This window comes from Campylobacter sp. TTU_617 (assembly GCF_016599045.1).
Classification (GTDB): Bacteria; Campylobacterota; Campylobacteria; order Campylobacterales; family Campylobacteraceae; genus Campylobacter_D.
Map to the genome: position 1 here is coordinate 1 of NZ_JAENKV010000006.1, position 56,808 is coordinate 56,808.

66 protein-coding genes, 1 tRNA gene and 1 pseudogene (1 of these 68 only partly in view) are annotated in these 56,808 nt (G+C 25.9%); 26 read left to right on the top strand and 42 right to left on the bottom strand.

Features of this window, described 5'->3' with window-relative positions; translation table 11 throughout:
- Positions 1–16 precede the first annotated feature (16 nt).
- Positions 17–139 (top strand): DUF2972 domain-containing protein, encoded by a 123-nt coding sequence (locus tag GQV94_RS04000; protein ID WP_325099646.1) that lies wholly within the window; start codon positions 17–19, stop codon positions 137–139.
- Here the strand turns inward: GQV94_RS04000 and GQV94_RS04005 are convergent.
- The 8 genes from GQV94_RS04005 to GQV94_RS04040 form a co-directional block, all read right to left on the bottom strand.
- On the bottom strand, positions 128–2,644 hold the full coding sequence (locus tag GQV94_RS04005; protein WP_200169749.1) for a CDP-glycerol glycerophosphotransferase family protein: 2,517 nt from the start codon (positions 2,642–2,644) through the stop codon (positions 128–130). The genes GQV94_RS04000 and GQV94_RS04005 overlap by 12 nt on opposite strands.
- A 63-nt stretch (positions 2,645–2,707) precedes the next feature.
- Positions 2,708–3,682, bottom strand: coding sequence for a galactosyltransferase-related protein (locus tag GQV94_RS04010; protein WP_200169751.1), 975 nt, complete (start codon positions 3,680–3,682; stop codon positions 2,708–2,710).
- A complete protein-coding gene (locus GQV94_RS04015; protein WP_200169753.1) occupies positions 3,682–4,632 on the bottom strand; it encodes a KpsF/GutQ family sugar-phosphate isomerase in 951 nt (316 codons plus the stop codon). Before GQV94_RS04015 ends, GQV94_RS04010 begins: the two co-directional genes overlap by 1 nt.
- Before the next feature lie 8 nt (positions 4,633–4,640).
- Positions 4,641–6,296, bottom strand: coding sequence for a polysaccharide biosynthesis/export family protein (locus GQV94_RS04020; RefSeq protein ID WP_200169754.1), 1,656 nt, complete (start codon positions 6,294–6,296; stop codon positions 4,641–4,643).
- 1 nt (position 6,297) lies between these two features.
- On the bottom strand, positions 6,298–7,416 hold the full coding sequence (locus GQV94_RS04025; protein ID WP_200169756.1) for a capsule biosynthesis protein: 1,119 nt from the start codon (positions 7,414–7,416) through the stop codon (positions 6,298–6,300).
- Positions 7,416–8,078 (bottom strand): ABC transporter ATP-binding protein, encoded by a 663-nt coding sequence (locus GQV94_RS04030; RefSeq protein ID WP_200169758.1) that lies wholly within the window; start codon positions 8,076–8,078, stop codon positions 7,416–7,418. The genes GQV94_RS04025 and GQV94_RS04030 overlap by 1 nt, the downstream gene beginning before the upstream one ends.
- Entirely contained in the window at positions 8,075–8,857 is a 783-nt protein-coding gene (kpsM, locus tag GQV94_RS04035) for a capsule polysaccharide transporter KpsM (protein ID WP_200169760.1), read from the bottom strand. The genes GQV94_RS04030 and kpsM overlap by 4 nt, the downstream gene beginning before the upstream one ends.
- 50 nt (positions 8,858–8,907) lie before the next feature.
- Positions 8,908–9,315, bottom strand: a complete 408-nt coding sequence (locus tag GQV94_RS04040) for a hypothetical protein (protein WP_200169762.1) — start codon at positions 9,313–9,315, stop codon at positions 8,908–8,910.
- 75 nt (positions 9,316–9,390) lie between these two features.
- Here GQV94_RS04040 and ciaI point away from each other — a divergent pair, with 75 nt between their 5' ends.
- Complete coding sequence (gene ciaI / locus GQV94_RS04045; RefSeq protein ID WP_200169764.1) at positions 9,391–9,954, top strand: intracellular survival protein CiaI; 564 nt, start codon at positions 9,391–9,393, stop codon at positions 9,952–9,954.
- A gap of 145 nt (positions 9,955–10,099) precedes the next feature.
- Here ciaI and GQV94_RS04050 read toward each other — a convergent pair whose 3' ends face one another.
- The 4 genes from GQV94_RS04050 to GQV94_RS04065 form a co-directional block, all read right to left on the bottom strand.
- On the bottom strand, positions 10,100–10,408 hold the full coding sequence (locus GQV94_RS04050) for a hypothetical protein (protein WP_200169766.1): 309 nt from the start codon (positions 10,406–10,408) through the stop codon (positions 10,100–10,102).
- Between the two features lie 14 nt (positions 10,409–10,422).
- Entirely contained in the window at positions 10,423–10,614 is a 192-nt protein-coding gene (locus tag GQV94_RS04055) for a hypothetical protein (RefSeq protein ID WP_200169768.1), read from the bottom strand.
- Between the two features lie 277 nt (positions 10,615–10,891).
- Positions 10,892–11,158 (bottom strand): hypothetical protein, encoded by a 267-nt coding sequence (locus GQV94_RS04060; RefSeq protein WP_200169770.1) that lies wholly within the window; start codon positions 11,156–11,158, stop codon positions 10,892–10,894.
- A gap of 9 nt (positions 11,159–11,167) precedes the next feature.
- A complete protein-coding gene (locus tag GQV94_RS04065) occupies positions 11,168–11,635 on the bottom strand; it encodes a hypothetical protein (RefSeq protein ID WP_200169772.1) in 468 nt (155 codons plus the stop codon).
- A gap of 250 nt (positions 11,636–11,885) precedes the next feature.
- Here GQV94_RS04065 and dut point away from each other — a divergent pair, with 250 nt between their 5' ends.
- Both dut and GQV94_RS04075 read left to right on the top strand, forming a co-directional pair.
- The gene (gene dut / locus GQV94_RS04070; RefSeq protein ID WP_200169774.1) at positions 11,886–12,572 is read left to right on the top strand and encodes a dUTPase; all 687 of its coding nucleotides are present in this window, start codon (positions 11,886–11,888) and stop codon (positions 12,570–12,572) included.
- The gene (locus GQV94_RS04075; protein WP_200169776.1) at positions 12,572–13,285 is read left to right on the top strand and encodes an EI24 domain-containing protein; all 714 of its coding nucleotides are present in this window, start codon (positions 12,572–12,574) and stop codon (positions 13,283–13,285) included. Before dut ends, GQV94_RS04075 begins: the two co-directional genes overlap by 1 nt.
- Here the strand turns inward: GQV94_RS04075 and tilS are convergent.
- Together tilS and rimO are read right to left on the bottom strand one after the other, a co-directional pair.
- Positions 13,262–14,233 (bottom strand): tRNA lysidine(34) synthetase TilS, encoded by a 972-nt coding sequence (tilS, locus tag GQV94_RS04080; RefSeq protein ID WP_200169777.1) that lies wholly within the window; start codon positions 14,231–14,233, stop codon positions 13,262–13,264. The two genes, GQV94_RS04075 and tilS, sit on opposite strands and share 24 nt — an antisense overlap.
- Entirely contained in the window at positions 14,223–15,539 is a 1,317-nt protein-coding gene (gene rimO / locus GQV94_RS04085; protein ID WP_200169778.1) for a 30S ribosomal protein S12 methylthiotransferase RimO, read from the bottom strand. The genes tilS and rimO overlap by 11 nt, the downstream gene beginning before the upstream one ends.
- Before the next feature lie 75 nt (positions 15,540–15,614).
- On the opposite strand from rimO, the gene GQV94_RS04090 reads away from it, so the two are divergent.
- From GQV94_RS04090 to prfB, 3 genes are all read left to right on the top strand, one after another.
- A complete protein-coding gene (locus GQV94_RS04090; protein ID WP_200169779.1) occupies positions 15,615–16,175 on the top strand; it encodes a hypothetical protein in 561 nt (186 codons plus the stop codon).
- 304 nt (positions 16,176–16,479) lie between these two features.
- Positions 16,480–17,292 carry a sugar transferase gene (locus tag GQV94_RS07785; protein WP_234126373.1) on the top strand — a complete coding sequence of 271 codons (813 nt, stop codon included), beginning with the start codon at positions 16,480–16,482 and terminating at the stop codon, positions 17,290–17,292.
- A gap of 153 nt (positions 17,293–17,445) precedes the next feature.
- Entirely contained in the window at positions 17,446–18,546 is a 1,101-nt protein-coding gene (gene prfB / locus GQV94_RS04100; protein WP_200169780.1) for a peptide chain release factor 2, read from the top strand.
- Here the strand turns inward: prfB and mreC are convergent.
- From mreC to GQV94_RS04140, 8 genes are all read right to left on the bottom strand, one after another.
- Positions 18,541–19,290, bottom strand: a complete 750-nt coding sequence (gene mreC / locus GQV94_RS04105; RefSeq protein ID WP_200169781.1) for a rod shape-determining protein MreC — start codon at positions 19,288–19,290, stop codon at positions 18,541–18,543. The two genes, prfB and mreC, sit on opposite strands and share 6 nt — an antisense overlap.
- The gene (locus GQV94_RS04110) at positions 19,280–20,320 is read right to left on the bottom strand and encodes a rod shape-determining protein (protein ID WP_131163032.1); all 1,041 of its coding nucleotides are present in this window, start codon (positions 20,318–20,320) and stop codon (positions 19,280–19,282) included. The genes mreC and GQV94_RS04110 overlap by 11 nt, the downstream gene beginning before the upstream one ends.
- Complete coding sequence (clpX, locus tag GQV94_RS04115) at positions 20,317–21,552, bottom strand: ATP-dependent Clp protease ATP-binding subunit ClpX (RefSeq protein WP_200169782.1); 1,236 nt, start codon at positions 21,550–21,552, stop codon at positions 20,317–20,319. The genes GQV94_RS04110 and clpX overlap by 4 nt, the downstream gene beginning before the upstream one ends.
- Entirely contained in the window at positions 21,545–22,339 is a 795-nt protein-coding gene (lpxA, locus tag GQV94_RS04120) for an acyl-ACP--UDP-N-acetylglucosamine O-acyltransferase (RefSeq protein ID WP_200169783.1), read from the bottom strand. The genes clpX and lpxA overlap by 8 nt, the downstream gene beginning before the upstream one ends.
- Positions 22,336–22,776, bottom strand: a complete 441-nt coding sequence (gene fabZ / locus GQV94_RS04125) for a 3-hydroxyacyl-ACP dehydratase FabZ (RefSeq protein ID WP_200169784.1) — start codon at positions 22,774–22,776, stop codon at positions 22,336–22,338. The genes lpxA and fabZ overlap by 4 nt, the downstream gene beginning before the upstream one ends.
- An 85-nt stretch (positions 22,777–22,861) precedes the next feature.
- Positions 22,862–23,935 (bottom strand): epoxyqueuosine reductase QueH, encoded by a 1,074-nt coding sequence (locus GQV94_RS04130; protein WP_200169785.1) that lies wholly within the window; start codon positions 23,933–23,935, stop codon positions 22,862–22,864.
- Entirely contained in the window at positions 23,929–24,393 is a 465-nt protein-coding gene (bcp, locus tag GQV94_RS04135; RefSeq protein WP_200169837.1) for a thioredoxin-dependent thiol peroxidase, read from the bottom strand. The genes GQV94_RS04130 and bcp overlap by 7 nt, the downstream gene beginning before the upstream one ends.
- Positions 24,389–24,595 (bottom strand): tautomerase family protein, encoded by a 207-nt coding sequence (locus tag GQV94_RS04140; protein WP_200169786.1) that lies wholly within the window; start codon positions 24,593–24,595, stop codon positions 24,389–24,391. Before GQV94_RS04140 ends, bcp begins: the two co-directional genes overlap by 5 nt.
- A 140-nt stretch (positions 24,596–24,735) precedes the next feature.
- Between GQV94_RS04140 and GQV94_RS04145 the strand changes: the two genes are divergently transcribed.
- Genes GQV94_RS04145 through GQV94_RS04155 form a run of 3 tightly spaced genes read left to right on the top strand, consistent with a single transcriptional unit; the run spans position 24,736 to position 26,848 of the window.
- On the top strand, positions 24,736–25,800 hold the full coding sequence (locus GQV94_RS04145; RefSeq protein ID WP_200169787.1) for a prohibitin family protein: 1,065 nt from the start codon (positions 24,736–24,738) through the stop codon (positions 25,798–25,800).
- Between the two features lie 14 nt (positions 25,801–25,814).
- Positions 25,815–26,339 (top strand): DUF2393 family protein, encoded by a 525-nt coding sequence (locus tag GQV94_RS04150; protein WP_200169788.1) that lies wholly within the window; start codon positions 25,815–25,817, stop codon positions 26,337–26,339.
- Positions 26,339–26,848: a DUF2393 family protein gene (locus GQV94_RS04155; RefSeq protein WP_200169789.1), complete on the top strand. Its 510-nt coding sequence runs from the start codon at positions 26,339–26,341 to the stop codon at positions 26,846–26,848. The genes GQV94_RS04150 and GQV94_RS04155 overlap by 1 nt, the downstream gene beginning before the upstream one ends.
- Before the next feature lie 33 nt (positions 26,849–26,881).
- On the opposite strand, the pseudogene GQV94_RS07905 reads toward GQV94_RS04155, so the two are convergent.
- The 4 genes and pseudogenes from GQV94_RS07905 to GQV94_RS04175 all read right to left on the bottom strand — a co-directional run bounded on the left by GQV94_RS07905 (position 26,882) and on the right by GQV94_RS04175 (position 31,457).
- Positions 26,882–27,870 (bottom strand): annotated as a pseudogene (locus tag GQV94_RS07905) (type I restriction endonuclease).
- A 154-nt stretch (positions 27,871–28,024) separates the two neighbouring features.
- Positions 28,025–28,996: an iron-sulfur cluster assembly scaffold protein gene (locus GQV94_RS04165; RefSeq protein WP_200169790.1), complete on the bottom strand. Its 972-nt coding sequence runs from the start codon at positions 28,994–28,996 to the stop codon at positions 28,025–28,027.
- 11 nt (positions 28,997–29,007) lie between these two features.
- Positions 29,008–30,189, bottom strand: coding sequence for a NifS family cysteine desulfurase (locus GQV94_RS04170; RefSeq protein WP_200169791.1), 1,182 nt, complete (start codon positions 30,187–30,189; stop codon positions 29,008–29,010).
- A 113-nt stretch (positions 30,190–30,302) separates the two neighbouring features.
- Positions 30,303–31,457 (bottom strand): hypothetical protein, encoded by a 1,155-nt coding sequence (locus tag GQV94_RS04175; protein WP_200169792.1) that lies wholly within the window; start codon positions 31,455–31,457, stop codon positions 30,303–30,305.
- A 145-nt stretch (positions 31,458–31,602) separates the two neighbouring features.
- Between GQV94_RS04175 and rpmI the strand changes: the two genes are divergently transcribed.
- From rpmI to GQV94_RS04195, 4 genes are all read left to right on the top strand, one after another.
- The gene (gene rpmI, locus GQV94_RS04180; RefSeq protein WP_002777995.1) at positions 31,603–31,794 is read left to right on the top strand and encodes a 50S ribosomal protein L35; all 192 of its coding nucleotides are present in this window, start codon (positions 31,603–31,605) and stop codon (positions 31,792–31,794) included.
- An 80-nt stretch (positions 31,795–31,874) separates the two neighbouring features.
- Positions 31,875–32,231: a 50S ribosomal protein L20 gene (gene rplT / locus GQV94_RS04185; protein ID WP_200169793.1), complete on the top strand. Its 357-nt coding sequence runs from the start codon at positions 31,875–31,877 to the stop codon at positions 32,229–32,231.
- A gap of 152 nt (positions 32,232–32,383) precedes the next feature.
- Positions 32,384–33,253, top strand: coding sequence for an HDOD domain-containing protein (locus tag GQV94_RS04190; protein ID WP_200169794.1), 870 nt, complete (start codon positions 32,384–32,386; stop codon positions 33,251–33,253).
- A gap of 3 nt (positions 33,254–33,256) precedes the next feature.
- Positions 33,257–33,736 (top strand): cysteine permease, encoded by a 480-nt coding sequence (locus tag GQV94_RS04195; RefSeq protein ID WP_200169795.1) that lies wholly within the window; start codon positions 33,257–33,259, stop codon positions 33,734–33,736.
- On the opposite strand, the gene GQV94_RS04200 is transcribed toward GQV94_RS04195, so the two are convergent.
- Entirely contained in the window at positions 33,733–33,879 is a 147-nt protein-coding gene (locus tag GQV94_RS04200; RefSeq protein ID WP_200169796.1) for a highly acidic protein, read from the bottom strand. The genes GQV94_RS04195 and GQV94_RS04200 overlap by 4 nt on opposite strands.
- Positions 33,880–33,971: 92 nt before the next feature.
- On the opposite strand from GQV94_RS04200, the gene moaC reads away from it, so the two are divergent.
- Genes moaC through GQV94_RS04225 form a run of 5 tightly spaced genes read left to right on the top strand, consistent with a single transcriptional unit; the run spans position 33,972 to position 38,190 of the window.
- Positions 33,972–34,445: a cyclic pyranopterin monophosphate synthase MoaC gene (gene moaC / locus GQV94_RS04205; RefSeq protein ID WP_200169797.1), complete on the top strand. Its 474-nt coding sequence runs from the start codon at positions 33,972–33,974 to the stop codon at positions 34,443–34,445.
- Positions 34,423–34,686, top strand: a complete 264-nt coding sequence (locus GQV94_RS04210) for an HP0495 family protein (protein ID WP_200169798.1) — start codon at positions 34,423–34,425, stop codon at positions 34,684–34,686. The genes moaC and GQV94_RS04210 overlap by 23 nt, the downstream gene beginning before the upstream one ends.
- A gap of 15 nt (positions 34,687–34,701) precedes the next feature.
- On the top strand, positions 34,702–35,853 hold the full coding sequence (locus GQV94_RS04215) for a hypothetical protein (RefSeq protein ID WP_200169799.1): 1,152 nt from the start codon (positions 34,702–34,704) through the stop codon (positions 35,851–35,853).
- The gene (locus GQV94_RS04220) at positions 35,837–37,006 is read left to right on the top strand and encodes a DUF945 family protein (RefSeq protein WP_200169800.1); all 1,170 of its coding nucleotides are present in this window, start codon (positions 35,837–35,839) and stop codon (positions 37,004–37,006) included. Before GQV94_RS04215 ends, GQV94_RS04220 begins: the two co-directional genes overlap by 17 nt.
- A complete protein-coding gene (locus tag GQV94_RS04225; RefSeq protein ID WP_200169838.1) occupies positions 37,006–38,190 on the top strand; it encodes a replication-associated recombination protein A in 1,185 nt (394 codons plus the stop codon). The genes GQV94_RS04220 and GQV94_RS04225 overlap by 1 nt, the downstream gene beginning before the upstream one ends.
- A 526-nt stretch (positions 38,191–38,716) precedes the next feature.
- Here GQV94_RS04225 and GQV94_RS04230 read toward each other — a convergent pair.
- The 3 genes from GQV94_RS04230 to purM are packed head-to-tail and all read right to left on the bottom strand — an operon-like array spanning position 38,717 to position 40,678.
- Positions 38,717–39,577, bottom strand: a complete 861-nt coding sequence (locus tag GQV94_RS04230; RefSeq protein ID WP_200169801.1) for a hypothetical protein — start codon at positions 39,575–39,577, stop codon at positions 38,717–38,719.
- Positions 39,555–39,692 (bottom strand): hypothetical protein, encoded by a 138-nt coding sequence (locus GQV94_RS04235; protein WP_200169802.1) that lies wholly within the window; start codon positions 39,690–39,692, stop codon positions 39,555–39,557. The genes GQV94_RS04230 and GQV94_RS04235 overlap by 23 nt, the downstream gene beginning before the upstream one ends.
- Complete coding sequence (gene purM, locus GQV94_RS04240; protein ID WP_200169803.1) at positions 39,689–40,678, bottom strand: phosphoribosylformylglycinamidine cyclo-ligase; 990 nt, start codon at positions 40,676–40,678, stop codon at positions 39,689–39,691. Before purM ends, GQV94_RS04235 begins: the two co-directional genes overlap by 4 nt.
- Positions 40,679–40,738: 60 nt before the next feature.
- Here purM and coaE point away from each other — a divergent pair, with 60 nt between their 5' ends.
- Genes coaE through GQV94_RS04255 form a run of 3 tightly spaced genes read left to right on the top strand, consistent with a single transcriptional unit; the run spans position 40,739 to position 42,798 of the window.
- Entirely contained in the window at positions 40,739–41,356 is a 618-nt protein-coding gene (gene coaE, locus GQV94_RS04245) for a dephospho-CoA kinase (RefSeq protein WP_200169804.1), read from the top strand.
- Complete coding sequence (gene dapF, locus GQV94_RS04250; RefSeq protein WP_200169805.1) at positions 41,343–42,092, top strand: diaminopimelate epimerase; 750 nt, start codon at positions 41,343–41,345, stop codon at positions 42,090–42,092. Before coaE ends, dapF begins: the two co-directional genes overlap by 14 nt.
- Positions 42,067–42,798, top strand: coding sequence for a glucosaminidase domain-containing protein (locus GQV94_RS04255; protein WP_306464879.1), 732 nt, complete (start codon positions 42,067–42,069; stop codon positions 42,796–42,798). Before dapF ends, GQV94_RS04255 begins: the two co-directional genes overlap by 26 nt.
- Here the strand turns inward: GQV94_RS04255 and GQV94_RS04260 are convergent.
- From GQV94_RS04260 to GQV94_RS04290, 7 genes are all read right to left on the bottom strand, one after another.
- Positions 42,766–43,794, bottom strand: a complete 1,029-nt coding sequence (locus GQV94_RS04260; protein ID WP_200169806.1) for an ATP-binding protein — start codon at positions 43,792–43,794, stop codon at positions 42,766–42,768. The two genes, GQV94_RS04255 and GQV94_RS04260, sit on opposite strands and share 33 nt — an antisense overlap.
- A gap of 6 nt (positions 43,795–43,800) precedes the next feature.
- Positions 43,801–44,868: a peptide chain release factor 1 gene (prfA, locus tag GQV94_RS04265; RefSeq protein WP_200169807.1), complete on the bottom strand. Its 1,068-nt coding sequence runs from the start codon at positions 44,866–44,868 to the stop codon at positions 43,801–43,803.
- 6 nt (positions 44,869–44,874) lie between these two features.
- Complete coding sequence (gene rpsT / locus GQV94_RS04270; RefSeq protein ID WP_200169808.1) at positions 44,875–45,138, bottom strand: 30S ribosomal protein S20; 264 nt, start codon at positions 45,136–45,138, stop codon at positions 44,875–44,877.
- Between the two features lie 86 nt (positions 45,139–45,224).
- The gene (locus GQV94_RS04275; protein WP_200169809.1) at positions 45,225–45,716 is read right to left on the bottom strand and encodes a phosphatidylglycerophosphatase A family protein; all 492 of its coding nucleotides are present in this window, start codon (positions 45,714–45,716) and stop codon (positions 45,225–45,227) included.
- A gap of 3 nt (positions 45,717–45,719) precedes the next feature.
- Positions 45,720–46,883, bottom strand: a complete 1,164-nt coding sequence (locus GQV94_RS04280; protein WP_200169810.1) for a sulfate adenylyltransferase — start codon at positions 46,881–46,883, stop codon at positions 45,720–45,722.
- Positions 46,861–47,751 carry a response regulator gene (locus GQV94_RS04285; RefSeq protein WP_200169811.1) on the bottom strand — a complete coding sequence of 297 codons (891 nt, stop codon included), beginning with the start codon at positions 47,749–47,751 and terminating at the stop codon, positions 46,861–46,863. Before GQV94_RS04285 ends, GQV94_RS04280 begins: the two co-directional genes overlap by 23 nt.
- Positions 47,751–48,863 carry a bifunctional 2-C-methyl-D-erythritol 4-phosphate cytidylyltransferase/2-C-methyl-D-erythritol 2,4-cyclodiphosphate synthase gene (locus tag GQV94_RS04290; RefSeq protein ID WP_200169812.1) on the bottom strand — a complete coding sequence of 371 codons (1,113 nt, stop codon included), beginning with the start codon at positions 48,861–48,863 and terminating at the stop codon, positions 47,751–47,753. Before GQV94_RS04290 ends, GQV94_RS04285 begins: the two co-directional genes overlap by 1 nt.
- A gap of 114 nt (positions 48,864–48,977) precedes the next feature.
- Between GQV94_RS04290 and GQV94_RS04295 the strand changes: the two genes are divergently transcribed.
- Together GQV94_RS04295 and GQV94_RS04300 are read left to right on the top strand one after the other, a co-directional pair.
- Positions 48,978–50,081 carry an Mrp/NBP35 family ATP-binding protein gene (locus GQV94_RS04295; RefSeq protein WP_200169813.1) on the top strand — a complete coding sequence of 368 codons (1,104 nt, stop codon included), beginning with the start codon at positions 48,978–48,980 and terminating at the stop codon, positions 50,079–50,081.
- A 17-nt stretch (positions 50,082–50,098) separates the two neighbouring features.
- Positions 50,099–51,259: a tetrahydrodipicolinate N-succinyltransferase N-terminal domain-containing protein gene (locus GQV94_RS04300; RefSeq protein ID WP_200169814.1), complete on the top strand. Its 1,161-nt coding sequence runs from the start codon at positions 50,099–50,101 to the stop codon at positions 51,257–51,259.
- 33 nt (positions 51,260–51,292) lie between these two features.
- Here GQV94_RS04300 and GQV94_RS04305 read toward each other — a convergent pair whose 3' ends face one another.
- From GQV94_RS04305 to GQV94_RS04320, 4 genes are all read right to left on the bottom strand, one after another.
- A complete protein-coding gene (locus GQV94_RS04305; protein ID WP_200169815.1) occupies positions 51,293–51,760 on the bottom strand; it encodes a Dps family protein in 468 nt (155 codons plus the stop codon).
- A gap of 122 nt (positions 51,761–51,882) precedes the next feature.
- A complete protein-coding gene (locus GQV94_RS04310) occupies positions 51,883–53,106 on the bottom strand; it encodes a glucose-6-phosphate isomerase (RefSeq protein WP_200169816.1) in 1,224 nt (407 codons plus the stop codon).
- The gene (gene galU / locus GQV94_RS04315; RefSeq protein ID WP_200169817.1) at positions 53,100–53,924 is read right to left on the bottom strand and encodes a UTP--glucose-1-phosphate uridylyltransferase GalU; all 825 of its coding nucleotides are present in this window, start codon (positions 53,922–53,924) and stop codon (positions 53,100–53,102) included. Before galU ends, GQV94_RS04310 begins: the two co-directional genes overlap by 7 nt.
- Positions 53,925–54,025: 101 nt before the next feature.
- A tRNA-Glu gene (locus GQV94_RS04320) sits at positions 54,026–54,100 on the bottom strand.
- A gap of 131 nt (positions 54,101–54,231) precedes the next feature.
- On the opposite strand from GQV94_RS04320, the gene GQV94_RS04325 reads away from it, so the two are divergent.
- Entirely contained in the window at positions 54,232–54,795 is a 564-nt protein-coding gene (locus tag GQV94_RS04325; protein ID WP_200169818.1) for a manganese efflux pump MntP, read from the top strand.
- Here the strand turns inward: GQV94_RS04325 and GQV94_RS04330 are convergent.
- On the bottom strand, positions 54,792–55,550 hold the full coding sequence (locus tag GQV94_RS04330) for an exodeoxyribonuclease III (protein WP_200169819.1): 759 nt from the start codon (positions 55,548–55,550) through the stop codon (positions 54,792–54,794). The two genes, GQV94_RS04325 and GQV94_RS04330, sit on opposite strands and share 4 nt — an antisense overlap.
- 120 nt (positions 55,551–55,670) lie before the next feature.
- Between GQV94_RS04330 and GQV94_RS04335 the strand changes: the two genes are divergently transcribed.
- Positions 55,671–56,808 carry the 5' portion of a phosphoethanolamine transferase gene (locus GQV94_RS04335; protein WP_200169820.1) on the top strand. Its footprint extends 386 nt past the window's final position, so 1,138 of the gene's 1,524 nt are visible here — the first part of the coding sequence; the start codon lies at positions 55,671–55,673; its stop codon lies off the right edge, out of view.

Genomic DNA, 56,808 nt, shown 5'->3' on the forward strand with positions numbered 1-56,808 from the left:
TAAAAAAGATTTAAGAATAAAATTAAAAAGAATATTGGATGAAGATTTAACTTATGTTAAAGAGCATCATCCTAAGTATTTGCAAAAATGGAAGTATTATCAAGAATTTGAAAAAATGTGCAAAGAATTAGATAGATAAAATCGCTTGTACAACTTTTTCTGAAGAATTTAATCTAGAAATTAAAAAATTGTTTTTAAAACTATAGTTTTGCAACTTCATTTCTAACTCATATAGTAAATTATCCAAATTCAAAACCACGCTTCCAAAACCATCTCTATTATAATCAAAATAACCTTGAGTATATGTATGTCTAGAAAATAACTCATTTCTATCAAATTGATAATAAATCACAGGTTTTTTCAAAACAGCCATTTCAAAAGCTACGCTTGAATAATCCGTTATCATTAAAGATGACTCGCAAAAAAGCTTTTGCATACTTATTTCTATAGAAGGCATTATAATATAACTTGGCAAGTTAAAACCATCTAAATAAGGTCTAATTTGAGGATGAGGATTAAAAACAATTTTGTAGTCATATTTTTCATGTAATTTTTTCAATTTTTTACTATGCAAAAAAGAACCCCATCTATAAAAATACTCACTTTCATAAAATTTTGTATTAAATCTTCTTTTCATTAATTTTTTACTATAAGAACCTACTATATATTCTCTCCAAGTAGGCATAATAAGAATTTGCCTAGTATTTATTTGATTATTTTTAAGTAAAGCATCCCATCTGGGAAATCCTGTTAATTTTACTTCTTTAGGAGTAAAATTATAACGATTAAAATCTCCTGCTATAGAATCATACTCAGTTTGTATTCCAGTAATAAATAAATCAATTTTTCTTTGATTTAACCAAGAGGATAGATCATCTTTTGTGATTCCATGTTGTAAAAATACAAAATCTTTAGTCTTTAAAGTATTTTCCCCTAAAGCTTCAAAAAAATACCTATCAATATGAGATGAAATGAGTTTATCTGCTCTAAAAACCAGATATTTAAATTTAAAACTTTTTGGATCAACCAATTTAAAACCTTCTTTTTTAAGTCTTTTAAAATCATGAGAATTTTTTCTAAGAACAAAAGTAATATTTTGCTTAGGATGATTTTTCATAACATAACGATATAAATGCTCAGCATTATCATCAGCCCTAAAAGGCATATCCACAAAAAGCCATAATGATTTATTCTTAGCTCTTCTTTTCTTTAATTTTTTAATTTCATAAAAAATATCATAAAAAGTGCATTTTTTTTCTTGGTAGATTATATCAACCTCTTTATCATTAACAAAACAAATCATATTTTTAGCATTTATAAAAAATTTAAACCAAATTCTTTTTTCATAAATAAAAACTCGGTTTAAAAAATCATATTGTCTGATTTTTGAACAAATGATTTTAGCTGACTTATCATCAAAAAGTATTTTAACATCGTCATTAATATCTGCAGTATAAAATTTAATTAAAATTTCATCATTTTTATCATCCATTTGTTCGATAAAAATTTTATTTATAGGAACTTTTTCTTTTTTAAAACAGTGCAAAAACCCCATTTTATATAAAAATAAAAAAGGATTAAAATTAAATTGTATTATACTTTCACTATCGATAAAATGAAAAATTTGATCAAGCAAGTTAAGATATTTTTGAATTTCAACTTGTTTCATAAAAGATAATTTTTTAGGATAATTAACCACTTCTTGTACTTGCCAAAATAATTCATATAAAATAACATTTTGTATAAAAATAGGAATTTTATTTTGCTTTACTATTAAATTTAAGAGCTCTAAATATCCCTTTTCTAAAACTTCTAAATAATAAATTTTATTTTCATTTCTTTTATCTAAAGTAGAGCTTTTATCAAACCTTTTTCTATAAAAATACCTTGCATTTTTTAAAAATGCAGATTTTAGATTTAAATTATTAAACAAATAAATATTAATAAATTTTCCATCTTCAAAATTTAAAGTTAAGTTTTCATCAAAAAAAATGTCTTTAAGATAATTATATTTTAAAAAGCATGAAGCAGCTGAAAGTTGGATATTTTCATTTAATTTTATATTATCATAAATACTTTTTTGTGTTTTAAATTTAAAATTTAAAGCATGAGTATCTTTATATAAAATCTTTTTTTGCTCCCTATAAAAAATAATATTCGTAGCTACCATAGCTATATTATTTTGTTTTTTTAAAAAACTATCTACTTCATAAAAATAATCCTTATCTAAAAAATCATCAGGATCACTAAAACTCACCCAAGAAATTTGTAAGTTATTTTCTTCTATATATCTTAATCCTAAATTTCTTGCACTAGCTTGACCGCCATTTTCTTTATATACATAAATAATATTTTTAGGATATTTGTCTTGATATTTTTTAATAATTTTCGATGAATTGTCCGTTGATCCATCATCAACTAAAATAATTAAAATATTATTTTTAAAATCCAATCTTTGCTTAATCACAGACTTTAAAAAATCATCTAAGTACTTTTCTACATTATAAACTGCTGAAACTATGGCGTATTTATTACAGGCTTTGTATTTTTTAATTTTAAATTGTTTTAGAAAATTTTGCAAAGAAATCGATAAACTTTTAAAGAAAAAAAATATATTTTTTTTGTGTTTTACCTTCAAGAACATATTAAAATTAGCCTTTTTTAATTAAATATAAATTAATAAATTTTATACCAATTAATCCAATAATTATAATCTTCTTAAAAAAAGTAAAAATCCATCTAAACTCAAAAATCTTGGCTTATAACTGTCGAATAAAACTGCATATTTATCTATATCAACTCCATATTTTTGGCAAAGATTTTCATATAATGCTAATAAACTTTCGCTATTTTCTTGTAATTCTTCCTGAATTTGAATTTTTTCTTGTAAAAGCCTTGAGTTTTTATGATATTGTCTAAAATATTTTAAAAATTTATTTTTACTATGATATATATGAAAGACAAGTTTTTTTTCAAAAAAATATGGCAAAGAATTTAAGGCAAGATATTTTCTAAAACCTTGACTTAAGAGCGGAGCTTTATAAAACCGATTTAACATTAAATCTTTTGTAGGTTTTATATTTTTATGAAACAACGCTAGTTTAATCATAAACTCAAAATCTTCTCCTCCATGCCCTGTAAAATTTTCATCAAATCCACCAATAGCAATATAATCTTTTTTCTTCATAAAAATATTAGCACTAGGAATAGCAAGATGCAAATATAAATCTTTTTTAAAAGATATATATTTATCAAACATTTCTTCTCTATTTAATTTAGATATAACTCTTGAACCTTTTTTAGAAAGATATAAGCAAGGTAAAATAACAAACGGACTTTTATCATTTTTAATCTCATTAATACAATTATCACTTAGCTCTTTATCAAATAAACAATCCACATCCATAAGATAAATATAATCACAAGAACATTGCTCAACTGCTCTATTTCTAAGTAAACTTTGACATACTAATTTTGTATAGAAATTACCAGAAATAAGTTTAACATTATTTTTTCTTCTTATTATTATTTTAAGATATGTATCGAAAATACTATTTCTATCATTATGTCCAAAAACAACTTCTATATCATTGTTTATTTTGTTTAATATATTTTTTACTTTTTTTAATATATTAAATGGACGTATTTTTAAATCTATCGGTATAATAACACTATATTTCACTAAACATTTCCTATAGCATAAAGCTGAATAATTCCTACAACTTTTTCTTTTTTTCCAACTACAATTTCTTTAATTTTATATTTTAGCATAATCTCTTCTGCCTCACTTGCCATAGCATCTGCATCTACTAGTTTAGGATTTGTACTCATAATTTCCCTAGCTTTAAAATCAAATCTTGGCTTATCATTGGCTTTTAAAGCACGACGCAAATCTCCATCAGTGATAATACCAATAAGTTTTTCATTTTCTAATACTATACAAAGACCTAATTTTCCAGAAGTCATTACATTAACAAGATCATTAAATTCAGTTTCAGGATGAACTATAGGAAGATTATCTGAAACCATAAGATCCTTAACTTTTGTTAAAAGCTTGCGCCCCAAACTTCCACCTGGATGAAAAAGCGCAAAATCATCCGGTTTAAAATTTCTAGCTTTCATTAAAGCTGCCGCTAAGGCATCTCCCATAACTAAAGTTGCAGTTGTTGAAGACATAGGAGCAAGATTTAATGGGCAAGCTTCTTTGGTGATAGAAATATTTAAACAAATATCTCCTTGTTTGGCTAAAGTTGATTTTAAATTCCCACTCATTACTATAAGAGGAATTTTTCTTCTTTTTATCACAGGAATAATTTTTAAAAGCTCCTCAGTTTCTCCAGAATTTGAGATAGCAATCAAAATATCATCACAAGTAAGCATTCCTAAATCACCGTGTAAAGCTTCTCCAGGATGGATAAAAAAACTAGGTGTTCCAGTACTTGCAAAAGTTGCAGCTATTTTTGCTCCTATATGGCCTGATTTACCCATTCCACTGACAACACAACGTCCTTTAGTGTTTAATATAAGCTCAATTGCTTTAGTGAAATTATCGTCTAAGTTTTTAGATAAATGATTGATAGATTCTGCTTCTATTTTAAAAACTTCTTTAGCAATTTCAATACTATTTAACATTTTTTATCCTATATTTTTAATACAACATTAGTTGCAATAGCAATTTGATAAAGAATTTGAGTAAGCATACTAAAGATCTGTAAATTTTCACTTTCTATCTTAGGCAATACCAAAATAGAATCTCCTGCTTCAATTTTCATTCCACTATGATATTTTTCAGCCTTGCCATTAATTCTTATAACTAAAACTTTAGAAGTATCTGCTCTATCACTAAATCCACCTGCTTGATTTATATAAAATTTTAAATCTTCTTTTTTAGTATAAACAAATGCTCCTGGTAAAGATACTTCTCCTTGAACTATAATAAGATTATTTTTACTTGGAACATTTACAATATCTCCATCTTCTAAAGTGATAGTATCATAAGCTTTTACATCATCGACAACAATTTGTCCTCTAGGCTCTACTTGTTTTGCTCTTTGTATAAATTCTAAAATAGTTCTTGATTGTTGCGCACGTATAGCTGCACCTTGCGGGGTTACTGAAGTACTAGTTAAAGCTAAAGTTTCAAGTTCTTTAAGTTGGGCTTTAATAAGTTCTTTTTGTGTTCTAGCAACACTTTTTCTAAATATTTGCAAAGAATTTATATCTGATTGATTATTTGCTTTTATTAGTCTTGAAATATCTTTTAGTGTGGTTCCTCTTCTTACAACTAAAGTACCTAAACCATCATGCTCACCTCTTATAGATATACTAATATTTTGTGAAACATATTCTGGCTGAAATTCAACTTCATCCCCTGTTCTTAAAAGAACCTTTGAAAATTGCATTTTATTATAAGAATACACATCAAGTTTATGATCTTCTGCATAAGTTTTTACAATAGCATTGGTTACTATAGGTTTAGCTCCAGCAATTTTCGCTAAATCACTTAAGGTTTTAATATCATCTCCAAGTTCAAAACGAAAAGGCTTTTGAACATCTCCTCTTACAAAAGCATATTTTTGAACATTTCCAACTAAAATAACATCACCGCTTCTAAAAGGGAAAAGCTCCATTTTACCCTTTAATAAAAAATCATATAAATCTACATTTTTAATTACTTCATTATTTCTTAAAATTTGTATATTCCTAAAACTTCCGTATTCCAAATTTATACCTTGTGCTTTATCTAAATACTGAATAATAGAATCAGAACTTAAACCTTGATAAAGACCTGGAGCATTAACACTTCCTGTAACAAAAACGGAAACATTTTGATAAGCATTCATATCTGCATATACAAAAACATTGCTTTTATAAATATGATTTACTTTAGATTTAATTACAGAAACTAAAGCACTATTTTTTACCCCTAATAAATTAATTGCTCCTACTTTTGGAATAAAAATATTACCTTGAGAATCTACTATTAAAATTTGAGCAAATTCGACAGCACCCCAAATTTTTAAACTTATTTGATCTCCAACTGCAATTTTATAATCAGGATTATAAACTCTTTGGGCAAAATTCTTAAAATTTCCATTAAAAAGCTGTGCTCCAAATACAAGAGGAGGCATTTTGCGTTCTAGGATACTTGAGTTATTTTCTATATTTTGAGAATATGCTAAAGATGCATTTTGTTCAAAAATTGGAGTATTATTTTCACTTGCAACAATTTGAGATATATCTACCGCTGCAAAAGAAAAAATAAATGAAATAAGTAATATAAGTATTTTTTTCATCTTAATATTTATGCTCCTCTATAATCATTTTAATAAATTTAATTATTCCATATGCCAAAGATAAAACTATAAATGCTGTAACAATATCATAAATCCTTTCTGGATATTTAGCACTTTGAGGTTCGCTTGGATTTTGTATTACAACTAATTGTTTTATTTTTCTTAAAGCTTCTATCCTAGCACTCTCATAAGCTTTTAAGGCTGCTTTATAAGCCTCTTCTGCAAAACCTACTTCTATGGTTAAATCTTGAAATTTCGCTGCTAAGTCATTTAATTTTTTACTTGAAGTATTAGATGAAATCTTAGCTTGTTCTTTATTAAGTTGTTTTTTGATTGCTGCAATTTCAGCTTTTAAAGTAACAATTTCTGGGGCACTATCATTCATATAACTTTGCAAAGTTAAAAGCTTAGCTTCTTTTTGTGCTAAATTTGCTTCAATTTGCGCAATTAAACTTGCTTTGTTTTCAGCTTGTTTTAAAGGATCAAAAACTCCATATTGATTTTGAAAAGAAATCAAATCATTTTGAGCTTTTTGAAGCCTTTCTTTAAATTTGATTACTTCATTTTCTGCAAATATCATTTGTTCTCTTGCAGCTCTATGGGAAACTTCATTAACAAATTTTTCACTCTCTTCCATAATTGTTTTTGCAATCAAATAAGAAGATTGTGGGGTAAAACCTTCTACTTCAATATTTAAAAGACCTGTTTTATCATCTGTATAAATTTTTACGCGTTTTTGATAATATCTTAAAAAAGCTTCATTAGAAGTTGATTCCCATAATTTATAAAACAAATCTATATTTTGATCTGCATAAAGTTCTTTTATTTTAATCTTTTGCTCTAATAAATTAAGCATATCAGAAGAATAAATATAACCTTTTAGATATTTAATATCTTCATTTGATCCAGATGCATTAGAAAGTAAAGATAAAATTCCACTTGTTTGAATACTTCCACTACTTGTTGATCTTACATCAAAACTCATAGTTGTTACATAACGATTAGCTGCTATTAAGATATAATAAATTACAACAAAAATCATTAAAAACCAAACGATTTTAAAAGAATCAAATATACTTAAATCTTTAATTTTTTCAAATAAATTTTTCTTTTCTTCCATTAAGTTTTTCCTTGATAAACAGCTATACCTTCATCGATATCATCATAAACTGTAATTTTTCCATTTTTCATAAAAATAATTTTATCACACCATTGTTTAATTTCGGCAATATTATGAGAAACCATAATAACTTTAGATTGACTCAATTTCTCCCTATAAAGTTTTATACTTTTTTCTCTAAATTTAGGATCCCCAACTGCCCCAGCTTCATCAATTAAATAATAATCAAAGTCAAATGCCATACTAAGACCAAAAGCTATTCTAGCTTGCATACCAGAAGAATAAGTTCTCATAGGTTCATTGAAGAATCTTCCAAGTTCTGCAAATTCTTCTACGAATTGAATTTTTTCTTTAAGTTTTTCACCCTTATAGCCATAAACTCTTGCTACAAATTTGACATTATCTCTAGCGGTTAAAGAGCCTTGAAAAGCACCATTTAAACCTAAGGGCCAAGATAATTTTTTATTTGTTATAATTTTTCCGCTATCTGGAAGTTCAGAACCACTTAAAAGTCTCATAAGTGTTGATTTGCCAGCACCATTATAGCCCATTAAACCAATACTACAATTTTCAGGAAATTCAAAGGTAAATTCTTTAAAGATATAATGTCTTTGACCATTAAACAAAGGATAAGATTTGGTTAAATTTATGAGTTTTATCATTGTCTTTTAACCGCTACTAAAGCTTGCCTATTGTAATAATAAAAAAATAGACCTATAAAAAGTACGATAGTTATACAAAAAACAGGATATGCATAATTACAATCTTCATATAAAGGATAATTATCAAAAAAATTATATCTTAAAAGTTCCATAATATGGAGCAAAGGATTATAATAAAATATTTCAAGCAAAGGTTTAGGCATAAGCCAAGTAGGAAAAATAATACCCGAAGTCCAATAAAAAACAATACTAAAATAAGTAAGTAAGGTTCTTAAGGGTTCAAAAAAATGATGAATAATTGCAAAGCAAATTCCTAATGCAAAGCCTGAACACATCAATAAAAAAATACAAAATATAACATCTAATAAGTGTCTTGGCAAAACATTTAAATGAAAAAACCAACCGGTAAAAAACAATACAACTATAAAAATTACAAAATAAATACAAAATTCAAGTAAAGTTCTGGTAATAAATACATGAATTGGTTTTACAGGCTTATAAGCAAATAAAGCTAAATTTGCCCCTACGCCATTCATAAGTTGATTAGCTATACTTCTAAACATAAAAAATGGCATAATACCAGAAATTAAAAACATAAAAATAGAAATTCCTTCTGGCATTACTTGATGATGGTATTCCCTAATAATAGTTCCAATTATTGTAATAACCAAAATAACAGACATAGGCTCACCTACAACCCAAATATATCCCAAATGTCTATTTGCACCAAATCTTGTTTTTAACTCTCTAAAAAAAAGAGCATAAATAACATTTAACATTTATTTCTTCTCTTTGTAAATTTTAAAAATTATAATATATTTTTTGTTAATCAATTTCTTTGAAATTCAATTTTTTGATTTAACATTAAAGTATTATCTGTAAATTTAGCCCATAAAATACATAAAGCATAAATTTTTATATCTTTTTGAAATTTTACAAAAGGAAATTTGTGATAATAAAGCTTTTCTTGCTCCTTAGTAGCATCCATAAATTTAGCTTTTATTTGAACCCCTTTCAATAAAGCAATTTTTTTACCTTGATAAACATTGACTGCTATACAAGGATTAATAATAGAAAGTTTTACATGCTTAGTATTTTTATCAGAAGCGATAATAAAAGAAAAATGTAAAATATCAAAAATATAAAAAGCGTTAGCAATATAAACCTCATTGCGATCTTGCATTGCAAAGCTTAAAATTTCATTATTTTGTAAAAAATTTATAATTCTTTGATCCATAAGAAATTATACTACAATAAATTTAAAAAAATCCGATCTAATATTATATATCATTCATTAATAAAGGAGTTCAAAATGGAACTTAGTGCAAGTCAAAGTCAAAATTTTTCTATGGATTATACGACAAAAAGTGGTAAACATCTTGCTTTTTCTATGTATGATAATCAAAGTTTAAATTATAACAATAACGAAGAAGGTAAAAATTTAAATTTAAAGCATCAATATGGTTTTAGTTTTAGTTTTGAAGGATCAAAACTCACTCAAAATGATTTAAATGAAATTAAAGATGCTATGAAAGAAGTTGAACCAATGATACAAGATTTTTTAAGTAAGAGTAAAGTAGGAGAACTAAATCCTAAAGAACTCATTACTAGTGCAATGCAAATGGCAAATGTCTTACCAACTCCAAATGATGAAAATCACCAAAATGCTATTATGAATAATTTTACCAATAAATTGCAAAATTTACTCACCAAAAACCAAACTTCGAATATAGATACCAACACTTCTATGCTTGAAGATAGTAAAAAATTATTAGATGAAGTTTTAGAACAAATGAAAAAGCAACTTGAAAAACAACAAGAAATAGCTAAAGAAAATGAAAATAATGCAGAAAATAATCTTAATATTTATGCTTAAAATTACTCTTGCCTTAAGGTAAGAGTTTGATAGTTTAAAATATTAAATATTTTTTAATCCTATATCTAAAATTTGCAAAAATTTCTAAATTTAATTAACGATAACTTAAATATTATAAATTTTCTTTAAATTCTTTCGCTCCTCTTTATTTATATTTATATTCTTTCGCAATTTTTTTAAGCTCTTTTATAAAAATAAAATATCCACCTTTATACCACATTCTTTGAGCCTTAATTAAAGCATAACCTATTTTATAATAAGGATGAGCTTTTATAAATTTTAAAGCACTTTCATAATCTTTATAAGAAGACAAAGGATTATCGTGTTTAAATTTATCTTTTTTAAATTGTAAATAAATCATTAATAAATCTAAAGGATTTTTAAGTAAAGTTTTCAAAGTAAAAGAATTTTTTACCATAGTTTCACCCAATTTATAACTTAAATGATTTTTCATTAAAAACTCAGCACCTAATTTTTTTCAAAATTAAAAGGAGTTTGAAATTTATCTTTAATTTCTTTAAAATAAAATTCAAAAAGTTCGTTGCATCCTAAATTTAAAGCGATTGAACTTGCAATGTAATCAATATTTTCAAAACCTTTTTTAGCATACTCAAAAAAATAATCGAATATAAAATCACAATAATATCTTGATATTGCCACAAAATAAAGTCTCTAAAAATACATTTTTTCTTTGTGTAAGTAAATTTTCAATATACTCGTTTGCTTCTTTAATTTGCTTTTCTTTAAATAGAATTTCTATCCATAAAAGATGAAAAGTGTCGTTATTTGGATTATAAAAATGGGCTTTTTTAAGCCAAGATTTTATCTCTTCTAAAGGTTTTTTTAAAATTTTAGCAAGTCTAAAACCATGAAAACAAACAAAAGATTTAAAGGGATGGACATTGATTTGTTCTAAATATTTTTGAATAATTTTATATTAATCTTCATCGCCAAAATACTCATAAATTCCAATATCTTCTTTATATTTACCAGTTAAAACAGCTAAATTTGCATAACCTGATGTTTTAGTATAATAAATCTTATCAGACCAAGACATTAAAGCATTTTCATATAAAGCCTTATAAACATAATCTTTCTTATTACATAAATCTATAGAAAAAAATAATTTCTTTTTTTGCTTTTCATTAAGATTTAATAAATTTTGGAATTTTGTTTTTAAAACACTCCAATAAAGATAAATCATCACTCAAAACTATAATGGCATTATTTGTTTTAATTCTTTATTAATGATTTTTATGGCAAGTGTAAAGTTAAGAGCTCTTGCAAAAATATTAGGTCTTATAATTTGTTTTTGAAATTTATTTAAAAAAATAGCATCTCCTACCCTTATATGCAAAGAACAAAGCTGTCTATCATCGATACTTTTCTTTAAATTAACAATTTTTTCTTCAGCTTCTTTTAAAATTTCTTTTATTTTAGGAGTAAAATCGAGCTTTTGCCAGATTTTAATTAAACTTGCTTTATATTCTTTAGTATCTAAATCATTAAAAATTGTATCTAAACGCTTTTGTGTCATATGAATAGGAAAATTTAAAACTTTTGCATCTTTTAAAAAATTTATACTTTTTCTTTTGAGTTTGCCAAATTCATCCATACGAGTTTCAAAAATACCATTATAAGAATATTTTTGTATAAATTCTTTAGAAAAAATTTCATTCACGCTAGGAACAATAACTGGCGCTAATTTATTTTTAGCTACTTCAGTTTCACTGGCATTTAAAGGATGTCACACTAAACCAAAATTAAAATTAAAATATTTAGAAAGATAAATTGCATTTAAAATAGCTCTTAATCTTTCTCCTAATCCATCATCCCTTGAAGCTAAAATTAACTCTTTTTGCATTATTTACTTTCAAAAATTTAAAATATATTTTTTAGTATAATTATATAAAAATTTAAGAAAGAAAACTATGCAAACAATAGAAATACTAAAAAATATGTTAGAACTTCAACAAAAATTAAATGATGAGACAAATGGTATTGGATGGGAAAACGGTTATACAAAAGAAGGCAAGCTTATAAGCTGGAGGCGTTGTATTTATATGGAATGCGCAGAACTTATAGATTCTTTTGCTTGGAAACATTGGAAAAATATTAGCTCATCAACTGACTGGGATAATGTTCGCATTGAATTAGTAGATATTTGGCATTTTATTCTTAGTCTTTTGCTTGAAAAATATAAAAACGATAAAAATTATAACAATATTGCTATAGAAATTAGCTCTATAAGTATTTTTCAAGACTTTTCTAAAGAAAAGATGAAACCTAATGAAAGTGATACTTATAATATTTTAAATGACATTGAATTGCTGATTCATGAGTGCAGTGGTTTTAATCTACGTTTATATACTCTTTTATCAAATTATTTTGCTTTAGCTATTAAATGTGGTTTAAATTTAGAAAGTCTTTATAAAACTTATATAGGCAAAAACATTTTAAATATCTTTAGACAAGAACACGGCTATAAAGAAGGAAATTATAAAAAAAAATGGAATGGTAAAGAAGATAATGAAATTTTAAATGAAATTTTAGAGAATAATTTTGATTATAAAGAAATCTACCAAAGTCTTGAACAATACTATAAAAAAGTCAAATAATGCTCATTTTTAAACTTGCCTTAAAAGATTTTTTAAGTATTAAATTTTTAAAATACGCTTTTATTCCGCTTCTTTTTAGTTTTTTATTTGTAAGTATTTTAGTTATTTTTGGATTTTCATTCTTATTTAATTATTTTAATACCTTATTTAGCATAGATGAAAATTCTTTTTGGGCATGGCTTTATGCTTTTCATTTTATGCAAATTATTATAGCAATTATAAGTATTTTATTTTCTAGTCTTGTTATTATTTTTGCTTCTGTTTTTTTGGCACTTTTTATCACATCTTTTTTAACGCCTTTTATTGTTAAAGAAATCAACTCGAAACATTATCACCATGAAATAAAAAATGAAATTCCTTTTATAAAAATCATTTTTGAATTTTTAAAAATATTTCTAAAATTTATAGCATTTTTTGTGCTATGTACTCTTTTTTTATTTTTACCTTTTATAAATCTTTTTATTTATTATCTTGTATTTTATTATCTCTTTCATAAGCTTTTAATGCTAGATGTTACAAGCTTTGTTTTGGACAGGGAAAATTTTAATCTTTTTCAAAATAAATTCTCTCCTTTAGAGTTTAAATTCAGCACACTTTGTTTTTATTTGCTTTCAACTTTACCGCTTCTGGGTATATTTTTACAAGTTTTCTTTATAATTTTTCTTACTCATCTAAGCTATCAAAGAATTTTAAACTTGCAAAATAAAATCTGAAGGGCTTATATGATGATTATATAAATAAGCTCTTAAAAGTCTTGGAATTTTTAAAATTCTACATTCTTCTTTAAATTTTTTAGGCAATTTTTCACAAACCTCATATTTAAATACAATAGCTTTTTCATTTTTATAAACTATAGCTATTTTTCCACTTAAAACACAATCATTCTTTAAAGCTTCTTTTCTTTGAGCCGCACTTAAAACAATACCTTGAATTTTTACAGTCTTTGCAATATAGCCTTCATCTTTTGGACAAATTAAAAGATCTTTAAATTCTTTAATTTTTTTTATATCAAAAAGTTTTTCTTTATCTTTTTGAAGATATCGAAAACTTTTTTCTAAGCCTTTTTCAAATTCTTTTGCAAAATTATTTGAAAAATACTTTCTAATATAATTTCTAAAATATTTTTCATTTTCATTACTCTCATCATTAAAATATTTTATATTTTCTTTATTTAAAAAATTTAAAATTTTATTCTTAGAAATAAAAAGCAAAGGACGTATAAGATTATAATTTTTACATTTTTCAAATTCACTCATCCCTAAAAGCTCTACCACTCCTGCCCCACGCGAAAGTTGCATTAAAAACCATTCTAATTGATCATTTAAATGATGGGCTAAAATAAGATTATCGTAATGATATTTAAAACAAATTTTTTCAAAGAAATCATAACGAAAAGCTCTTGCATTTTTTTCAAAATTATTTTTAAAACAAGGGGCTGAAATGGTAAAAATTTGTTTATTAAATTTAAAAGCAAGTTTTTTAGCTTCATCTTCTTCTAAATCGCTATTTTTTCTTGTTTTATAATTGATCATAGCAAGATCAAATTCAATTTTTTCTTGTATTAAAAAATAAAAAAGTGCCGTAGAATCACTTCCATAAGAAAAAGCTAATAAATTTTTACCTTTCCTTAAAAATTCTAAAATTTCTTTTTTAATTTGCATATTTTCTTAAGGCTTTTGCAATAAGTTTTTTATCAACACTTTGTAAAATTTCACACTCATAAATTTGTCCCATTTCTAAATTTCCACATTCACTTTCATTGATAAGAATTTCTCCATCAATTTCTCTATCCCATCTTAAATCTTTTCCAGCAATAAAAAATTCACCTTCGCTACTTTCTCCTGTACAAACTGCTAAACGTCTCTTGCCTACTTCTTTTTTAAAACTCTCATTTATCACTTTATCTACAATTTTTTCTATTTTTTTAAGTCTTGAATTTATAGTTTTAAAAGGAATTTGTTTCATATTAAAAGCTGCAGTATCTTCTTCTTTAGAATAAGCAAAAACACTTATTCTATCAAAACCAAAATCTTTTACAAATTCACAAAGCTCATTAAAATCTTCATCGCTTTCACCAGGATGTCCCACAATAAAACCTGTCCTTAAAAAGCTATCTTTGGCATTTCTCATTAAATTTAATATTTCTTTAAGTTTTTCAGAATTCATTCCTCTTTTCATAATTTTAAGCATATTATCGCTAATATGTTGTAATGGCATATCAAAATAATTCACAAAAATCTTAGAGTCAATAATGCGTTGTATTAAAGTTTTGCTAACACTTGTAGGATAAAGATATAAAATTCTAGCTGCTTTCACACCTTCTATCTTTTCTATCTCATCAATCAATTGAATAAGTCCATCTTTTTGCCCTTTATCATATAAATATGAGCTTGTATCTTGAGCAATAAAAGAAAAATCTTTATAACCATTTTTTACTAGATCTTTAACTTCATTTACTATACTTGAAATTTCGCGTGATTTTAACTTGCCCTTAAAAGTTGGGATAGCACAAAAAGAGCAATTTTGATTACATCCTTCGGCGATTTTTATGAAAGCATGTGAATTTGATCCTGTGATAATACGCTTAGAATTTTCACTCTGCAAATAAGTTGAACTTGAAAATAAATTTATTTTTTTAAGTATCATCTCATCAATTTTTTCATAATCACCCACGCCTGTAAAAAGATCAACTTCTGGAAGCTCTTTCATAAGCTCTTGACGGTAACGTTGCATCAAACAACCTGTAACTACTAAGAGTGAATTTTCTTTTCTTTGTTCGTGTAAATTTAAAATAGCTTCAATACTTTCTTTTTTAGCGCTTTCAATAAAACCACAAGTATTGACAATTATTACATCTGCTTTATTTGGCTCATCACAAATTTCATACTCGCTTAAACGACCTAGCATAATTTCACTATCAACTAAATTTTTATTACAACCTAGAGATAAAAGATAAAGTTTTGGCATTTTCCCTACTTTTATTTTTTTTTTTTTTGATATAATCCGAAGCCAAAATTATATCAAAGATTAGTGAGAAATTTAATGCTAAATAAAAATATAGTTTTACTTGGTGGCAGTGCTTTTGTAATGGTTAATGGTATTCAAGTAGGTTTAAGAAAAAAAGGATTTAAAGTAACCAATCTTGCTCTTGGAGGAACTTCAGCTTTACAAAACCTTTATGAATTAAAAAGGAATTATGAAATTTTAAAAAACGCTAATTTAGTCATAACTACTTCTAATGTTAATGATATAGGATTATATAATGATATAAACAGATTAAAATATTCTTTTGAAATTATTAATTGGTTTTATAAAGAGCTTTTTTATTTAAATAAAAAAATTATAGTTTTTATAAGCCCCATCTCACTCCCCTCTTTTAATAACATATGTATAAAAAGCATTAATAATTTTCATAAAAAACTAGCTAATAAATATGGTTTTAATGTTATAGATTTACAAGAATTCTATATTAAAACCAATTTACTTTATACTTTTCAAGCTTTAAGAGATGGCGGTGCTCATGATTTTGATTTTGTTATGAGAACTTTAGGAGAAAATATAGCAAATAACTTTCATAAGTTTTTAGAACCTAAAAAAAATTAATTTTTCTTATGATAATCCTACTTTTAAAATTATTAAAGCTAAATATTTTAGCAAAAAGCTTTCTAAAGAGTGCTTCATCAAAGAAAATTCAAGCTTTAAAGAAGAATGTTTATTTATAGATTACAATGATGAATTAGAAATTGATCAAAAATATAATGATTATAAAATTATAGGGATTCATTTTTGGGATTCTAAAGGTAAATTTAAATTTATAAATAAAAAAGAAACAGAATGGGGAATTAACTTTTCTCATCTTGGTTTTACTAATTTTACTCACTTTGATGATTTAAGCATAAAACCTAATATGAAATTTAAGCCACTTTTAAATTCTAGTATGAATTTTATTAGTTTTTTTCTTATCAAAAATGATTATTCTTCTTGTTCTCAAAAGATAAATTTTGAAGCCTTGTCTAATGAAAAAATAATAATAGATAAAGAATATGATTTTAACCATTTAATCCCACCTATAAAATTTTATAAAGAAATTATTGATGAGTATTGTGCCATAATGGATCCAAGAAAACTAACCCCTTTACAAAACCAAATCAAAGAAAAAGATAACACTATCTCTACTTTAAATCAAGAAAAAATAATTTTACAAAACGAGCTTAATTCTCTACCTATTAAAAAACAAAACTTAGAATTAGCCAATCTAGAACAAGATTTAATCTTTAAAAAATTACAAAATAAGAAGTTGGCTAAACAAATGGGTATAAAATTAAATACTATAATACCTAAACTAACTATGATAAATCCAAATTCAGCTAAAGCAAGAATTCATAATCATTTATCTTATAAATTAGGGCAAGCTTTAATAGAAAATTCAAAAAGTGTATTTGGATATATAAGAATGCCTTTTATTTTATCTTATATAGCGGATAAACACAAACTTGAACAAAAAATATATAAAGAAAAAATAAAACAAAACTCAAGCTTTACTTTACCACCATTGGAAACTTATCCTGATTATAATGAAGCTTTAAAAGAAAAAGAATGTTTTACTTATAAATTAGGTGAAGCTTTTATAAAAGCTAGAAAAAATTGGTATGGGGGGGGGTATATCAAATTTATATTCCAAGATGTGCCTAGGTTGAAAAAGGAGTTTGGAAAAAGCTAAAATTAGATAATTTACTTATCTAATAATCCTATCAATTTATACTTAAGTATTTAACATAACGCTTAAAATTTTATAAATCTTTAAAATTAAAATAAAATTTTTAATTTTTTGATAAAATTATAAAAATTTTTATAAATATAAAGAAAGAATTTTATGGATAATTATGAATTTAATGAGCTTATTAAAACTCTTAAAAATAAAGTTAATAATATCGCCTCTATTATAAAACCACACGATATAGAAAAACGCTTAAAAGAAATAGAAGAATTAGAAAATTCTCCAAGTTTTTGGAGTGATGTTAAACAAGCAGGTGTTATAGGTAAGGAAAAGACAAAAATCTCTAATCTTTTAAAAAACTATGAAAATGCCTTCAATGCAGTTAATGATGCTAGCGAACTTTTTGATTTAGCCAATGATGAAAATGATGAACAAATTTTAAAATCTTTATTTGATGATGCCTCAAAACTAGAAGATACTATCACTAGTCTTGAAATTTCTATGCTTTTAAGTGGAGAAAATGATAGTAAAAATGCAATAGTTTCTATACATCCAGGAGCTGGTGGAACAGAAAGTAATGATTGGGCAAGTATGCTTTATAGAATGTATTTAAGATTTTGCGAAAGAGAAGGCTTTAAAGTTGAAACTTTAGATTTTCAAGAAGGTGATGAAGCAGGACTTAAAGATGTTAGTTTTTTAGTTAAGGGTGAAAATGCTTATGGCTATTTAAAAGCTGAAAATGGAATTCATCGTTTAGTAAGAACTTCTCCTTTTGATAGTGCAGGACGTCGTCATACTAGTTTTTCAAGTGTTATGGTAAGCCCTGAACTTGATGATGATATTGAAATTGAAATTGAAGAAAAAGACATAAGAATTGATTATTATAGAGCAAGTGGAGCTGGTGGTCAACACGTTAATAAAACAGAATCAGCTGTAAGAATAACTCATATGCCAAGCGGAATTGTAGTGCAATGTCAAAATGATAGAAGCCAACATAAAAATAAAGCCACTGCTTTTAAAATGTTAAAATCAAGACTTTATGAATTAGAACTTATGAAACAACAAGATGCTAATAATACAAATGAAAAAAGTGAAATTGGTTGGGGGCATCAAATAAGATCTTATGTACTTTTTCCTTATCAACAAGTCAAAGATAACCGATCTAATGAAGCTTTTTCTCAAGTTGATAATATCTTAGATGGAGATATTAAAAAAATGATAGAAGGTGTTTTAATTGCTTTAAAAAATCAATCATAAATTATCAACTATATAAAAATATGCTGGGATATTTATCTTAGCATATGGATCTATCTCGGCACTTTTATACATATCCTCATCATTAATTTTTGTAATAACACCGACTGGAATTCCGGCAAAAAATACACCATCAAGACCACTTGTTAAAATTTCATCACCTACTTGGATTTTAGCCCATTTGGGAATAAAATTAACATAAGTTTTACCGCCACGACCTTGAATCAAACCGGGGGCTTTATCTTTTCCAATATAAACTGAAAAAACACATTGACTGTCACCTTGCAATAAAGCCATAGCACGTCCATCTTTATAGATAGAAATACCTGCGGTAAATCCCTTATAAATAAGTCCTCTATTTTTACTTTCATAATTCTTTACTAAATCAAGCCATACTCTTTTATAATCATTAATTTGAACGTAAGATATGGCTCTTACTAAAGAAATTCTTGGAAAATATTGAGTTGAATTTCTATCTTCTAAAAGGCGATTTAGTTCATTAGCAAAAGTGGTAGCTAAAATACTTGAATTTTCAAGCTCTTGATTTCTTTTTTTTAAATAAGAAATCTGCTCTGCTTGATTAAAATGTTTTGAAATATTATTATAAACGTATTCTTTAATATTATAAAAATTTCCAATTACTAAATCATTAATCCAAAGGACATTCTTTTTTATTATCCCTCCATAATAAAAAGAAATAAAAACCAAAAAAGCTAAAATTAAAATATAACGAATTCTACTCTTCATTAGTTAGCTGTTGCAATAATGAAATTTCCTCTAAAGCCTTTCCTGTTCCTTTTGCTACCGCTAAAAGAGGTTCATCAGCTATATAAACTGGAAGACGAACAATTTCACTTAAATACTTATCAAGTCCTCGAATAAGCGCACCTCCTCCTGTTAAAACAACTCCATTTTCAACAATATCTGAAGCTAAATCAGGTGGCATCATTTCAAGTACCATTTTTAAAGCATCTGCAATTTCTTTAAGTTGTTCTTTTATAGCTTCTCTTACATCTTCGCTTGTAAGCTCAATACGACTTAACAAACCACTTACCTGATCACGTCCTTTAACAACCATTGATAATTCTTTCATAAGTTGAATAGCTGATCCTATAGTGATTTTAATCTCTTCTCCGGTTCTTTCGCCTATTATTAAATTATATTTTTCCTTAACATAATTTACTATGCTCATATCTAGCTTATCTCCAGCGGTGCGAATAGACTTTGAAATAACAAGCCCACCTAAAGAAATAACTCCTATTTCAGTAGTTCCCCCGCCTATATCTACAACTAAATTTCCCTTTGGTTCTTGTATAGGTAAATTCGCTCCAATAGCTGCTGCCATTGGCTCTTCGATCAAAAATACTTCTCTAGCACCAGCACTTAAAGCACTTTCTCTAACAGCTTTTCTTTCAACTTGAGTTAAGCCATAAGGAACTGAAATAATAATTCTAGGACGCAAAAAAGATTTTCTACGATGTGTTTTTTCTATAAAATAACGAATCATTTTTTCTGTCATATCAAAATCAGCTATAACACCATCTTTCATAGGACGAATGGCTTCTATATTACCTGGGGTTTTTCCCACCATATCTTTAGCTTCTTTTCCTACAGCTAAAATTTTAGCTTTGCTTCCGTATCTTTCACGCTCAACTGCTACTACAGAAGGTTCATTAATTACTATGCCCTTATCCTTAACTAACACTAAAGTATTAGCTGTACCCAAATCTATCCCCATATCACTAGAAAAAAATCCTATAAGTTGATCAAGTATCATTCTTTTCCTTTATTATCTGTTTTTTTAATAAATAAAGCCTTTTCATTATCACAAACTACACCTTTTGTAATAATAATGTCATAATTTTTATATTCAGGAAGCTCAAACATTAAATCAGTCATTATTTCTTCTATAATACTTCTAAGTCCTCTTGCTCCAGTTTTTCTTTCTAAAGCTAATTGTGCTATTGCTCTTATAGCATCTTCTTCAAATTTTAATCTTACCCCATCAATTGCAAAAAGCTTTTGATATTGTTTTATAATGGCATTTTTAGGTTCAGTTAAAATTCTTATCATATCCTCTTCGTTTAATTCATTTAAAGAAGCAATCACATGCAAACGTCCTATAAGCTCCGGTATAAGCCCAAAATGCACAAGATCATCAGGCTCAATTTTTTCCATTAGATTTTTATCTTTTTCTTTTTTATCATCAAAAAAACCAACAATTTTATCACCCAATTTTCTTTTGAGTATAGTTTCTATTCCATCAAAGGCTCCACCACAAACAAATAGGATATTAGAAGTATCTATTTGAATAAAATCTTGATTCGGGTGTTTTCTACCACCTTTTGGAGGAATATTAACCAAAGAACCCTCAATGATTTTAAGCAAAGCTTGCTGCACCCCTTCTCCACTTACATCACGTGTAATTGACCTATTCTCACTCATCCTTGCAATTTTATCAATTTCATCAATAAATACTATGCCTTTTTGAGCACGTTCTACATCACCATCAGCAGCTTGTAATAATCTAGTTAAAATATTTTCAACATCTTCTCCAACATATCCTGCTTCAGTTAAAGAAGTAGCATCGCAAATAGCTATAGGAACATCTAAAAATCTTGCCAAAGTTTGAGCAAGTAAAGTTTTACCACTTCCAGTAGGACCTATCAATAAAATATTTGACTTGAATAATTCTGTATCATCCTCGCTTAAATGTGTTTTAAAAAGTCTTTTGTAATGATTATAAACTCCAACACTAAAAACTTTTTTAGCTCTTTCTTGTCCTATAACATAGCGATCAAGATAAGCTTTTAATTCTTTTGGAGTTAAATCTTTAAAATGATTATCTTCTTTTTGATTTACTTCTTTTAAATTTTTTTCTTCACCAAAAATTAAAGTATAAGCTCCTTCAACGCAATATTCACAAATAAAAGCATCACCATGCTCATTTGAAATTATTCTTCTTTGCGAATTCTCTACCTCATCACAAAAACTACATTTTTTAGCCATTATTTTTCCTTTTATAAATAGGTATCCCTCGCTTTGTTTCTAAAATAAATTGACACATTTTATTTACATTTTCACTTAAATTTTTTTCTAGCAATTCTTGGGCATTTTCTTTAATATTGCCTTTATTAAATAAAAATTTATAAGCTTTATTTAATCTTTCTACTTCATCTTTATCAAAACGTCTTCTAATTCCTACTAAATTAAGACTTCTAATGCTTGCACGATTGCCTTCAGCTAAACAAAAAGGAACTATATCTTGAGAAAGTGCCGATGCACCAGCTATCATGCAACCTTCTCCAACTTTAACAAATTGATGTATAGGAGTTAATCCGCCAACGATAACATAATCACCTAATTCAACATGTCCTGCTAAAGTTGCATTATTAGCTAAAATAATATTATTGCCTAAAATACAATCATGTGCAATATGGCAATAAGCCATAATAAAAGCATTATCTCCTATGGTTGTAAATCCATTTGCTTTTTGTGTTCCTGAATTTATTGTCACAAATTCTCTAATAATTGAATTTTTACCTATATTTACACCACTTATAATTTCATCTTTTTTATAAGAAATATCTTGAGGAATATCTCCTACAATAGCATAAGAAAAAATAGTAGAATTATTTCCTATACTTGTATGAGCTAAAACTCTTGCTCCTTGTTTTATGGTGACATTATTGCCTAATTTTACATTTTTTCCTATATAAGCATAAGGCTCTATAACAACATTTTCACCTAAAATAGCCCCTTGCTCAATGACTGCACTTGGATGAATATTTTTCATTTATCAATTATCATCGCTTTAAGTTCTGCTTCTGCAACTAATGCACCATCTACAAAAGCTTTTCCTTGAAAAATCCATAAATTTCCACGATTTTTTACAACACTCATTTCATAATCAAGTCTATCTCCAGGGCGCACTGGATTTCTAAATTTTGCTTTATCTATACCAGTAAAATACACTACTTTACTTTTAGGATCAACCTTATCTTCCATACTTTCAAAAGCTAAAACTCCTCCAGTTTGTGCCATACCCTCTAAAATTAATACTCCTGGATAAATAGGATGATCTGGAAAATGTCCTAAAAAAACTGGATCACTAATGCTAATATTCTTATAGCCTCTAACTACTTGTGATTTTTGAAGATCAATAATTTTATCTACTAGCAAAAAAGGATAACGATGGGGTAAAATTTCTTGAATTTGTGATACATTTATCATTAAAAGCCTTCAATAATTATTATATTTATAAAAAACGAAATTCTACAAAAAAAATGCTAATAAAAGCATAAAAATTTAAACGATATTAAATAAAAACAATTTTTTCTCTTGTATCAAAATAAATTTCACTTTGAGCTAAAATTTCATAACGTCCTTTAATAATTTTATCTAAAATAATAATAGGAGAAAGATTATAAGCACCTAATAATTTTTGACGCAAAGAAATTTCTTGTTTAATTTTTAATGGTTTTTTTAAAAAATCATTAAAATTTGCAAATCTATTTTTTAATAAAGCATTAAAATAATCAAAATCCCAAAAATTTATCTCATCTTTAAAACTCATATAAACTTGTTCATAATCTTTATCTAAACTAAATTTAATATAAGGATTTTTAAAATGAGAATAAAATAAAATATAACTTCTAACTACTTTTTTATCAATTTTTATTAAAGCTTTTAAAAGTCTATAATTTAGAAATTTTTCTCTTAAAATTTTAAAAGCAATTTTTTGTTTTTCTAATCTAGAAATTTTTTTATATAGTAAAATTCTCTCTTCTATACTAGAAGGAAGAATTTGCTTAGTAACTGGACTCATTAATTCATCAATAAAATTTTTATTTTCCTTTTGCTTTTTAAGCCCATAAATACAGCCACAATAATTTTGATGATAAAGCATATCTTTTTTTGCTAGTGCAAATTGTCTTTGTGTGCCCCCATTTTTTCTAAAATCAGGAGCTATAAATTCAATACCATAAGAAGTGCATTGTTTATTCAAAGCTTCCTCAAGTTGCTTTAAATCTTTTTTAGGACTTGTAAGAAGTGTCGTTGTTAGTTTTGTTTCACCAAGTTTTTTCGCAAATTGAGCACTTTTAAAAATTCTCAAATCAAAACAAATTGAACATCTTAATCCTTTTTCTGGTTCATTTTCATAACCACGCACTGCATTAAGCCAAGTTATATAATCATAATCACCTTTGTAAAGTTTTATTTTGAGTTTATCACAGCTTCTTTTTACATCCAAATATCTTAATTCATACTCGCTATAAGGATGGATATTTGGATCATAAAAAAAAGCTATTAGTTTTTCATTAGGATAATATTTTTTTAATTCTTGTAAAAAAAAATGAGAATCAACACTACAACAAATATGAACTAACATAAACAAAGTTCTTCAAAAACTTTTTGCGCGTGATTTTTAGCTTTAACATTTTTATAAATTTTAATAATTTTTCCTTTTTCATCTATCACAAAAGTTGATCTTATAATACCTTCATATTCTTTTCCATAATTTTTTTTAAGTCCCCAAGCTCCATACATTTTTGAAACTTCTTTTTCGCTATCACTTAATAAAATATGTTTTAAATTATATTTTTGTATAAAATTGGTATGAGATTTAACACTATCTGGACTTACTCCTATAATCACTGCATTTTTTTCACTAAATTTTTCATAATCTCCACTAAAATCACAAGCTTCTATTGTACAACCTGGGGTATTATCTTTTGGATAAAAATATAAAATTACTTTTTTTCCTATAAAATCTTTTAAAGAAATTTTAATTCCATCTTGATTTAATAATTCAAAAGTAGGTGCAATATCTCCTATTTTTAACTCAATCATTTTCTTCCTTTTTAATTTGTTCTACACTTTTTCCACCAAAAGCAATATCATAATTTTCAATATCTTCTAAAACAACAACTATTCTTTCTTTATTTTTATTATATTTAGTACTTAAAAGTTCTGTTATATCAGAAATCAAATTTGATTTCTGCTCTTTACTTAGTGCAGGTTTTGCAAGCTTTATAGTAACTAAAGGCATAAAAAACTCCTTAAAAAATTTTAAATACTCAATTTCATAAATTCTAATTTCATTAGTATATTTTTGATAAAATTATAAAATCATTAAAAAAACTAAAAATTAATGATTTTATAATTTTAGATATTCAAGAAAGGAAAAAAATGCCGGCTGATTTAAATGATTATTTCAATAAAAAAAATCAGAACAATAAACAAAACTTAAATTTTAAAACCCCAGATTTTAATTTTAAAGGTTTTGGAAAATTTTCACCTATAATTTATACTATTTTAGCAATTATATTATTAATCGTTATTGCAAAACCTTTTGCTATAGTAAATTCTGGTGAAATGGGGATTAAATCAACAACTGGTAAATACAATCCTAACCCTTTAGAGCCAGGACTTCACTTTTTCTTACCCTTTGTACAAAAAATCACTATTATTGATACTAGAGTAAGACAAATTAATTATGCTTCCATAGAGGGAACTAATGAAAATTTAAATTTAGGCTCTGGTGTTATCAATAAAAATAGTATTTCTGTTTTGGATTCAAGAGGACTTCCAGTTTCAATAGATGTAACCGTTCAATATCGCTTAAACCCTTTACAAGTTCCCCAAACTATTGCTACTTGGAGTTTAAATTGGGAAAATAAAATTATCGATCCTGTTGTGCGTGATGTAGTAAGAAGTGTAGTAGGTAAATACACAGCAGAAGAATTACCTACTAATCGTAATGCTATAGCTACGCAAATTGAAGAGGGTATTAGAAAAACTATAGAAGCACAACCAAACGAACCGGTAGAACTTCGTGCTGTTCAATTAAGAGAAATCATACTTCCTTCTAAAGTCAAAGAACAAATTGAACGCGTTCAAATTGCTAAACAAGAAGCTGAAAGAACAAAATATGAAGTAGAAAGAGCCAATCAAGAGGCTTTAAAAAAAGCAGCTTTAGCTGAAGGTGAGGCTAATGCAACCATTATTAGTGCTAAAGGTAAGGCAATGGCTGTTAAGATTGAAGCAGATGCTCAAGCATATTCAAATAAAGAAATTGCTAATAGTTTAAACAATCCTTTATTAACACTTAAGCAAATAGAAACTCAAAAAGAATTTAATGAAGCTTTAAAAATTAATAAAGATGCTAAAATTTTCTTAACTCCTGGTGGTGCGGTCCCAAATATTTGGGTTGATACAAAAGATGCTAAAAAACAAAGCTCTATTAACAATTAAATACTAAAAGAAAAATGCAAAATTTAAGAGAAAATTTACTATTTTATATCAACCACTTTTATTTGGTTGATTATATGTTAATTTTACTTATCTTTTTTCTCTTTATTTGCGTATTGCTTTTATGTTTTTTTTTAAGACATAGGCCAATTACTGCTTTAATTATTATTGCTTTTAATATTGTTGTTTGTTTTTTTCTTTATATATATGGCTATAGATTTATAGATTTTGAAGTAAGGAATCGCAAAACAAATATTATTCAAGAATTAAAAATTCAAAGCTCAAATTCTCTAGTTATTGATTTTGATATCAGTAATAATGCTAAAACTAATTTTAAAATTTGCAAAATTACGGCTAAAATTTATAGAATTGGTGATAAAAATAATCTAATACTTTATTATAAAAACCAATTTATACCTTATAGAATAAAAAGTATGGAGATTAAAGATCTGAAAAAAAATACAACCCAAACTCAAAGAATAACTTTTGAGAATTTTATTGACGAAAACCATACTATAAAATTAGATTCAAAGTGTTTTTAATGCATTTTACTATTTTTCATTTATTGGCTTTTATTATTTTATTTTTATGCTTTATACTTATTTGTATTATCATTTTTTTGAAAGTCAAACAAAAAGAAAATGCGTTATTATTTTATACTATAAATACTATTTTTAGTTCTCTTTTAATTTATTCAACCTTCCTTACAATTAATCAATTTACCATCAAAGCAAGTATTGAAAAACTAAGTTATACAAGAGATTTAAGGAATGAAAATTTAATTATCAAAGGAATAGTTAAAAATTTAACCAAATTTGATATAAGAAAATGCTATCTTTATCTTAGTATGGCCGATAGAAAAGAAGCAAATAAAGATATCTTTTATGAAGAAAATCTTAAAAAAGCAAAAATGAAAAGTGATTCAGTATCACATATTATAGAAATTATTGATAAGTTACCAGGAAATACCTATAAAGAATTCTCAGCAACTATTCCTTTTCCTCCGAGTTTTTCTAATCCAGAAATCTATAATACCTTAAAATGTATCTAAGTTTTATAAAATTTAAAACTTAGATTTTTTGATTTATTTTCTACTCTCATAAGCTTTGATAATTTCATCTTTTAGATTATAAATATCTTCTAATTTTTCAATATTTTTCACACTTCCATCAGGAAAACTGACACTTTTTTTTTAGTTGTATTAAAATACAATCTACATATCCATTTCGTAACCTTGTCTTGATATAAAATTCCAAAATAACTCAAAGTATCTTTATAATTTATTTCATCAAGATTTGCATTAATTTGCGCAAGTATTGGTTTTACTATATAAAAACCTTGTAATTCTTCTTCAGTAGTTACTATATCTTTACTCTCATCAATTTGCTCTTCATCTTCATCATCATTGATGCTTTGTAAATTATTTTTAATATTCGTAATTTTCTCATATGCTAAATCATTAATAATTTCTTTAAAAGATTTTTTTATATAATTTCTAAATTCATCTAAAACAGCACTAGTCATTCTTCTTTCTGTCATTTGTTTAGCAAAAAAACTTGTAAATTCATCGCTTGGATTTTCTATTTCATTTTTAAATATTTCTTGCATACCTCTATAATGCTTTTTTTCATAACAATACTTAAAATTTCGTCCAAATTTAAATCTGTGCAAGTAAAGCGTTTTAAATCTTTAATATCCATAGGTTTTAATTTTTCAAGATTTACTACTAAAAAAGGATTTTATCCATTAAATTAGTTTGATCCATATCAGTAAAAAATCTATACTCAATTCCATTAGTAAGAATAGCAAATTTTATACTAGGACTAGCATTAAAATATCTTACAAGCTGATTATTATGATTATCTAGATTTTCAGTATGATTTTTAGCTTCGATCAGTATAAAAGGTTTTGAATCTTTAAAAATTACATAATCAACCTTTTCGCCTTTTTTAGTTCCTATATCTGCAGTGTATTCTAGCACTACAACACTAGGGTTAAAAACATCACAACCTAAAACTTTTAAAAAGGCATTATAAAAGTCATCTTAGTAGCTTCTTCGGTATTAAGAAGTATTTTGCGTTCAGTATTATTTCAATTTTAGATTGGATCTATTTTTATAGATTTTTTATTATATTTCAATTAAAAATTAATTCATTAAATGCTTAATCTTTTATTAAAATATAATTTCAAGTTTTAATAAAAATTAAAGCTTATATTTAAGCTTTAATCAAACAGGTAAAACACGTATATTTGGACTTAATTCTTCTTGTAAAATATTTTCTATAGCATAAAGTGTTGATCCACTGCCACTAGAACATCCGCTACAAGCACCAAGATAGCGTATATATACATCAATAGTTCCATTTTCTGATTTTTGTATATCAATTACTTCTAAATCTCCACCATCGCCATGTAGCATAGGACGAATTTCACTATCTAAAACAGTTTCTACGGCTTTTAATTGTTTTACTACAGTCATATCATTAAAAGCAATATCATCTTTTAAATTTCCTTGAAGTCTTTCTTTTTCCATTTCAGCTCTAGTTTGTGCTAAGATATCAACCAGATAATACTCCCTGCTCTCGTGCCCACCTGGTTTTACACAAGATTTACAAAATGCCCCTGCTTTTGTAAATTGAGTGATCTCCTCAACAGAATGCAAATCATTAAGTTTAATCACTTCTTTAATTGTTCCAAGACTTACTCTAGCACATTCACAAACTATAATTTGATCTTCAAAATCTTCTGGATTTACTCCTTTGTATTTAGCTGCTGCTTGTTTAATAACATCATAAGCCATTACAGAACAATGCATTTTTTGCGGAGGAACAGCTGGAGTTTCTGGATTATCACGCATTGCAAATTCAACGTCTAAATTTGTAATTTTAACAGCTTCATCAACTTTTTTTCCTATACAAAGCTCAGCCATAGTATCACTGCTTGCAATAGCTGTTCCACAACCAAAACTTTTAAATTTAGCATCTATGATGGTATCTGTTTTTTCATCAACAAGCCAATAAAGCCTTACAGCATCACCACAACTTTCTGCTCCAAAATCTGCAACTATCAATTTTGCATTGCGCGCTTTAGCATCTTCTTCACTAAATTCACCCATAAATTTTGGATTGTTCATTCTATCTTGAACTTTTTGAGAATATTCTTCCCAAATAGATCCACCAATTAAGCTATTTTTTCCCATAATATTTCCTTTTATTTATAATTATTTGGATTATAAGCATATGTAGAAGAAATTGCTCTTAATCTTTGTGTTGCACTTTCAATTTGTTTTGCAACATAATCAATCTCTTCTTCTGTATTAAAACGTGATAAAGAAAGTCTTAAAGCTGTGTGAGCTAGATCATTTTCTGCCCCTATAGCTTCCATTATAGGATTGCTTTCTAATGCTTCGCTTGCACAAGCTGATCCTGTACTAGCTGCAATGCCATTTTTATTAAGATCCCAAAGCATTGCCTCCCCTTCAACTCCTTTAATACTTGCTAAAATTGTATTTGGAACTCTGTGCTCTCTTTTTCCAACTACAGAAGTATCTTTAATAGCTAAAATTTTATCTTCTAATCTATCTCTTAAACGTCTAATATGAGAATTTTCAAAATCTAGCATCATATTTGCAATACGCAAAGCTTCAGCCATAGCAACGATAAAAGCCACATTCAATGTTCCACTTCTACGTCCCCCCATATGTTCACCCCCGTGCAATAAAGGAGTTAATTTTAAACCTTTTTTAATAAAAAGTCCTCCAACTCCTTTAGGACCATGGAATTTATGAGCTGAAAATGAAGCAAAGTCAACATTCATTTCTCTTAAATTTACTTTAATTTTTCCTACAGCTTGAGTAGCATCAGTATGAAATAAAGCTCCATATTGATGAGTAAGCTCTGCCATTTCTTTAATAGGAAAAATCATACCTGTTTCATTATTTGCCCACATAACACTTACTAATGCTGTTTTATCACTAATAACATTTTTTAAATCTTCAAGAGTAGAAATTCCCTCATCATTTACTGGAAGCTCTATTACTTTTACTCCTAAAGATTTTAAAAACATAGCAGCACCTATAACTGCTGGATGCTCTACGCCTGAAATAATTACTTCATTACGATCTTTATGCAAAATATAATCAAAATATACACTTTTTAAAACCCAATTAATGCTTTCTGTCGCACAAGAAGTTATAACTATATCATCTAAATCGCTTGCATTTAATCCTGCATAAAGTTTATCCATAGCTTCTCTTAAAGCCGGATGAGTTTGAGAACCCCACTGGTGAAGACTATTAGGATTGCCGTACATATCTTTAAAAAAAGGTAACATAAGCTCATAAGCGCTAGGATCAAGCATAGTAGTTGCATTATTATCTAAATATACTTTCATTTCATTCCTCTAAAATAATTAGGATATTTTTTATCTTATTAATCTTTTAAACTGATAATAGCACAATTTTATAAAATTTAAACTAAATTTTATAAAATTGCTATTCAATAATGTTAAGACATTGCATTAATGTAAGAATATAAAACTTTATTTAAATTTGCTTGTCTTTCCCTGTGTTTTAAAAAATAATTAAAGCTTTGAGTTTTTTCTTGATTAATTAAAGATAAATTTTCATTATTGTTTTGATTTTGATATTCTTGTTTTAAAGTATTAAATTCTTCAATTAAAGAATCTGTATAAATTTTAAAAATGGAGCTAGAATTTGCAAATTCTCTTAAATCCATATCTTTTTGATAGTTTATATATTGCTGAAAAAATACAGAAAGTTTTTCTTTAGAAATTGTATTTTTATCTACACCATTTACATAAAGATAAAGATCAAAACTCATTTTTTTTTCATTATTTTCCTTAATATAATCTTCAATAGACCCATCTCCTTCTAAAATTTTATATAAATTTCTATGGGAATTAAAATCAAGATTTATAGGCTTCATAAAAAAATTTAATTGTTCTTCATTTTTATTTTTTATATCTTGATAAATAAAATTAGCTAAAAGACCGGATTTTGAAACTTCTGAATTTTTATTTAAATATGGTTTAATAATTTCATTAGATGAAGTATTATTGATTGCTTTATCAAAATGAAAATTAATAATTTTATTATCAAGCATTAAGGTGTTTAAATTTTTATTCTTATCTAAAGCTGAATTTAACATCTCTTGATTTTCGTATACACGATTAACTTGTCCTAATAAATTTCCATTATCAGTTGAAAATCCTTGCATAAGTTTAGAAATTTCATCACGACTTAAATTATCATTATTATTTTCTTTAAATTCTGGATTTAAAGCTTTTAAAGAACTATAATAACTATTAAGTATATAGGGTAAATCTATTTGATTATAATTTAAATTTTCATCTTGCTTAACCATTTCTTTGGCTATACTTCTTACACTTTTAATATGAATTTGATAAGATTGTGGAATATGAGAAATTTTATTTAAATCTTCACTAAAAAAACCTTGCTCATTTATCCTAAAACCAAATTCACTTGGATAAGTTGTTTGGGTAAATTTATAATCAAAAGATGAATTTAAATCATTATTTAAATTAGTAATCTGTTCTTCACTATTTAAATTTAATAATGCACTTTTTTCATAATGAGTTAAAGCCAAATTTTGATATGGATTAGCTAAACCTATTAACATAAAAATCTCTTTTCAAAAATATTACTTAGGTTTTATAAGCAAAAGTTGTGCCAAAAAATAATTACTAAAAAGTTTAAATTCAGCGTAAAAAAAGCAAAATTTCATTAGTATTTCAAACACTATTCTTAAATTTTAAAGGAAAAATATGCCAAAAATGAAAAGCGTTAAAAGCGCAGTTAAACGCTTTAAAGTAGGTAAAAATAAAATCAAAAGAGGCTCTGCTTTTAGAAGTCATATTTTGACAAAAAAACCTGCAAAAAGAATGCGTGATCTTAGAACAGCTAAATACGTTCATAGCACAAATGTTAAAGCTGTTGAAAAGATGTTAGGAATTTAAGTTTTTGACAAAAGTCATTTAAGCTCCCCTAAATAGGGAAAGATCCATTTTGGACGCCAATTTGTAAAAAAGGAATAAATATGGCAAGAGTAAAAACAGGTATAGTAAGACGCCGCAGACATAAGAAAATTTTAAAACTAGCAAGAGGCTTTTATAGTGGTCGCCATAAACATTTTAGAAAAGCAAAAGAACAACTAGAAAGAAGTTTAGTTTATGCATATCGTGATAGACGTCGTAAAAAAAGAGATTTTCGTCGTTTATGGATTATACGCATCAATGCTGCTTGTAGATTAAATAATATTAGCTATTCTAAATTTATCAATGGTCTTAAAAAAGCAAATATAGAGCTTGATAGAAAAATTTTAGCTAATTTAGCCATGAATGATGCTAATGCTTTTGCAAAAATTGTTCAAAACGTTAAAGAACATTTAAAATAATTTTTTAAGAGTCAATTTAATTGACTCTAACTTCTTTTTTAATACTTCTAACTTTACTCAAAAAAATAAATTCATTATTAATCAAATAGTAAATTAAAATTTAGATATAATAAAGACTTAGTGTTCATTTAACCATAATAAAAGGAATAAAAATGCAATCAAGCAATGAAGACATAAATGAAATTTTACTTAAAAGCGTAGAAACTCTTCCTCCTTTGCCTGATACAATTATAAAACTTAATGATTATATAGAAAAATCAGGTGCTAATATAGAGACAAACAAAGTTGCTGAAATCATTTCTAATGATCCTTTGATAACAGCTAAACTTTTAAAGCTTGCTAATTCTCCTTATTATGGTTTCTCAAGAGAAATTACAACTATTAATCAAGTGATTACTTTATTAGGTATTGCAAATATTAAAAACCTTATCACTGCTGATTCTATTAAGGATAATTTTAAAGTTGATCTTACTCCCTATGGTTTAGATACTTCAGTTTTTTTAAATACTTGTAGAGAAGAAATACTTTTTATTTCAAATTGGCTTAATGAAGAAGATAAACAACTTTCTTATCTACTTGCTCCGTGCGCCTTGCTTTTAAGACTAGGTATGATTGTATTTGCTAATTTTTTAATGCAAAATAACAAGGATAAAGAATTTTTAGAATATCTTAAAAAAACAGGATTTGATGATGTAAAAGAGGCTGAAAATAAATATTTAGGAGTTGATCATATATCATTTTTAGGTTTTTTACTGCATCGTTGGAATTTTGATGAAAGTTTAGTTGAAACTATTTGCTTTATACATACTCCACATTCTGCTTCTGAAAAAATTAAAAAATCATCTTATGCTTTATCGGTTATTGATCATCTTTTTACCCCGTATAATGGTGGCTCTTCTTTTAATGTCAAAACTGCTATAGCACTTCTTGAAGAAGCAAATTTACAAGGAATTTCTTTTGATATACATAATTTTTTATCGAAATTACCTCCTAAAGTAAAAGAAAATTTAAATAAAAATTAAAAGATGATGAAAACTATCATCTTACCACCAAATGAATTTTTAGATGATTATATCTTAAATGCCGAATTTCATAAACTTGCAAATATATCAAAAAATGCTTATAAATTTTGGAAAAATATTAGCATTGCTAAATATCAAGGAACAAGAACGATTTTTTTGCATAAAAATTGCATTTTAAAAAAATATAAACATATTATAAAACAATGCAGTAATTTAAATGGATTTGTTCTTGCAAGCTCTTTTTGTTCTTTTACAACTTTAGCTCCTTCTCATTTAGTTAAAAAAAATAATTCTTCTATTTATAAAATTTTAGATATTAAAGAGATTTATGGAGTTAAATTTGTAAATTTAAAAGCATTTTATGATTTTTTGGGACTGGACTATCATCAATTTATCTATATAGAAAAATGCCATTTCTTTAGTCCAGCCCCTTTTGAAAAACGCATTAAAATTACTGATAGCATGTGCGTTGGATATTATTAATCCATTTCATAAAAGTCATCTTTATCCTCATCACTATACTCATAATCATCTTCATCATAATTATAGTTTTTTGGATAATCTTTATATTCTTGCTCTTCTTCTAATTCATCATAATCTACATATTCTTCATCATCGTAAGTCATATTTTCCTCCTTATAAATAATTATATAAAACTTATTTTAGCTTAAATTTTTAATCATTTTGTTATAATTTAATATTTTTATTAAGGTATATTATGAAAATCACCCATCTAGATCAAAACAATCAACCTCAAATGGTTGATGTAAGTGCAAAAGATATCACACAAAGAATTGCTACAGCAAGTGGAATTATTTTTATGAGTAAAGAAGCTTTTAATGCTATAAAACAAAATACAGCTAAAAAAGGGCCTGTTTTACAAACTGCCGTTATAGCAGCAATTATGGGTGCTAAAAAAACAAGCGAACTTATACCAATGTGTCATCCTTTAATGCTTAGTCAAATTCAAACAAATATAATAGAAAATGAAAAAGAATACTCTTTTAAATTATTAGTAAGCATTAAATGCGAAGGAAAAACAGGAGTTGAAATGGAAGCACTTACAGCAGTAAGTATAGGTTTGCTTACTATTTATGATATGGTTAAGGCTATTGATAAAACTATGCGTATTGATAATATTATTTTAGAACATAAACAAGGGGGTAAAAGTGGAGAATATAATAGATCTTAATCAAGAACCTATCATAAATTATCCTACTTATTGGGATTATAAGGTTATTTTTTATGCAGAAACAAAAGCAGAAGAAATTTTTACAGATATTTTAAAGCAAAGAGATTTTAAATTTAAACACACAAACTCAAGTAAAAATGGAAAATATCAAAGTTATTTGCTTTCTGTTTATGTAGATAGCAAAAAAGATCGTCTAAATATTTTTGAAAAATTAAAAAATAAAGCTCAATTTGTTTTATAGAAAGAAAATTTGATTATGAAAAATACTATAATTATTTTTGAAAATTCACTTTTAAATTCCCCTAAAGAAAATGTTAAAAATTTAATCGAAAAATTAGTCTTTAATCTAGTCAAAGAACAAGTAGAAAAAAATAAAAATAATTCTCAGGAAATTCTTAATCAACTTTTGATCGAATTTTTAAATTCACTTAAAAAAATTGATTTATTAAACGATGAAAATGCAACCTTGCTCATAAGAACTCTCATTAAAGCAAGTATTTACGAAGAAGAAAATACTCTTTATAGCTATATCGATAAAATGGCTATTTTTAAGAGAAAAGCTGAAAATCAAAAAAATATATTAAAAAATCAAATTATTAATAATGTTTTAGAATTTGAAAAAACTTTACTGCACTCATCTTATAAAGATAAGCTACTAAGTAATATCAACGATGCAATTTTATTTGATATTGAAATGCTAGGTATTTTAAAAGAAACTGCCGAAAGTGCTTTTTTAACAACACTTGAAAAAGGAGAAGATGTTGAATTAACAAGTAGTGAAATTGCTAAAAATCTTGTATATAATGCTATTTGTGAAACAAATTTTGAAAAGGAAAGAATGCTTAAAATTTCAAGTATAGTGCTAAATACTGCCTTTGAAATAGCAAATGAATCAATAGTTTATGCTAAAGACTTATGCTTAGGAAGCATCAAAGGAACTCAAGAAGGTATTACTTTAAGTATAGAAAAATTTAAAAATTCTTTTGCCTATAAAAATTTTCAAGAAGAGATTTATATAAAAAGTAAAGAATTGATACATATAGAAGATGATTTTATTGAACTTTTAAAAATAGAGAGTAAAAAACAAAATAATCCTTCTAAAAAAATTGTTGAAAATTTATTAGAAAATGAGCTAGATAATTTATTTGCAAAACTTAAACGTTTTGCTTCAGAAAGCAGAGAACAACTTATTTTTAATCTTAATGAACTTAAAAAAAATCCAAAAATTAATGATTTTAATAAATTCGCCCAAAGAAAATTCTATGAATTTAAACAAGAAATTTTAGAACTTGAAAAAAATAACGAAAAATTCAATGATTTAAATTCTAAAAAAGCAAAAAAACTAGGTATAAGACTTTGGGAAAAAGCAAAAAAAATAATTAGGAAAAGAAATGAAAAAAATTATTAGCATTTTTATAATACTTATCATAGCATACTTTACGCATATTTTTTATGTAGGTAAAATGAATCAAAAAATTTTTAATCTTATTACTCAAAATACAGAGTTTTATAAAATTGAAAATATCAATTTTGATCAAGGTTTTTTTAAGTCTCATATAACTTATGATATGATTTTTACTAATTTAAATAAAAATTTAAAAACTAAAATTGAATTAAATATGTATAATAATTTTTTTACTTCTAAAAATTTGGAAGGAAATTTTAGTAATCCCTTTTTAAATTCAAATGAAACTCTTGGGAAATTCGATGCAAAATTGACACTCAATGATACAAATTTTAATATTTATTTTAATGATGTGAATTTAAGCCATAAAGAAGAAGATTTTATTTTCAAAGGTCTTAAGGCAAATATTTTATTTGATAAGCAAACAAAAATTAAAAATGCTAGTTTAGATATTGAACAAATTATTATAGATTCATTTTATGAGCACATTCAAGCAAATAAAATAAGTTTTAATAATTATTTAAATTCTGCACTTAGTATTGATGAATTTTTAAATACTTTTTATGAAAGTGAGCAAGAAATTAGAATTTCTGATCTTGATATAGATAAAATTAATTTTAAAAATATTGTTTCTAAAATAGACACCAATTTAAATAATAATAAAACTTTAAATTTTAATATACTTTTAAATATTGATAATATTTCTAATGAAATTACACCAGATTCTAAAGAAGAAATTAAAGATCTTAAATTAAATTTATCTTTAAATCAAATATCAAAAGAAACTTTAGAAAATTTAAATAAAGAACTCAATCAAGGAATAAAACCAAATCTAGAATTTTATTTAACAGAATTCTTAGCATTCAATCCTAGTTTAAACATACAAGAATTTAGTTTTTCAAAAAATAAAAAAGAAATTAAAATGAATGCAAATATTCAAGCTTTCAATAGAGATTATCAAGCCAAGGCTACAATTATAAGTGATGAGATAATTTCAAAACTATTTCCTAGCACTATTTTTATGGGTGGATTTGATGAGTATTTTATACAAAAAGATGGAAAATATGTGATGGATCTTAGTATAAGTGATACGAAAAATGATTCTCATATAAAAATTAATGGAAATGATTTAAATTTAGGAATTTCTTTAGATTGATTAATTTAAGTTTAAAATTTCGTCCTAAAAATCTAAATGAAATTTTAGGACAATATGAACTTGTAGAAATTTTTAAAAAATTCATTGCTATGCAAAAACTCCCTCATAGTATATTCTTTGGTCCAGCAGGTTGTGGAAAAACAAGTTTTGCAAGAGTAATAGCTAAAGAATTTGGACTTGATTTTTATGAATTTGATGGTGGTAATTTTAAACTCGAAGAACTTAGAAAAATACTAGAAAATTATAAAAATAGTCTTTATAAACCCTTTATTTTTATAGATGAAATACATCGTCTTAATAGAACCCAACAAGAAATGCTTTTAATTCCCATGGAAAATTATCGTTGTATTGTAATAGGAGCAAGCACAGAAAATCCTTATTTTGTATTAAGCGAAGGCATTAGAAGCCGCTCTATGCTTTTTGAGTTTAAAAGTTTAAAAACTAAAGATCTTGACTTCTTATTTTCAAAAGTTCAAAATGAATTAAAATTTAGCATTGATGAAGATGCAAAAGAATTTTTACTTAAAAGTTCAGATACAAGAGCAATGTTAAATTGGCTTGAATTTGCACTTGTTTTAGATGAAAAACATATCAGCTTAATTAATCTTAAAAAACTTAAAAATAATACTTGTAACGAAGGAGTAAATTCAAAAGATACACATTTTATTTTAATTAGTGCTTTAATTAAAAGCTTAAGAGGAAGCGATGTAGATGCTAGTCTTTATTATTTAGCTAGATTAATACAAAGTGGAGAAAATGCTGATTTTATTGCTAGACGTCTTGTAATATTTGCTAGTGAAGATATAGGCAATGCTGATCCTAATGCTTTAAATTTAGCAATTTCAACTTTACAAGCAGTTAAACATATAGGTTATCCAGAAGCTAGAATTATTTTATCGCAATGTGTAGTATATTTAGCAAGTGCCATAAAATCAAATTCAAGTTATAAAGCTATAAATCAGGCTTTAGCTTATGTAAAAAATAATCAAGCTCTAGAAATTCCAAGTTTTCTAAATAATAATCATCCAGATAAAAAAAATTATCTTTATCCTCACGATTTTGGAGGATGGGTTGAGCAAAAATATCTTAGCAAAGATTTAAAATTCTATGAAAGCAAAGGTAATGGTGAAGAAGCAAGGCTTTTAGAAAATTTAAAAAAAATGAAAAATAATCAATCAAATTAATATATTTATCTAGTATTTATAAATTCATAGCTGTATCAAAAACTAAATATATAAATTATTCTCTAAAATAAAAATTTATAAAATATAGCTTTTATTTTAGAAATTAATATTTTCAAAATAAGTTTAAGATTTTATTATTAATAAAACTTATAATTTTGTAAATTTATGGCTAATTTATAATTGAAATATTATTTCATCAGCTTCTTAAGTATTATCAATTAAAAAAATATTTTTTTATGTCTTTTAAGATGTATCGTATTTTTAATTTCGTAAATTCTAATATAAACTATTTTGGCAATTTTATAAGCTTTTTTAGTGTTTTTATAGAATTAATCTAGAAAATGTTTCTACAATAAACCATTTTAATAAATAAAATCTTTTACAATTTAAAAACATTCGTATCAATATTAATTGCATAACTTTAAAAGTATTTAATCATAAATCTTTTTTAACCCTTATTTAAAATACACATTCAAATTTATCTCGTTCCTAAAATTAATAATATTTAATAAATTTATAAAAATTATTAATTTAAATTTTTTATCTGTAAAAAAGCTTTTTGGCTAAAAGTATTAAATACTTTTCTATAATTTTTTTGCCAGCCTTTATCTACTACTAAGCTATCATATTTTCCTTTGTAACTTCCACCACTAAATCTAAAAGCGGCTAATTTACTTATAAAAACCAAGCTCGGAATTTGTAAAATATCACATAAATGAACATTACCTGTATCCACGCTAATAAAAAAATCAATTTTTTTAGAAATACTTACTAAAGAGGCTATATTGTCATTATTAACAAATATTTTTAAGTTAGATTCTTTAATATTAATTTGTATAGGATTTATATCAAAATTTAAAAGTATAAATAAAAAATTTCTATGATTTTTAGCTAAATTTCGAGCAAGATTTAACCAATCTTTGATAAAGAAATTTACACCTCTATACTCACTATTATTAGAAAAAGGATTAATAGCTATAATTTTTTCATATTTTAAATTTTTTAAAAAATTTTTACTTAAACTATCATCATTGGGTAAAAAATCTTTTACTTTTGAAAAATCAATCTTTAAAATATTTTTATCATAGTGTTTAGTATTTATAGCTCTAACAAGTTTTAAGGCAATTTTGCTCATATGTTTTTTACTTCTAAAATAAGGAAATGGAGTTGTAAAATAACTTGAAATAAGAGAAATAAAATGTGGATTTACTATACATTTTTTAAGTTTAAGTTTTTTTAATTCTTTAAAAAAAGAACTTGATCTTTGAATACTTATAAAAATATCAGGATTTAATAATGATAAATCTTGAAAAAAATTACTAGAATGTAATACCTCATCAATAAAACTTAGTTTTTTTAAAAATTTAGTTATCCCCTCCCCATTCATTGCAATAAAGTACAATAAGCTTATCTTTAGGGTAAAGTTCTTTTATAGCATAAAGAGCTTTAAAACACACAAGGGTATCGCCAAAACCGCTACAATGAAACACAATTTTTCTCATTCTAAAACAACCCCTTCGTTAATCACCACCTCTCCTATAATAAAAGCATCTGAATTTTCTAATACTTTACTTACATTTTTAGGTTCTACAATCATTATTAAACCAGTACCCATATTAAAACTCCTATACATCTCATCTTCTTCTACAATTTCTCCAATAGTATAAAAAATTTCAGGAGTTTTTAAATAATGTTTTTTAACTACAGCACCTATACCTCTTGGTAATACACGTGGTAAATTTTCAACAATTCCTCCACCCGTTATATGTGCTAAAGCATTTATAAAAGGTTTTAATTTTAAATAATCTTTTACATAAATACGCGTAGGTTCTAATAATATATCAATTAGTTTTTTACCATCGATCTTATCATCAAAATTCATTTTTAATTCTTCAAATAACACCTTTCTTGCTAAAGAGTATCCATTAGAATGAAGTCCTGAACTAGGTAAAGCCAGTAATATATCTCCATTTTTAACAAACTTAACTCTATCTAGCTCATCTTCTTCAGCTATACCTACAGCAAAACCAGCTAGGTCAAAATCGTTTTTTGCATACATTCCAGGCATTTCAGCTGTCTCTCCGCCTATTAAAGCACAATTTGCTTCTTTACATCCTTTAGCAATACTTGCTATAACAGCTTTTGCAACTTCAATTTCAAGTTTTGCACTTGCATAATAATCTAAAAAAAATAAAGGTGTTGCAAAATTACAAATTAAATCATTTACGCACATAGCTACCAGATCTTGGCCTATAAAATCATATTTTTTACTTTCTATGGCAAGGCGTAGTTTTGTTCCAACTCCATCTGTAGCTCCTAAAATTACAGGTTTTTTAAAACCACTTGGAATTCTAAAAGCTCCAGAAAAAGATCCAATATCCCCTATTACATTATCATTAAAAGTCTCTTTTACTATAGGCTTAATTGCTTTTACAAAAGCATTTCCCTTATCTATACTTACGCCTGCATCTTCGTATGAAATTTTCATTTATTTTCCTTTAAGAATGAAAAAGATATTTTAACGAAATAAAATTTAATAAGGTATAAGATGAAAAATGCTTTTTTTGTAACTGCTTCTATAGCTTGTGGAAAAAGTTCTTTTATAAAAATAGCTAATTCTATGGGATTTAAAAGCATAAGTGCAGATAAAATTGCTCATCAAATTTTAGATAATTTTTCAAAAGAGTTAGTAGAAATTTTTATTCCATTTAATACAGATAAACTAAGCTTAATAGAAAATAATAAAATAAACAGAAAAAATCTTGCAAAAATAGTTTTTTCGAATTTACAAGCAAAAAAAACCTTAGAAAATTTTACTCATCCTAAAATAAGAACAAAAATTTTAGAACAAATGCAAATTTTAGAATGCGAAAATAAACCTTTTTTTATAGAAGTTCCACTTTTTTTTGAAAGCAAAGCTTATAAAAATTTAGGCAAGGTAATTTTAATTTACGCTCCTAAAGAATTAAGTTTAAAAAGACTTATGCAAAGAGATAATTTAAGCAAAGAAGAAGCTTTAAAAAGAATTGAAGCTTTAATGGATATTGAAAAAAAAGTTTCTTTAGCAGATTTTGTGATTACCAATGAAAGCTCTTATGAAATTTTTCAAGAAAAAAGTATAAAATTTATTGAAAAACTTTCTAAGGAAGCAAATGAAATTTTATAAATACTATGCTAGTGGAAATGATTTTATAATATTTAATGCTGATAAAAAAGGAGATAAAAGTGCTCTTGCTAAAATCCTTTGCAATCGCTATGAAGGCATAGGCGCAGATGGAATGATAGCTATATTAAAGCACAATGAATTTGATTTTGAATGGGAATTTTATAACAATGATGGTAGCAAAGCTAATATGTGCGGTAATGGAGCCAGAGCCGCGGCACATTTTGCACATCATTTTAATAAAAAAAATGAAAATATTAGTTTTTTAACAGGCGCTGGTCTTATAAGAGCACAAATAAAAAATGATCTTGTTAATATAAATTTAGGAAAAATAAAATATATAAAAGAACCTTTTATATATGAAGATGAATTTTGGCAAGAATGCAATAGCGGTGTACCACATTTAGTGCATTTTTGCAATGATATTAACCAATTTGATATTCAAAAAGCTAAATTTTTAAGAGATAAATATAATGCTAATGTAAATTATGTACAAATTATCGATAAAACAACTATGAAAGTGCGCACTTTCGAACGTGGCGTTGAAAATGAAACTTTAGCTTGTGGAACAGGAATGGGTGCTTGTTTTTATTTAGCTTTTTTAAATTCTTTAGTATATGATGAAATAAAAATAATACCCAAAAGTAATGAAGAATTAATTTTTCAGTTTAAAGATAATGAAATATTTTTTCAAGGTAAAGTGAGGTGCTGTTTTGAAGCTAATTATTATTTTATTTAGTTTTATTTTTCTTTATGGATTTGATAATTTTGAAAAAAATTATTATGAATTAGATCCTGAAAAACAAAGAGAAATATTTTTTAATAAAATGAATGAAATGTTTGACCATTCATTTGAAAATATATTAAAAGAAAGAGAATTTGTCCAAAATTTTATCAAAGAAGGGGCTAAAACAGGTTTTAGAAACCTTGATATAAATGGCTTAAAAAAACTTATAGAACTTAAAAATAAATATCGCATAAGCAATTTATTTAATTTAGATGAATATGAAAAAAAAATCAATCTTATTCCAAAATCTATGGGTATAGCACAAGCTTTAGTTGAAAGTGCAACCGCTACTAGTCGTTTTGCAAGAGAAGCAAATAATTTATTTGGAGAATGGACTTGGGGAGAAAAAGGTTTAATTCCCAACGAAAGACAAGAAGGAAAAAAACACAAAATAAGAATTTTTGATTCTTTGCAAGAAAGTGTTGATTCTTATATTCTTAATTTAAATCGTCATTTTGCTTACGAGGATTTTAGATCATTAAGACAAAGTTGTTTTATTCAGGGTAAAAATATTACAGGACTTAAAGCTGTTGAAAACTTGCACTCTTATTCAGAAAACAAAAATACTTATATAGGCATTATTAAAAAAATTATAGAAAAATATGAGCTTGAAAAATATGATAATTTAAAAACTCAAAGCCCACTTATCAAAAGGTAAAATTTCAAATTTAACCCCTTGCTCAAAAAAATTCTCTTCATTAGAAAGAGTGATAAAAAATATATGAAAAATATCAAATTCCAATGCTTTGGGTAATATTTTTTTAGCTTTAAGTTTTAATAAATCTATATCTAAAGTAGGACTTGCTATAAAAGCTATTTTGGATTCTTTTAAATAAAAAGTGAAAAATTTATTAAAATAAATATCTTCTTTAAATTTAAATAATTCATTTAAAATAAGGTTTTCAAAAAGCTTCTTAAAATCTTTTTCTATACAAAAAGCATTTTTAAAAGCAAAATCTTGAAAATAAATTTTTTTTAAAGCCTTGCTATCGTGCATTACATTATAAATAATATATTCATTTTCTAATTTTTTAATACTTTTATATACGCTATCTTTTGAAGTTTTAATCTTATTTTTTAAATTTTGAAAAAGTTTTGTAATACTAATTTGATTTCCAAGATTATAAGCAAGATATTTTAAAATTTCAAGCTCTAAAATTGTAAAATTATCTCTTAACATTTGATTGTTAAAATTAGATCTTCCATAATTTAAAAAAAGTCCTAAAGAATGATTAGAAGTTATATTTTTACCTATACTAAGAAATTCTTCAAAATCAAAATAATCAAGCTCCAATTCATCAAAACCCTCAAATTTTAAATCTTTTTTATTTGCACTTAAAATAATTGATATATTTATATCCTTTAAAGATATATTATGCTCTAGATTATACAAACAAAGAATTTTAATTTTTGTATTTTTTTGTAAAAAAGAAGGTAAATTTTTTAAACTTTCTTCCTCAAATCTCAAATCTTTTAGATCTAAAAATAAAATTTCTTCACTTTTAAACTGAGAGAGATAATTAAAAATTAAGGTTTTCTTGCCACAATATTTTGGTCCTTTAATAAGAGTACGCGTAGAAGTTATTTTTATTTTTCTTTCATAATTTAATTCAAATTTATGAGGATTTTCATAAAAAAAATTTAAAACCCTCATAAATACTTAAAGATTTTGTTCTTGTAAAGATAAAGATTGATAGTGTGCAATTAAAGGTTCTATTATCTCATCAAAAAGACCATCTTGCATAATTGCATCTAAACGATAAAGTGTTAAATTGATGCGATGATCACTAATTCTATTTTGTGGAAAATTATAAGTTCTTATACGCTCACTTCTATCTCCACTTCCTACTTGAGATTTTCTTGCTTCACTCTCTTTAGCTAAACGCTTATTTTCTTGCACTTCATAAAGTCTAGCTTTTAAAACTTTCATTGCACTTTCTTTGTTTTTATGCTGACTTTTTCCATCTTGATTTACTACAACAATTCCACTTGGAATATGAGTTATACGCACAGCACTATCAGTTGTATTAACACTTTGGCCTCCATGACCACTTGAACGCATTACATCAATTTTTAAATCATTAGGATTAATTTCAATTTCTATATCATCAACCTCAGGCATAACAGCAACCGTAATTGCTGAAGTATGGACTCTACCTTGTGACTCAGTTTGAGGAACTCTTTGAACGCGATGGGTTCCGCCTTCGTATTTCAATCTTGAATAAGCTCCTTCGCCTTTTACAAGCATTATAATTTCTTTAAATCCCCCTACACTTCCTTCACTTGAACTTACAATTTCAAGTTTATAACCACGAATTTCAGCATATCTTGCATAAGCCTTAACTAAATCTCCTACAAATAAAGAAGCTTCATCTCCACCTGTTCCAGCACGAATTTCTAAAAAAATATTTCTTTCATCATTAGGATCTTTAGGTAAAAGTAAAATTTTTATCTCTTCTTCTAATTTTGGTCTTAAATCTTCTAAATTTTTAAGCTCTTCTTTAGCGAGCTCAGCTAAATCTACATCACTTAATAGATTCTTATTTTCTTCAATATTTTGTAAAATTCTAAAATATTCTTTAATTTTAGCTACAATGGGTTCTAAATTTTTTTGTTCTTTAGAAAGGAGAGTCATTTTACTAATATCTTTTAAAATATTAGTATCGCTTAGAAGAGAATTGAGTTCTTCATAGCGTTTTAAAAAAGGTTCTAATTTTTCAGCTAGCATTAAAATCTATGCAATTTTATTCACCAAAAGTGCTAAGCGACTTACACGACGTGAAGCAGTTTGTTTCTTTAAAAAACCACGACTTACCATAGCATGTATGCTTTTATTTGCTATCTTTAAAGCTTCATTTGCAGCATTTTTATCATTATTCTCAACAGCTACCCTAACAGCTTTAGTGATATTTTTAAGTCTTGTACGGTAAAATCTATTTCTTTCTGTTTTTTTAATTGTTTGTCTTGCTCTTTTTTCAGCTGATTTATGGTTTGCCATAAGCTTTTCTTCCTTGCTTTGAAATTAAAACTTAAATTATATAAGAATAAATTTTAAAGTTATATTAATTTAAGTTTAAATTTATTTTAAAATAAACTTTTTAATTCGATATCCCATTGTAATAAATTAAAATGATTTAAAATTCCATAAATTACAGCACTGAGCAATCCTGCAAATAACCCTGCCAACATATCATCTAGCATTACGCCCAAGCCTCCTTTAAATTTTTTATCGACTATCCCGATAATAGAAGGTTTTAAAATATCAAACATTCTAAATAATATAAAAGAAAGTAAAAAAGCAAAAAGTGTATTTCCAAAAATAGCTAAAGCTAAAAATACTCCAGCAACTTCATCAATTACTATATGTTTATCATCGTGAATTTTAGTTTCTTTTTCATAATTATCAATCACACGAATTGAGGCAATACAGATAAGTATTGAAAGTAAAAATAAAGTTTGTATTCCTAAATATTTTAAAATAAAAAATGCAGGAATCAAAGCTGCTATAGTTCCAAAGGTCCCAGAAGCTTTTTTAGTGCAACCTGAATAAAAAAAAGTTAAATATAATTTTCTCATAATCTACACCATATAAGACATTTGATGAACTTCTAAAAGTTTTTGATAAAACTCTTCATCTTCTTTATATTCTAAGATTCCATTAGTAGGAAAAAGATCATTATAAATTTTTTGCATATTTTTAAAACGATTTGGAAAAAGTTTGCTCAAAATCATACTTGAAATTTCCTTTCTCATAAAAATAGCTGGGGGAATGATTCCTGCTCTTAATAATTCTTTTAAAGAATTACTATTAAAATGCATATGATGGTGATGTCCATGGGGACAAGATTTTGTACTTACTATAATAGCACACTTATCGCAAAAAACAAACTCAGGTAAAACAATTACTTCAATACCATAATCTTTAGCAAATTCATCTAAAATAGTTTTAGGTTGATTACAATCATAAAACATTCCAAGTCCGGTATGATTTTGTCCCACTACTAATTTCGTACAACCTAAATTCTTAGCAATAGTCCCTTCAAGTCCAGGATTTAAATGAGCGTGAAATATATCAGTATCTTGCAAAGGAAATACAAAAATACGCTCAGGTGGCAAATAATCTTTTATAAATTTATTTAAATATTTTTCTTTAAGAGCAAAATCAAGTCCATTTTCTTCATAAGATTCTATTAAAAAAACTACTACTAGATCAGCCTTATCAATACTCCATCTAAAAATTCTCTCATGAGCTCTATGTAAAGGATCAAAACTTGAAACTATCGCTGTAATTTTTTTTGCATTAAGATTATTTTTAATACTTAAAAATTTTTCTTTAATACTTTTAATAGGAGAATTATAAATTTCAAATTCCCCGCTAATACATACATTTTTATCATCTAAAAAACACTCATTAAAATTAAAAATACTTGTAAAATGACTTTTATATTTAAACTGGGAATGAAAAATTATATGTCCAACTATTTGATTATTTAATATAAGATCGATTTTATCGCCAAATTGAATATTTTTTAAAGTTTCTTTAATTTTATTATATTTAGAAACAAAGGTTAATGGATAAAGAAAAGTATGACCTTTAAATTTCTTTGTGCGTGAAATTTCTTCGCTTTCTTCTTCATTCATTAAATATCTATAAGGACCAAGCATTCCTTCTTTAATAAGTGCAAGAATTTTAAATTCATTAGCATTAATAACTATACTTTTATTTTCTTTTGCTGATTTCATATTTTTTCCTTTTTTCCCATAAAGATTTTCTTGAAATTCCTAATTTTTTAGACAAATCTGTATCTGGAAAAATATTTTGATAAGTAAGTATTATATATTTTACATATTCATCAATAGTTAAGATTTCATTATTATTGATATTTTTTTCATCATTTCTTAAATCAATATAATCAAAATTTACAGGCTTTTCCAATGCAGTACTTGTATGCAAAATCACCATTTTATCTTTAATAAAATTTAAAATTTTTTCTTTTTCTGTATTTTTTAAGATTTGAAAATTGCTTATATATATAATATTGTTATAAGAAATGAGTTTAAAAATCTTTTCCAATGAACTTAATTCTAAAAGATCAATATATGAAAAAATTAAATCATATTTTTTCATATAACTAAAAACAAAAAAATCAGCATTATCTTGATTATTTGTCTGGATTATAAGAGGGAATTTAATTTTTTTATAATTGTATTCAATAGTTTTTAAATTTTTAAAATGTGATTTAAAATAACTTTCATAAGTATTATTTAATACAAGAAGTTTTCTAAAATCTTGATGATGCTTGATTTTTCTTAATAATTCTTCCATCATAAAAGGTTTTTGAATATAATCACTAGCTCCCATTTTTAATGGGTCAGAAACGGTATCTGTACTTATATATGAAATAAGAAGAATTATAATACTAGATTTAAATTTTTCAACTGCATTGATAAAATTATTAGTATTAGTAGAAAGAAGAATGACATCGTAAGTCTTTTCATCTTTTAACTCATCAAAAGAGTTAATAATTTCACACCAATATCCAATTTCACTTAATTTCATACTTATACTCTGTGCTAAGTAAATTTCATTTTCTATAATTAAAACTTTCATTATATTGTCCAATCAAAATATTTCAAATTTATGCAAGATAAGACAGCTATACCCTCTTCTCTTCCTACAAAACCTAATTTTTCTGTTGTAGTTGCTTTTACATTAACTCTAAATTCATCTATTTCTAGAATTTTGGCTATATTTTTTACAATATCTTGTTTAAAATTTTGCATTTTTGGAGCTTGTGCTATGATAGTTACATCGGCATTTATAATTTCAAATCCCACTTCTTTAACTTTTTGATAAGCTTGCTTTAAAAGCTCCATAGAATTAGCATTTTTAAATTTCATATTTGTATCTGGAAAAAGCTCACCTATATCTCCAAGCGCAGCAGCTCCAAGTAAAGCATCAATTAAAGAATGAGCCAAAACATCTCCATCACTATGAGCTTTTAAACCTTTACTAGGATGAATTTCAACCCCTCCTAAAAGCAAAGGACGCTTTTCTCCAAATTCGTGCACATCAAAACCATTGCCACAAAAAATTTCATTACTTGGTTTTGGTAAATCTAATTTTTTTAAATCCTCTTTAAAAGTGATTTTTCTTGCACTCTCTTCTCCTTCAACATACCAAATTTTTCCACCTACTGAAGCAATAGCACTACTATCATCGCTAAATTCTTTATCTGTTTCTAAAGCTTTTTTTAGTAAAGAAGTGCGTGAAATTTGTGGAGTTTGAATAAGCTTAATTTTTTCTCTTGGTAAAATTTTTTCATCAAATAAAGTAGTATCAACTACTTTTAAAATAGGCGTTATGCAATCTGCGTAATTAATATTTATAATTAATCTGTCAAATAATTCTTTAGAAATAAGTACTCTAGCAGCATCACTTACCATCACAAATTCGCTATCAATTTTATTAAGTGCATTCTTTAAAGATTGCGATCTTGATTTAGCGCCTTCAATAATTTCATAATGAGAAGTAAATTTTTTCATATAAGAAGTATTACTAGAAGTAACAACAACTTTTTTAAAATGATATAAAGAACTTAAATTTTTTGTCGCATATAACCAAAGTGGATCATTTTTTAAACGAATAAATTGTTTTTTTACATCAAGATTAAATCTAGTAGAATCCCCAGCTGCAAGTATAATTAAGCTTATATCAAGCATATATTTTCCTTTTTAAAAATTATGACTTTATAGTATGTTACCATATTAAACACTTATAAAAAGCTAAATTTTATTTTTTTGTTAGTAGAATAATATTTTAAATAAGGAGAACTAATGTTAAAAAAAATTGAAGAAAAACTTAAAAACATAAAATATCCTGGATTTGAAAAAGATATTGTTAGTTTCGGTTTTGTAAAAAATATACATTTTGAAAATGAAACTGCTTTGATTGATATTGAAATAGTATCAGCAAATCCACAAATTGCAAAAGAACTAAAAGATAATATTGAAGCAAATCTTAAAGAATTAAATTTAAAAGAGCTTAAAATTAATATCATACAACCTAAAATTCCTGAAGAAAAAAGTAATTCTAGAACTGGAAAAAATATAGCTCCTCAAATTAAAAATTTTATTATGGTTTCTAGCGGCAAAGGTGGAGTAGGTAAAAGTACTACTGCTGTTAATTTAGCTATTTCTATGGCAAAAATGGGTAAAAAAGTAGGACTTTTAGACGCAGATATTTATGGACCAAATATTCCAAGAATGCTTGGAGAAACCAAAACACAACCTGAAGTTGTAGGCCAAAAATTAAAACCTATCTTAACACACGGAATTTATATGATGAGTATGGGTGTTTTAATTGAAGAAGGTCAAGGTCTTATGTGGCGTGGAGCTATGATTATGAAAGCTGTGGAACAGCTTTTATCTGATGTTATTTGGCCAGAACTTGATGTACTTTTTCTTGATATGCCTCCTGGAACTGGAGATGCTCAAATTACCTCAGCACAAAGTATTCCTATAACTGCTGGAGTTTGCGTAAGTACTCCTCAAATTGTTTCGCTTGATGATAGTAAAAGAGCACTGGATATGTTTAATAAACTTTATATTCCTATAGCAGGAATTATTGAAAATATGAGTGGATTTTTATGCCCTGATAATGGTAAAGAATATGATATTTTTGGCAAAGGCACAGCAGAAGATATAGCAAAAATTTATAATAGTGAGGTATTAGCTCAAATTCCTATTGAAATGATAGTTAGAGAAGGTGGAGATGAAGGAAAGCCTGTAAGTTTTTACCATTCTGAAAGTGTAAGTGCAAAACGTTATTCTATAGCTGCTGAAAAAATCTGGAATTTTATAGAAAAAATCAATCAAGAAGGTGGAGTAAATAATTCTAAAATCCAACCTACAATAAATGGTAAAAGTGCCTGTTCTTAAAATATGAGGAGAAAATAATGATAAATTCTAAAGAAGATTTTTTACTTTTTGTAAAGCAAATAGAACAAAAACAAGGATACAAAAGTCCAAAAGCTTTTGGTATTGCAAGGCTTGATCGTGGACAAATAAATAAAAATAAAATTTTACAAGCAAATTTTGCTTTTGTAAATTTTGAACAAAATTATGCCTCAGCTGCTATTATATTTGAAGCTTTTGCTAAAAGAGGGATTGAAATTGATTTTAATGCAAGTGAATTTGTTAGTATTTTAAAATTAGAAGATATAGAATTTGCTCTTTCTTGTTTTAAACCATTTTTAGAAGAAGAAGGGCATCAAAACATTGATTTACTTAAAATCATTAAAGAATCTTTTAAAGATGATGAATATGCTTTTGTATGTATTTTTGAAGATAAAGAGCCTTTAAGTGTTGAAAGCGTATATTTAAAACTCTATCTTATTTCAAGTAAAAAAGTTCCTTTAAGATCTTTAAATTTAAATGGAGCTTTTGGACTTTTAAGCAATGTTGCTTGGAGTGATGATAAACCAATAGAATTAGAATACTTAAGAGTAAATCAAATGAAACTTAAAATGAAAAATCAATATCCAAAAATTGATTTTGTTGATAAATTTCCAAGATTTTTATCCCATATCATTCCTGAAGAAAACACAAGAATTCTTGAAAGCTCTAAAGTCAGAATGGGAGCACATTTAGCAGCAGGGACAACTATAATGCCTGGTGCAAGTTATGTCAATTTTAATTCAGGGACTACAGGAGCTTGTATGGTTGAAGGGCGTATTAGTTCTTCGGTAGTAGTTGGAGAAGGCACTGATATAGGAGGAGGTGCTTCTATTTTAGGAGTTTTAAGTGGAACAAGCGGTAATGCCATTAGCATAGGAAAGTCTTGTCTTTTAGGAGCTAACTCTGTTACAGGTATACCTTTAGGGGATAACTGTATAGTAGATGCTGGAATTGCTGTTTTAGAAGGAACTAAATTTTTACTCAAGGATAAAGATAAACTTCAAAAAGTTAATAAAGATTTTGATTTTTCAAAAGATATGTATAAAGGATTAGAACTTCAAGGTTTAAATGGACTTCATTTTAGACAAGATTCTATTAGTGGAGCGATGATTGTAGGCTTTAATAAAAAAGCTGTAAAACTTAATAATGATTTACATTAAGCAGAGATTAACTCTGCTTAAATTTCGCTTTTATTAACAACAACTTTGTGAAGTTGTTTGACAAGAGCCTTGTGAAGCTGATTTTAGCATCCAAAGATCTTTTTCATATTTAGCAATTTTTTCTTGTGCAAAAGCAGCTGTAGTTGTATCGCTAACTTTTTCTGATTCTTCATTTAATTTTTTAAATTCATTTAAAAGATATTCATAATCTTTTTTAATAAATTCAATTACTTCAATAGGTGTAAAACAATCCTTATCTACTTTTGGACTTTTAGCTTTTTCTATTAAAGTTTTTCTACAAACTATAGCTTTTTCTCCAAGTTGTAATACTCTTTCAGCACAATCATCAAAAAGTTCTGCCATTTCTTCATAAGCTTTTTCTGTATATTCGTGAATTGAAAAAAACTGAAGACCTTTGACATTCCAATGATAATTATGAAATTTAATCCATAAATGATGTGCATCTGCTTGGATTTGTAATAATTGATTTACTACTGACATTTTATCTCCTTTTTTTAATTTTTAAAATTATAACATAAAATTATTAAATAATAATTATTATTATATAAAATTTTTTATTATAATTTTTAATTTGTTTTATTATACTCTTTTTCTGTAAAAAATTAACGAGAATTTAATATATTTTTTAAAATAAGTTTTCCTACTTCAACACCAGGTTGATTATAAGTATTTATCCCTAACATAATTCCACAAGCTGAAGTAAAAAGTTCATAATAATACATTAAATACCCTATATGCCAAGAATCAAGATATTCAATTTCTATTAAATCAACACTAAGATTTTCAGAAATTAATGCGTGCATTGTTGCATCACATTGAGCATTTAAAAGTTCGTGCAATTTTATATTATTACTTGATGAATCTAAAAATGTAAAATTAATATCCGGTATAATTGGAGAATCTTTAAGATTTTTAATTTTTAAAAAAGTTATTGTTTTATTTTTAGGTCCATCCATAATAAGCTGTAAAAAACTATGCTGATCCCTTGCACCGATTAAAGAAATAGGAGTTAAACCTATCCTTTTATATCCTTGTTTTTTACCCAAACTTTCAGCAATAAGCTGTATATACCATTCATTAAATCCTCTAAAAATATCATTATAACTAAACAAAACATTAATATTAGCACTTTTATGTGTGCAATAATGATAAGCCTTTTGCAAAATTTCATCTTTTTTATGGATAAAAAAATCTTCAAAACAAGATCTAGCACCATTTAAAAGTTCTTTAGCATCATAACCACAAAAACAAAATGGCACTATACCAACAGCAGAGAGTATGCTAAAACGCCCGCCAACATTATTTGGAATAAAAAAAGTCTTTATATTTAAATCTTTTGCTTGTTTATCAAGGTTGGAATCCTTATCAGTAATAAAAACAAAATAATTCTTTAACTCACTAAGTTTTAAATTAAAATATCCAACAATAATCTTAAAGATTGAAATAACCTCTATAGTATTGCCTGTTTTACTTGTGATTAAAAAAAGACTTTCTTTAATATTAATATGTTCTAGAATTTCCATTAAAGTAGAAGATGAAGTATTATCTACAATATAAAGATTTTTTAAACTTGTATTTTGATTAAAAAGCAAATCTTTTAATGCTTTAACCCCGCAGCTTGAACCACCCATTCCTACTAAAATAATATTTTTAATATGATCTTTATCTTTGATAAAATCCTTACTTTCATCAATAAGTTTCAAACTTGTATCAATTAAATGATAATATCCTATATCTCCACTTTTAAACTCATCATTTATACGATTAGCATAAGATCTAATATTTTCAAATTTAGTTGTTTTAAAAAATAAAGTATTTTTTAACATAAGCTTTTCTTATAAAAGAAATTTGTTGCCTCTACAAAACCATCAACACTACCACAATCAAATCGCTTTCCTTGAAATTTATAAGCTAAAACCATCCCACTTAAAGCTTGAGTCAGTAAAGCATCAGTAAGTTGAATTTCTCCATTTTTTCCTTCTTTGGTATTTTCTAAAATACCAAAAATATCCGGAGTTAAAATATATCTTCCTATAATTGCCAAATTACTTGGAGCTTCATTGATATCTGGCTTTTCTATCATAGAATTAACCATAACCAAATTATCTTCTACATTATTTCCAGTAATTATTCCATAATTTGAAACCTGATCCTTTGGTACCTCCATAACTGCGATAATAGTGCAACGATATTTTTCATAAATTTTAACCATTTGTGTCATTACATTAAAACCTTCTTCATTGACACATAAATCATCAGCTAATATCACACCAAAAGCTTCATCTCCTACTAATGGTCTACTTTTTAAAATCGCATCACCCAGACCTTTCATTTGATTTTGTCTTGTAAAAGTAAAGGTACAACGATCAATTAAAGATCTTATATCATTTAATAAATATTCTTTTTTTGTTCCTAAAATTTGATGTTCAAGCTCATATGAAATATCAAAATAATCTTCTAAAGCTCTTTTGCCTCTTCCAGTTACAAATCCCATATTGTCCATACCTGCTTCTAAGGCTTCATCAACACCATAATGAATAAGAGGTTTATTTAATATAGGTAGCATTTCTTTTGGGAGTGTTTTTGTTGCGGGTAAAAATCTAGTTCCATATCCAGCTGCTGGAAAAATACAAGTTTGAAGCATAAAATTTCCTTATTGTTATTATTTTATAAAAAAATTATAACAAAATTCGCTACAAATTTAAAATAATTAATAAGTTAAATTAGTTCATATGTAGTAAGAAGTGGTGACCCATACGAGACTCGAACTCGTGTTACCGCCGTGAAAGGGCGATGTCCTAACCGCTAGACGAATGGGCCTTTCAATTTTCAATGAGTTTTTTTAAAAAGTGAATTATACATTTATTATTCTTAATATTATATTAAATTTTAAATTAATATTTTTAAATTATAATTTCATTTTTTATATTTATCAAACAAAAAGGTAAAATATGGATATTTTTAGTTTAATTTTTCTCTCTTTTGCCTTAGCAATGGATGCTTTTGCTGTATCTTTATGTAAGGGTTTTAGCGTTAAAAAATTAAATATAAAACACTATCTTTTAGTAGGAATTTATTTTGGCGGATTTCAAGCTATAATGCCTTTATTAGGATATATTATAGGAATAGAATTTGAACCTTTTGTTAGAGAAATTGATCATTGGATAGCTTTTATACTGCTTACTTTTATTGGTATAAAAATGATTAAAGAATCACTCGAAAATAAAAGTTGCGAAAATATAGCAAATGAATTTAATTTTAAAACTATGTTTTCATTAGCTATTGCAACAAGTATTGATGCATTTGCCATAGGGGTAAGTTTTGCTTTTTTGCAAGTTAATTTATTTTTAGCACTTTTTTTAATTGGTTTTATTACTTTTATACTTTGTATTTTTGCACTTAAAATTGGCAATCAATTCGGTGTTTATCTTAGCTCTAAAGCAGAATTATTAGGAGGTGGGGTTTTAATTTTACTTGGTATTAAAATTTTAATTCAGCATCTATTTTTTGATTAAATATCGAGTTCAATACCAACAGGAGCGTGATCTGAACCAAATATATCATCTCTTATAAAGGCATTTTTTAATTTCTTTTTTAAACCAGATGAAATAAAAAAATAATCAATCCGCCAACCTACATTTCTTTCTCTTGCTTTCATTCTATAACTCCACCACGAGTACTTTTCTTTGATATCCCCATTGATTTCTCTAAATGTGTCAATAAAACCTAAATTAAGCAAATCATCAATCCAAGCTCTTTCTATAGGCAAAAATCCTGATGTATTGGCATTTGCTTTTGGATGGGTAAGATCTATTTCTTTATGTGCAGTATTTACATCGCCACAAATAATAATTTCTTTTTTTTCATTTAAAAGTTTTTCAAGATATATTAAAAAATCTTTATAAAATTGCATTTTAAAATTTAAACGTTCTTCATCTTTTTGTCCATTAGGAAAATAAATATTAAAAAGAACTATATTTTTAAAACGATGTTCTAAAACCCTTCCCTCATCATCATCAAAAAATTCACATTTTTTTACTTCACATTCAAAATTACAAAGGCTCATTACTCCAGAATATCCCGCTCTTTTTGCAGAATTAGAATATATATATTTAAAGGGATATTCATAAATTCTTTTAGGGAATTTATCCTCGTGAGCTTTAATTTCTTGAAAACCTATAAAATCTATATTTTCTTTACTTATCCAATCTAATGCATTTTTATCACAAATAGCTCTTAAACCATTTACATTCCACGATAATAACTTCATCTTTATCCTTAAAATAAAAAAATGCAATCATAACATATTTTTTAAATTTGTGCTGTGTATTAATCTAAAACTATTATAATAAACATTTATTCAAGGGATAGTAAAAAAGGATAACAAAATATGCTAAAAATTTCATGGTTTAAATTTGTATTATTAAATTCCATACTGATTACTTGTTTAAATTTTAATCTTTTTATTTTTGTATATGAAAAGATTCAAAATACTTGGCTTACTTTAACTTTTATTGTTATGTATTTTTTACTTATACATACTATTTTTTCTATATTGTTTATCAAATATCTTACAAAATTTTTCTCTATATTTTTTATCTTAAGTTCTTTAATAAGCATATATTTTATTCATTATTATGGAGTTTTAATAGACTCTGATATGATTTTAAATGCTATGCAAACAGATGTAAAAGAAGTTAAAGAACTTTTAAATTGGCGTTTAATTCTTTTAATTTTAGGTTTTTTAATATTAATTGCTTTTATTGTTAAATTAAAAATTGTTAATTCTAATAAATTTTCCACTAAGATAATTAGTATATCTTTGGCTTTAATTTTATTTTTAGGTTTATTTTTACCTCTAACTAAAACCTATATTCCATTTTTTAGAAATTATAATGAAATTAGAATGTATAACACTCCTTTTTATCAAATTTATTCTTTATGGCGTTATTATAGCAAATACGTAAAAGCTAAAGAAAAATTTAAGACTATAGAAAATGATGCTTACATAGAAGATAATACAAGTAAAAAACTTCTTATTTTAGTAGTTGGTGAAACTGCAAGGGCGGCAAATTATTCTTTAGGTGATTATACTACAAATGATACAAACGCTTATACCAAAAAAGAAAATGTTATCTTTTTTAATAATGTTAGCTCTTGTGGAACGGCTACAGCTATAAGCTTGCCTTGTATGTTTTCTATTTCAAAAAGAGCAAATTTCTCCAATAGCGAATTTCAAGAAAATGCTTTAGATATCTTGCAAAAATTAGGAGTTAATACTATTTGGATTGATAATAATTCAGGGGGTTGTAAAGGGGTTTGCGATCGCATTAAACAAACAGAATTATATTCTTATCAATATGATGAGAATTTACTCGATTCATTCAAAGAAAAGTTAAAAAATCTCAAAAATCAAAATATCATAGTATTACATCTACAAGGATCACATGGACCAACTTATTATAAACGTTATCCTAAAGAATTTAAAAAATTTTTACCAACTTGTGATACCAATACACTTGATAAAT

Bases quoted from the DNA above. Each gene is read 5' to 3' on its own strand.
- GQV94_RS04260 (WP_200169806.1), bottom strand. From the start codon at position 43,794: ATGAGGGTTTTAAATTTTTTTTATGAAAATCCTCATAAATTTGAATTA.
- GQV94_RS04295 (WP_200169813.1), top strand. From the start codon at position 48,978: ATGTTAAAAAAAATTGAAGAAAAACTTAAAAACATAAAATATCCTGGA.
- GQV94_RS04015 (WP_200169753.1), bottom strand. From the start codon at position 4,632: ATGTTAAATAGTATTGAAATTGCTAAAGAAGTTTTTAAAATAGAAGCA.
- GQV94_RS04310 (WP_200169816.1), bottom strand. From the start codon at position 53,106: ATGTTAAAAAATACTTTATTTTTTAAAACAACTAAATTTGAAAATATT.
- rpsT (WP_200169808.1), bottom strand. From the start codon at position 45,138: ATGGCAAACCATAAATCAGCTGAAAAAAGAGCAAGACAAACAATTAAA.
- GQV94_RS04145 (WP_200169787.1), top strand. From the start codon at position 24,736: ATGCCGGCTGATTTAAATGATTATTTCAATAAAAAAAATCAGAACAAT.
- GQV94_RS04150 (WP_200169788.1), top strand. From the start codon at position 25,815: ATGCAAAATTTAAGAGAAAATTTACTATTTTATATCAACCACTTTTAT.
- GQV94_RS04230 (WP_200169801.1), bottom strand. From the start codon at position 39,577: ATGAATGGGGAGGGGATAACTAAATTTTTAAAAAAACTAAGTTTTATT.
- prfB (WP_200169780.1), top strand. From the start codon at position 17,446: ATGGATAATTATGAATTTAATGAGCTTATTAAAACTCTTAAAAATAAA.
- galU (WP_200169817.1), bottom strand. From the start codon at position 53,924: ATGCTTCAAACTTGTATTTTTCCAGCAGCTGGATATGGAACTAGATTT.
- GQV94_RS04285 (WP_200169811.1), bottom strand. From the start codon at position 47,751: ATGAAAGTTTTAATTATAGAAAATGAAATTTACTTAGCACAGAGTATA.
- GQV94_RS04290 (WP_200169812.1), bottom strand. From the start codon at position 48,863: ATGCTTGATATAAGCTTAATTATACTTGCAGCTGGGGATTCTACTAGA.
- GQV94_RS04020 (WP_200169754.1), bottom strand. From the start codon at position 6,296: ATGAAAAAAATACTTATATTACTTATTTCATTTATTTTTTCTTTTGCA.
- purM (WP_200169803.1), bottom strand. From the start codon at position 40,678: ATGAAAATTTCATACGAAGATGCAGGCGTAAGTATAGATAAGGGAAAT.
- rplT (WP_200169793.1), top strand. From the start codon at position 31,875: ATGGCAAGAGTAAAAACAGGTATAGTAAGACGCCGCAGACATAAGAAA.
- GQV94_RS04330 (WP_200169819.1), bottom strand. From the start codon at position 55,550: ATGAAGTTATTATCGTGGAATGTAAATGGTTTAAGAGCTATTTGTGAT.
- rpmI (WP_002777995.1), top strand. From the start codon at position 31,603: ATGCCAAAAATGAAAAGCGTTAAAAGCGCAGTTAAACGCTTTAAAGTA.
- rimO (WP_200169778.1), bottom strand. From the start codon at position 15,539: ATGCCAAAACTTTATCTTTTATCTCTAGGTTGTAATAAAAATTTAGTT.
- GQV94_RS04165 (WP_200169790.1), bottom strand. From the start codon at position 28,996: ATGGGAAAAAATAGCTTAATTGGTGGATCTATTTGGGAAGAATATTCT.
- moaC (WP_200169797.1), top strand. From the start codon at position 33,972: ATGAAAATCACCCATCTAGATCAAAACAATCAACCTCAAATGGTTGAT.
- GQV94_RS04030 (WP_200169758.1), bottom strand. From the start codon at position 8,078: ATGATAAAACTCATAAATTTAACCAAATCTTATCCTTTGTTTAATGGT.
- GQV94_RS04040 (WP_200169762.1), bottom strand. From the start codon at position 9,315: ATGGATCAAAGAATTATAAATTTTTTACAAAATAATGAAATTTTAAGC.
- lpxA (WP_200169783.1), bottom strand. From the start codon at position 22,339: ATGAAAAATATTCATCCAAGTGCAGTCATTGAGCAAGGGGCTATTTTA.
- GQV94_RS04195 (WP_200169795.1), top strand. From the start codon at position 33,257: ATGATGAAAACTATCATCTTACCACCAAATGAATTTTTAGATGATTAT.
- GQV94_RS04220 (WP_200169800.1), top strand. From the start codon at position 35,837: ATGAAAAAAATTATTAGCATTTTTATAATACTTATCATAGCATACTTT.
- clpX (WP_200169782.1), bottom strand. From the start codon at position 21,552: ATGGCTAAAAAATGTAGTTTTTGTGATGAGGTAGAGAATTCGCAAAGA.
- GQV94_RS04215 (WP_200169799.1), top strand. From the start codon at position 34,702: ATGAAAAATACTATAATTATTTTTGAAAATTCACTTTTAAATTCCCCT.
- prfA (WP_200169807.1), bottom strand. From the start codon at position 44,868: ATGCTAGCTGAAAAATTAGAACCTTTTTTAAAACGCTATGAAGAACTC.
- GQV94_RS04110 (WP_131163032.1), bottom strand. From the start codon at position 20,320: ATGATACTTGATCAACTTATAGGATTTTTTTCTAGTGATATGGGGATA.
- GQV94_RS04280 (WP_200169810.1), bottom strand. From the start codon at position 46,883: ATGAAATCAGCAAAAGAAAATAAAAGTATAGTTATTAATGCTAATGAA.
- GQV94_RS04170 (WP_200169791.1), bottom strand. From the start codon at position 30,189: ATGAAAGTATATTTAGATAATAATGCAACTACTATGCTTGATCCTAGC.
- mreC (WP_200169781.1), bottom strand. From the start codon at position 19,290: ATGAAGAGTAGAATTCGTTATATTTTAATTTTAGCTTTTTTGGTTTTT.
- coaE (WP_200169804.1), top strand. From the start codon at position 40,739: ATGAAAAATGCTTTTTTTGTAACTGCTTCTATAGCTTGTGGAAAAAGT.
- GQV94_RS04060 (WP_200169770.1), bottom strand. From the start codon at position 11,158: ATGATTTATCTTTATTGGAGTGTTTTAAAAACAAAATTCCAAAATTTA.
- GQV94_RS04140 (WP_200169786.1), bottom strand. From the start codon at position 24,595: ATGCCTTTAGTTACTATAAAGCTTGCAAAACCTGCACTAAGTAAAGAG.
- kpsM (WP_200169760.1), bottom strand. From the start codon at position 8,857: ATGTTAAATGTTATTTATGCTCTTTTTTTTAGAGAGTTAAAAACAAGA.
- GQV94_RS04235 (WP_200169802.1), bottom strand. From the start codon at position 39,692: ATGAGAAAAATTGTGTTTCATTGTAGCGGTTTTGGCGATACCCTTGTG.
- GQV94_RS04200 (WP_200169796.1), bottom strand. From the start codon at position 33,879: ATGACTTACGATGATGAAGAATATGTAGATTATGATGAATTAGAAGAA.
- dut (WP_200169774.1), top strand. From the start codon at position 11,886: ATGCAAACAATAGAAATACTAAAAAATATGTTAGAACTTCAACAAAAA.
- GQV94_RS04175 (WP_200169792.1), bottom strand. From the start codon at position 31,457: ATGTTAATAGGTTTAGCTAATCCATATCAAAATTTGGCTTTAACTCAT.
- dapF (WP_200169805.1), top strand. From the start codon at position 41,343: ATGAAATTTTATAAATACTATGCTAGTGGAAATGATTTTATAATATTT.
- GQV94_RS04005 (WP_200169749.1), bottom strand. From the start codon at position 2,644: ATGTTCTTGAAGGTAAAACACAAAAAAAATATATTTTTTTTCTTTAAA.
- GQV94_RS04275 (WP_200169809.1), bottom strand. From the start codon at position 45,716: ATGAGAAAATTATATTTAACTTTTTTTTATTCAGGTTGCACTAAAAAA.
- GQV94_RS04025 (WP_200169756.1), bottom strand. From the start codon at position 7,416: ATGGAAGAAAAGAAAAATTTATTTGAAAAAATTAAAGATTTAAGTATA.
- GQV94_RS04190 (WP_200169794.1), top strand. From the start codon at position 32,384: ATGCAATCAAGCAATGAAGACATAAATGAAATTTTACTTAAAAGCGTA.
- GQV94_RS04325 (WP_200169818.1), top strand. From the start codon at position 54,232: ATGGATATTTTTAGTTTAATTTTTCTCTCTTTTGCCTTAGCAATGGAT.
- GQV94_RS04155 (WP_200169789.1), top strand. From the start codon at position 26,339: ATGCATTTTACTATTTTTCATTTATTGGCTTTTATTATTTTATTTTTA.
- GQV94_RS04305 (WP_200169815.1), bottom strand. From the start codon at position 51,760: ATGTCAGTAGTAAATCAATTATTACAAATCCAAGCAGATGCACATCAT.
- GQV94_RS04075 (WP_200169776.1), top strand. From the start codon at position 12,572: ATGCTCATTTTTAAACTTGCCTTAAAAGATTTTTTAAGTATTAAATTT.
- GQV94_RS04130 (WP_200169785.1), bottom strand. From the start codon at position 23,935: ATGTTAGTTCATATTTGTTGTAGTGTTGATTCTCATTTTTTTTTACAA.
- ciaI (WP_200169764.1), top strand. From the start codon at position 9,391: ATGGAACTTAGTGCAAGTCAAAGTCAAAATTTTTCTATGGATTATACG.
- fabZ (WP_200169784.1), bottom strand. From the start codon at position 22,776: ATGATAAATGTATCACAAATTCAAGAAATTTTACCCCATCGTTATCCT.
- GQV94_RS07785 (WP_234126373.1), top strand. From the start codon at position 16,480: ATGAAATTTAAGCCACTTTTAAATTCTAGTATGAATTTTATTAGTTTT.
- tilS (WP_200169777.1), bottom strand. From the start codon at position 14,233: ATGCAAATTAAAAAAGAAATTTTAGAATTTTTAAGGAAAGGTAAAAAT.
- GQV94_RS04050 (WP_200169766.1), bottom strand. From the start codon at position 10,408: ATGAAAAATCATTTAAGTTATAAATTGGGTGAAACTATGGTAAAAAAT.
- GQV94_RS04090 (WP_200169779.1), top strand. From the start codon at position 15,615: ATGCTAAATAAAAATATAGTTTTACTTGGTGGCAGTGCTTTTGTAATG.
- GQV94_RS04300 (WP_200169814.1), top strand. From the start codon at position 50,099: ATGATAAATTCTAAAGAAGATTTTTTACTTTTTGTAAAGCAAATAGAA.